We start from the raw sequence: 57,671 nt of genomic DNA, 5'->3' as shown, positions 1-57,671 counted from the left end.
GTAAGCAAGTAGAAGTAACCAATAAAACCTGTCGCAACCACAACTGATTTACGAGCTTCTTTAGCATCTTTTACAGTAAAGAAACGCATCAAAATATGTGGCAAACCTGCTGTACCAAACATTAAGGCCAAGCCTAGAGAAAGCGCATCAATCGGATTGGATGCCAAACTACCTGGCCCCATGATTTTAGCCGCATCTTCAAAGCTAATATGACGTACAGTCGAATAGACATCAATTGCTTGGTTAAACATATTGCTGAAGCTAAAGCCCACTGCTTTCATAACCATAAAGGCCATGAAAGTTGCACCAGAAAGTAAAAGTACTGCTTTAATGATCTGTACCCATGTGGTTGCTAACATGCCGCCAAAGATCACGTAAGCCATCATGAGCAAGCCTACAATTACCACTGCGATATTATAGTTCAAACCAAACAACAGTTTGATCAACTGCCCTGCACCCACCATTTGTGCAATCAGATAGAATGCAACAACCACTAGTGAGCTAAACGCAGCCAAAGTACGCACTGGTTTTTCTTCCAGACGGAATGACACTACATCGGACAGGTTATATTTACCCAGATTACGCAAACGTTCTGCAATCAGGAATAAAACGATTGGCCAACCCACCATAAAACCGAGTGAATAAAGTAAACCGTCAAAACCTGAGCTAAATACCATCGCGGAAATACCGAGGAAAGATGCGGCAGACATGTAGTCCCCCGCAATCGCCAGACCATTCTGAAAACCAGAAATGCCCCCGCCTGCAGTATAGAAATCTTTGGTATTTGTGGTTTGTTTAGCTGCCCATTTGGTAATGAACAAGGTTCCGCCCACAAAGATCACAAACATAATGATGGCATGCCAGTTGGTGGCTTGCTGCTGCGCCTGACCCAGATCAGGACTTGCCATTGCGACTGTGGATAACATCGCAGTGACTGCCATAATGGCTTGGGCCTTAAATGAATTCCATTTCATCATTAGTGTAATCCTTTCTCGTGAGCAATGGCCTCAACTTCTTTTAACGCATCTTCATTTAGTTGATCGAGCGTATTATTGGCAATATAGGAATACACGGCGCATAACACAAAAGATAATACGATAATGCCTAAACCTAAAGGAATTCCCCAAGTTGTCACACCACCGCTAAATGAACTCATTAAAAATTCTTTGTTGTATCCAACGAGTAGCATGAATCCGACATAAACAAACAACATAATTCCTGTGAGTGTCCAACTTAATGTCGCTTTCTTGCTAACCATTTTTTTAAATTTTGGATTTTGTAGAATTCGCTCTACCTGAACGTCATCCATAAACTACTCCTTTTACAGCGGCCATCGATGGGCGCTTTTTAATCCTTTTTCTTTACGCTACTAAATTAACAAGCTTGTATAAGGTTCGTAACTTAGACTTTGGTCGCTAAATTTCATACAAAATGAGAAGCTTTAGTTTAGCTTAAGGTATGATAGGCCAAGCGTTGAACAGTTTAGGTGCTATGAACAGCTGGCTTATTATTGGGGTATTGGCCCTTTATATTTTAGTCTTATTCCTCTGTGCTTTTTTTGGTGAAAAGCATGCCAGTCGTCTGAGTACACGCGGGCGAATGCTGTTGTTCAGCCTAACTTTAGGGGTTTATTGTTCATCTTGGACTTTTTATGGAGCGACAGGTGCTGCTGTTCGGGAAGGTATTATTTTCCTGCCGATTTACTTAGGCCCATTATTATTTATCTGGTTTGGGTATGACATCTGGCGACGTTTGGGTCGAGTACGCCGCCATCATGCGATTTCCTCTATTGCCGATTTTATTGCAGCACGCTATGGCAAAAGTGGCACTTTAGCATCACTGGTTACTATTCTTGCAGTGATCGCAATCATCCCCTATCTCGCCCTACAGTTACGTGCTATTGCACTGAGCGCTTCAGTAGTACTAGATCAAGGACCGCACTTAAATACGACCACCAATAGTGTCCTGTTGATGACAGGAGTACTGGCGATACTGGCCATGATGTTCGGTACACGCCAAATCGCTAATACGGAACAACATGGCGGTTTAATGCTGGCTGTTGCGTTTGAATCTTTTGTTAAACTCTCTGCACTGATTTGTGTTGCGCTGTTTTTTATTTTTGAAACCCCAACCAACGTCCTCCAAATCAGCCATGATATTGCCAAAACTTTCCACGAAGTTCAGTTATTTGGTGTCCCTGAAACTTTCTGGATACAAACTTTGCTCGCAGGTTTGGCAATCATCTGCCTGCCTCGTCAGTTTCATGTGGCTGTAGTGGAGTTGCGGGATGAAAAACATATTCGTGGCGCACGACGCTGGTTTGCCGCGTATTTGATTTTAACCACTTTAGCAATTATTCCAATCGCCAGTTGGGCCCTACATGCGGCTCCACAATTTTTGACTATTCCTGATGTAGCCGTGTTGTCTTTACCGCTTAGCTATAATCAGGAATGGCTCACATTATTGGCTTTTCTGGGTGGTTTTTCCGCTTCTACTGGTATGTTGCTGGTGTCTTCTGTCGCACTGTCGATTATGCTGAGTAATGACTTAATCATGCCAGCCTTATGGCGCTTTAACCTGATTTCGCGCCACGATACTCGCTTACCACAAATGTTAAAATTTACCCGTCGCATTTGCATTCTAGCAGTCATGCTTCTGGGTTTTTTATTCTTTCATTTTTTCAATGACATTGACCAACTTTCAGTTTTCGGTTTACTGGCCTTTAGTGCCGTGGCCCAGTTTGCACCTGCCCTGATTGGAGGATTGTACTGGCGTGGGGGCAGTCGTCAAGGCGTTTATGCGGGACTGGTTGTTGGCTTTTTAATGTGGATGTACACACTATTACTGCCTACAATTTTAAGAAGCCTGCCTGATCAATATCAGGATTTTTCCTATCATTTTTTGACTTCAGGCCCTTTGGGGATCAGCTGGTTACGTCCAGAAGCACTCTTGGGTTTTGAATCTTTTGCTCCATTGACGCATGGTGTAATTTGGGCGCTTGGTCTAAATATTATTTTATATGTCTGGATTTCACGTATTTATCGTCCGAGCGTTGCAGAACAAATTCAGGCCGAAAGTTTCTTTTATTATGAAACCAAACCCCTGCCTGCTCACCAGACTTCGACAGATATGAATTATCTGCATCACGATGCAGCACGACTCCGAGTAGGTGATTTGATTACACTGGCCAAGCGCATTACTGGGGATCGACCAACACAACAAGCCTTTGAACAATTTAGCAATCAAAACAACGTTTTATTAAACGAACATAGTTTTGCCAATGGTATGTGGTGGCGTTTTACAGAACAATACTTGGCTGGAACCATCGGTGCAGCTTCTGCACGAACCTTGCTGACCACTGCCATGGTCAACAATGGTCTGGCTTTGGGACAAGTTGCTAATATTCTGGATCAAGCTTCTCAATGGCAACGTTTTAATCAAAACCTGCTCATGACCATGATTGATCATATGACACAAGGCGTGAGTGTCGTCGATGAAAATATGTGCCTGGTGGCATGGAATAATCAGTATCTGAAACTATTTGATTATCCCAAAGATCTGGTCTATGTCGGCTGTCCGATTGCCGATCTAATTCGTTACAATGCTGAACGCGGCGAATGCGGCCCCGGTTCAGTTGAAGAACACGTCCGCAAGCGTATTCATTGGATGCAGGTCGGTAGCGCTCATGAATTTGAACGTATTCGTAAAGACGGTCGTGTGATTCAGATGCGTGGTAATCCCATCGAGGGTGGAGGTTTTGTTACGACTTTTGCTGATATTACGGCGTTCCGTGAAAATGAAGCCATGCTGGAAGCACGAGTGATGGATCGAACTCAGCAGTTGGCAGATGCATTAACCGAACAGCAATTGGCACGGGAACAAGCAGACAAAGCCAATATGTCTAAAAGTCGATTCATTGCTGCAGCCAGTCATGATTTATTACAACCCATGCATGCGGCTCGACTGTTTAGTACCGTACTTGAACAAAGTGTGCATAGCGAACAGGAACGCCAAACCCTACAACAACTTGATCGCGCACTCTATGGGGCTGAAAGTATGTTGTCTGCCCTGCTCGACATTGCCCGTTTGGAAGGTGGTTCATTACAACCGAAACGACAAGCTTATCCATTGCATGATTTGCTGAGTGACCTTTCATTGCAGTTTAAATCGATTGCTGCGCAACGTAATATTCAGCTTAAAGTGCATGATGCACAATTCTGGATTGATACTGATCCTCAATGGATACGTCGTATTATTCAAAACTTTGTCAGTAATGCATTGCGCTATACTGCATCTGGTCGTGTAGTGGTGGGGGTGTTACGCTGTGCAAAAAAACCGCAGCACATACGCATAGGCGTATGGGATACAGGCCCAGGAATTTCAGAAGAACAGCGCATTAAGCTTTTTCAGGAGTTTGAACGTTGTGGACACACTTCACCTTGGGGTGAGCAAGGGCTGGGTTTAGGCTTAGCGATCGTGCAACGAATGACCAGTCTGCTGGACTATCCTGTGGAAGTGTATTCTGAGCTAGGCAAAGGCTCATGTTTTATGATTGAAGTTCCGACTGTTCCTGCTCCACAAAAGACAGTAATTACCACACAACAGAATATCGCAATGGTGGCGACAGGCTATCGGGTATTGTGTCTGGATAATGATGAAACCATTTTGGAAGGTATGGCGGCTTTATTATCCAAATGGGGCTATGATGTATTCAAAGCAACCGAACCTGAACAGGCCCTGAAAATGATCCAAACTGAGGATATTCAAGTTTGGCTGATTGATCAGCATTTAAATCAGGATCAACTTGGGCTCGATTTCATTTTGGCCCATCGCCCTGCTGCAATTCCTGTGGCATTAATCACCGCAGATTCAGATCCTGAATTACCTCAGCGTTTAAAAGAAATGAATATCGTATTGTTGAAAAAACCACTGAAACCTGCTGGATTACGTGCTTGGTTATCAGGTCTAAAAATCCATTCATCTTCTTAAGCGAAGGTGAAATAGATACATTTTTCAGTTTAAGTTTACATTTAAATATGAAACTTGGCGTTTTATTTTGACTAGTAGGCGAAAGTGCTCAGAAAGAGCACTTTTTGCTATGACTTGATTGACGAAAGTTTTCAATTTTTAATTCACTATGGCAAAGACTCACCAAATTGTAAGAAATTTTTTGCACAGTTAGTTACAATTAAATAATTAATTGTTTTTTATAATAAATTAAAGATATAAGTACAATATAGAACTTTAGTCTAATACACCTTGCTTTCTGAATACCTCATAAAAAGAACAGTAAAAGTCGATTTCTTGATGGAGCAAGACCGTCACTATTTTGGCTGACCCAAACACAATGGAAATTGACAGAATTATTTTTAAAGGATAACGATCATGAACATTTCAGAGGCTGTTCCTCACGGTCAACATAAATCACTTCAGTTTTATCGTGAATATAGTGCCAATGCCATCCTCCCTGACATTGACTGGCAAAATTTATTTAACCATAGCAAATTGAATCCAACTCATGTACAAGCCTTAGACACCATTTATCGTAGTGCTATACCCCTGGCATTAAATGTCTTTAATGAGCTTCATTTTGATGTATTTGCACCCGCTGCCTATCATCCACATGGTTTAGGTTTATTTGACAAGTTGGCCCAACAGGAAAATAAGCTGCTTGAGATACTTGAGACTGAAACAGCCACTCTTGATCATGCCACACGTCATCAAATTTGGAGCATGCTTCTGCGGGGTGGAGCCGTTTTGGTATTTAAGGCATGGTTAGGTCGTGTAAAAAATAATGCGGATGTACTCGATACCACCCAATTTGATGAACTCTCTGACTTACTGTTCATTAAAACTCCACCACAGCAGTTAGCACAACGTTTAGATGTAGAAGCGAGTGCTGACCTAGATCACATCTTTTTAATGTACGGTGATGATATTTTTCTTGACCGTTTTAATAGTTTGGAAACAGCCGCGCTATTTGTTGATTTGAGCGTTTATGATGCGGCATTTTTGAGTTTGCGTGATGATCGTGTTGCCGATTACTTAAAACAAAAAGGCTATGTGACTCAGGAGCAAATTGACGATTTACAATGCGCACTTAATCCTTTGTACTGTGACGGTGTTACTCTGAAACAAGATTGTCTTGCATAAGTGTAAAGATCTAAACCAGTTCTCAACGGCTGGTTTAGATCATATTATATATCTGCACGTGTGTTTTCATCGTTATACTCGTACAGACCTATCTTAACGTAATGCACCAATATAATGATGTGGTACTTCCTCTTGTTGCAGTTCGGCCTGTAATTCCGCACTACTACTTCTCAACCCAGAAGTCTTAGTTTCGTTATTCAGACTATTTGTTAAAGCTTGTGTAGCAGCACCATTTAAAATCTTGTTTAATTTTTCTGCCAGATTTTTTAGTTCACGATCATCAACCGATGCAGCCAGATGCATAATTTCATGTGCATAGGCATCATTTTGTGCCATATAAACGGCATCAACCACTCTCCCTGTTTCACGGCGTAAACGCACATAAAGCTGTGTTGCTAAGGTAAATAATTCATTATTGACTAATGGATCATCTGTATAAATGGTTTTCATGTCCAAACTCCTGATTGATTTAAACAACAATGCCTGTGGTTTTTTTCACAGGACATTTGTATGGCTCGCATTCTCTTTTAAGGAATGTGTTCTCCATGTTGAGCCAGATCCAATCCAAGTTGTTCTTGTTCTTCATTCACTCTGAGACCAACAATTTTGTCGAGAATGAATAAAATTACAAATGAAATAAATGCACTATAAATAAAGGTGACTACGGCACCAATCGTTTGAGTCATGACACTCGCTTCAGCACCTGATAAGGTTTTTTGAGCAAATACACCGGTTAGAATTGCCCCAACGATCCCACCCACGCCATGAATTCCAAATACATCTAGTGAGTCATCTGCTTTGAGCAATCGCTTCAAGCCCGTTGCACCCCAATAACAGCAAACTCCAGCCAATAAACCAATCATCAATGCACCGCTCACTCCGACAAAACCAGAAGCGGGCGTAATAGCAACCAAACCTGCGACTGCTCCTGAACAAGCGCCTAATAAAGTTACTTTTTGTCGAGCTAAATATTCAACCAGACACCATGTTAATGCCCCTGCGGCTGTTGCAATCTGAGTAACCAGCATCGCCATACCTGCACGACCATCGGCGGCACCTGCTGAACCGGCATTAAAACCAAACCAGCCAATCCACAGCAAGGATGCTCCAATAAAGGTATACATCAGATTATTTGGAATAAACGGCTCACGACCATAACCACGACGCTTACCTAACATATAGGCACAAACCAATCCCGCGGCCCCCGCATTAATATGCACGACGGTACCACCTGCAAAGTCCAGCGCACCTAATTGAGCCAGCCAGCCACCCGGCTCCCAAACCCAATGTGCGACAGGAACGTATACCAATAAAATCCAGAACACCATAAACAGTAACATGGCTGAAAAACGCATCCGTTCAGCAAATGCCCCTGTAATTAAAGCAGGGGTAATAATGGCAAAGGTCAGCTGAAACATGACCCAGACACTCTCTGGAATACTAGGAGCAATATGACTTACAGAAAGCTTTTGTTGTAATACATTAAAATCAACGCCATTTAACATGACGCGATCGAGTCCACCAATAAACGGTGAGTTAGGTGTAAAAGCCAGACTATAACCAATTACCACCCATAAAATAGTAGAAATGCACACGATGATTAAACTTTGCAAGGAAGTCGCCAATACGTTCTTTTTACGTACCATTCCTGCATAAAATAAGGCAATTCCTGGAATGGTCATCAACAATACTAGCGCAGTTGAGGTGAGCATCCATGCTGTATTTCCTGCGCTAATTGTACTCATGTCGGTCATATATGGTGCAGTTTCTGCCCAAACTCGCTGGGTGGATACAATCATCCCCAGTATTGCAATCATTGCATATTTCAATTGATTATTCTTCACACGCATCCCCCCAGGCCTCTCGTGCCCGCCCCTTTTGTAATTACTATTTAAATGATGACTAAGATGGATTTAGCAAAAAACGCGCCAACGACTTCTTTTTATTTTCTTTTTTAATTGAATTACTTAATTTAATATTAATAAGTGTGATGCATTTATCATTATTGTAAGCACATGACTGGGGCCAAGAGATGACTAAACGATCATCTCTGTATTTTCCAAGCACAAAAAAGGATCTCGCTGGAGATCCTAATTATGAAAATAAATATCTTTTGTCTATTTTATTTTCGCTTTTCTTCAATATTTAATGCATTAATCGCAAGAACTGCTTGTGTACGGTTTTGTACACCTAACTTTCTGAAAATTGCGGTAACATGGGCTTTAATGGTCGCTTCTGAAACATCCAATTCATACGCGATTTGTTTATTTAACAAGCCTTCAGCCACCATCATTAAGACACGAAACTGTTGCGGTGTCAGCGATTGAATACGTTCAGCCAGTTCAGTTTCGTCGGCAGCCCGTGGATCAAAACTTACATTATTCGGCAAATTTGGCGGTAACCAAATTTCACCTTCTAGTACCTGACGAATCGCTTCACCAATATGACTTGGATGCGCAGATTTTGGAATGTAACCCATCGCGCCGTGTGCAATGGCTCGTTGAATGATAGATGCTTCTTCATGCGCAGAAACAACAATAATCGGAATGGAAGGATACTGCGCCCGCACATGTACCAAAGCTGAAAAGCCAGATGCTCCTGGCAGGTTTAAATCCAGTAACACTAAATCAGGTTCAGCGCCACTTTCCAAACGCTCATAAAATTCATTGACGGCAGCAGTCTCATGAATCTGTGCTTGCGGAAAACTATATCGTACAGCTTGAATGAGAGCATGACGAAATAGCGGATGATCATCAACGATTAATATATTCATAAGCGAAATGAGAAATCTTTGGCACGGTCAGTTTATTCTAACCACACTCTGGCTATTAAGGATATGCCATATTACCCAATTTTTCGCCTAAATGTCGTATTGGCACGTAATTTTGGTCAATTTTTTCCAATTTTAAGTTCAGGAAAAAGTTCAGCAGTTTTTTATATAATCCTGTTTTAAAATTAGATAAATATATGATTTTATATTATATTCATAATATTCAAATAGTTAAATTTAAAAAAATAAAATCTATAATCACATTGTCGATATATCTTTAAAAAAGATAAGTTTTGGTAATTTCCTTATTTTACCTAGACCGCTCAATAGGAATTAATAAAGACAGTTTTATTGAGGTTATCGAGTTTATTCATGTCTAGTTCAAATGGTTCATTAAATCCTTTAAATATTGTTGCAGTTTCTGGTGGTTTAAATACTCCCTCTAAAACAGAAGCACTGGTTCAAGAAATTTTAAATGAACTGGGTGAAGCAACCCCAATCAATATACATTTTATTAAATTTAGTGAAATTGGACATTTGTTAGGGGGAGCAATTTATCGCAATCAATTACCACAACGTGTTCAGGATGATTTGGCCAAAGTTGAAGCGGCAGATGCGCTCATAGTCGGAACACCCGTTTATCGTGCTTCATTTACAGGGTTATTTAAACATTTTTTTGATTTTGTTGAACAAACTGCTTTGGTAGATGTACCTGTGCTTTTAGCAGCATCAGGTGGTAGTGATCGTCATGCGCTCGTATTAGAGCATCAGTTGCGTCCATTGTTCAGCTTTTTTCAGGCACAAACGTTACCAATCGGTGTATATGCCACAGATCGCGACTTCACACCTGAATATACCATTAAGAGTGAATTATTACGCGATCGCATCACCCTAGCAGTCGCCCGTGCCTTACCTATTCTGGAATGGGCACCTGCCAAAGGTCAGCGCGCGGAAGTGATTAAATCCAAAACAGAACAGGCCAATCAGAATTTAGGTATTAACAAACAAATTGAACAAGATGAAGTTCTGCCTTCTGCGGCGGTTCCAAATCTGGATGCAGCCGAATCACGCTTGCACCATAAAATTAATAAAAGTTTAAAAACCAACGTCGCTTAAGACGAATAAAACACATTTAGAGGGTTTGACGATGACACAATTTTCCTCTCAGCCGATTCAGTTTGCCTACTGGGTTCCCAATGTTAGTGGTGGACTTGTGGTGAGTAATATTGAACAGCGTACGGACTGGAGCTACGACTATAACGTACGTTTGGCGCAGGCCGCCGAAGCCAATGGCTTCGATTATGCGCTAACTCAGATCCGCTTTACAGCAGGTTATGGCGCAGAAAATCAACATGAGTCGGTGAGTTTTAGTCATGCCCTTTTAGCCAAAACTGAAAAGCTCAAAGTAATTGCCGCGATTTTACCTGGACCGTGGAAACCTGTACTCGCGGCTAAGCAGTTGGCGACTATTGATTATCTTACCCAGGGACGTATTGCCATTAATGTTGTTAGTGGTTGGTTTAGAGGCGAGTTTGATGCGATTGGAGAGGAATGGCCTGAACATGACGAACGTTATGCCCGTTCTGAAGAGTTTATTCGTAGCATTAAGGGCATCTGGACTACAGATCAATTTAACTTTGAGGGGAAATACTATCAATTTAAAGATTATACTTTAAAGCCTAAACCTCTACAAAAGCCGCATATTGAAATATTTCAGGGGGGTAGTTCACGTGCAGCACGAGATATGGCTTCACGGGTTTCTGATTGGTATTTCACCAATGGTAATACCGTAGAGGAAATTCAAAAGCAGATTGATGATATTCGAACCAAAGCCAAAGTGAATCATCATCAGGTTAAAATTGGAGTCAATGCGTTTATCATCGCCCGTGATACTGAAGAAGAAGCCAAAGCTGTGTTACAGGAAATTATTGATCAGGCCAACATCGAAGCCGTTAATGCTTTTGATGATGCAACCCGTCAGGCAGGCGCAGCCAGTCCTGAAGGTGAAGGCAACTGGGCAAAATCAACTTTTGAAGATTTGGTGCAATATAACGATGGCTTTAAAACTAATTTAATCGGAACTCCCCAACAAATTGCTGAGCGCATCGTGGCTCTAAAAAATGTAGGTGTTGATTTGATTCTTTCAGGTTTTCTGCATTTCATTGAAGAAGTAGAATATTTTGGGGAAAAAGTTTTGCCTTTAGTTCGCGAGCTAGAACAGCAACAATCCTTACAATCCTCTGCTAAATCTGCTTAATCAACACTAAATTAATAATATAAAAACAAGAAAGACGCCGTAATATAAAAAAGATTGGCCCCAAGACTCGGCTTGGGGCTTTTTATTTTGACTCGCTTAATTCATTGAGTTGAAAGTAGGCTAAATCTAATTAATTTTATTTTAACTTAGAATTTTGCTCTTAGCGTTAAAGTGACGTTGCGTGGCTCTCCCCAATAAACACCGTTATAAAATCCAATTTCCTGATAATACTTTTCATCAAATAAATTATTAAATTGTAAGTTGGCACTTAAGTTTTTACTAAAATCATAACCGATATTGGCACTGGCTAAAAAATAGGCGTCTTGACGAATAAAGCCATCGGTATTACTAGGTGCGCCCCCCCATTTACGTTTCACTTCGCTTTGCCAATTTACACCGAATCCCACATTGAGTTTTTCTGCACCATCCCACCATGTTTCAGGTAATCTCAGATTAGTATACACTTTAACCAGATTTTGCGGCACGTTGGTTAAAGCACTCACTTGTGGAGAGCTCAGACTATTCACATATGTATAACCCGCACTAATATTCCAGCCTTTGGTAATTTGGCCAATAGCTTCTAGTTCAAAGCCTTCAACCTTATATCCATCAGCTGATGCCATCATTGGATCGGCACCATCATCTGTTTTAATTCCTTGATTAATCGCCTCCAGATCACGAACTGCTACATTCTCTTTTTCGGAGCGGAATATGGCAGCAGTCGCCAATAATTGTTCATTCAGCAAACTAGTCTTAACCCCAATTTCATAGGCTTTTCCTGTTTCTGGATCAAGAAATCTATTGTTCCGATCTTTGTTGGTACTTGGACTAAAAATATCGGTATAACTCGCGTAGGCTGTCACTAAAGGCGTAATGTCATAAGTAAGTCCGACATAGGGGGTAAAAGCATCTGCTTTTACATCACTTTTGGTTCCATTCGTTGCTTTATATTCACTATATCGTCCACCCACAATCAGTTTAAGGGGATCAGTAATGCTTAAACGCACCGTACTGTAAACACCATAATTCTGTTGTTTCGCATCTTTACTTGCAGGTGTTACGGTATAATTTGGCTTAGCTGTGGCATTACCATTCCAGCTTTGCCAGTTATTAATCAAACATGATCCAGCAATATTATTAGGGATTGTTTCATTCTTTCCTGTACAGGTCACTTGGTCACCGATATTGCCATAAAGAGCACCTGTTGGAATATCATCGGAACGCTGATAACCATTTGCTCCCAGAATTAATTCATGTTCTCGATTAAATAGTTTAAACGGTCCTGTAGCATATAATTCTAAATTTGTTTTTTTGGATTCTTGTGTCGGATAAACTGCTGACCACAGCCCTATGCCTGTACCATCAGGTTTTGGGAAACCATTTCCACCATAAGACATCAACCAGAAATTTTTTGAATAAGAATAAGAAGCTGCGGCTTTAACCAGCCAGTCATTTGCAAATTTATAACTTAAGTCGGCAAACGCAGTACGATCATTCTGACTAATCGTATTCCAGCGATTCGCCAAACTAAAATTGCGTGGTAAGTTGGCTAAACTGCCATCTGCATTCCAATAAGGCACAGTACCCCAAGTGGAACCTTTAGGTTGATTATCCTGATACTGAAACCCAATGCTTCCTGTTAGTTGATCTGAAAAATCAGCCTCTACCATCGCCATTGCTGCTGTGGACTCTAATGAATAATAATCCATATAGGAGTCACCCTGCTCATGCATCGCCATAACACGACTGCGTACACGTCCATCTTGTGTCAGTGGTACAGAAACATCCGCTTCATTACGAATCGTATCCCAACGGCTAAATGAGGTAGAAGCATATCCTGATAATTCTTTGCTAGGACGCTTACGGATCATATTGATGGTAGCTGAAGGATTCCCAGTAGAACCCGTTAATCCTGTTGCACCTTTTACAACCTCAATTCGATCAAAAAAGAAGCTATCTGTGCGTGGGCTATTATCACCAATGGGCATCCCATCAATTTGACGATTGGTAATTGAATAACCACGGCTATAGTATGCAGACCGTTCACTATCAAGCTTTGTTACCGTGACCCCTGGCGTCGCCATTAAAACATCATCAATAATATTTAAATTTCTTTGTTCAATCTGCTCACGTGTAATCACACTGACAGACTGAGGCGTTTCCTGAATACTCAAAGTTAATTTAGCAGATCCTTTCGAAGTTTTGGCTTTATAACTTCCAGTGCCCTCAGTTTTATCCCCTTGTTCATCTGCATGTAAAACGATGGAAGGAAGTACAGCAGTTTCTTGATCTGAAGATTCTTCTTTTGCAACCGCTATAGGGGAAATACTTGAAAGAAGAAGTGAAAATATAGCAAGTGATAAAGGGGTTTGAACGAAGAAAGGCATTTTAAGTCCATTGAATATTAATATTAACAATAATAATTATCATTCAATACAAACATAAAAACAACAATCCCTCCATATTTCCACTAATTTACTATGTAACTCCTCAGAAAATTAAGAATAAAAACTTGGTTCAGGTACTTTCCCAGTTAACACCCACTCCCCGACTTCCTGATATTTATAATCGATCGGGTCGTGTAAAGTCTGAGTACGTACATTTCGCCAAAACCGATCCAAATTTAGTTGAGCAGTCGTGGCACGTGCACCCATTACCTGAAAAATGTTTTGGCTAATGAAAAGACTTGTTTGGGTTGCTGCTATTTTTGCTGTGGCTATTGCAATGGATACTTCGCCACGTTGTTGGGCAGTCAATTGTTCACCCTGCTGCCATGCTTGTTGTAAGTGCTTAATTGCTTTTTCCGACAACAACCGAACACTTTCAAGCTGAACATAAAATTCGGCAAAATGTTTTTGAATGTACGGATCCTGTATAGCGGTCTCAACTGGTGCTTTAAACCATGCTTTTTGATGCTGAACTGCTTGTCTCGCCGTTTCAAAAGCGCCCTCTGCCACTCCCAAAAATAAATGCACAAATATCAACTGGGCGATCAATGGTCTTAAACTGGCAAAAGGCGTACTTAATGGCCCTGGATGAAGTAATAATTCATCTTTTAAAATTTTAACCTGTTCAAAATGGGTCGTACCACTATCGGTTTGGCGTTGTCCCATATTATTCCAGTCACCTCGAAAATGGAGACCTTCGCGTTGACTTGGAATTACACCAATTAATAATTTATCGTTCAAATAACCTGAACAAAGTAAAATATCTGAATCCATAGACCCCGAACAAAAGCTTTTATCTCCATGAAAGAGGTATTCGTCTTCACTTAATTGTTCAACTTGAACGCGCTGATCTAATGGATTTAGCGCATTCCCCCAAAATAATTGTTGTTGCGTTGTTTGCTCAAACCATTGGGCATATTGGTCAGGTTTGGAAAATAATTGCACCGTAGCAATAAGTAAATGATGAAATCCGTAAACATGTGCCAGTGAACTATCAGCCTGTGCAATAATTTGAATAGTCTTAAAAATCGTCGCCCAGTCTGCCTCGACTCCTCCATATTGTTTAGGAATAGACAAACTCAATAGCCCGCTGGCACGAAGTTGATCGCGCTCTGTTTTAGGGTTGCCCCCCTGTTTATCACGAACTGCTGCCGTTTTTGAAAATTCTGACGCCAATAGCTGAGCAATTTCAACTGGATCAGTATTAAGTGAGAAATCAGCGGCATTCATGTTTTTCATCCTTGCTTTATTTTTTAAATCAAATAGGTAGCCTAACAAAATTAAGCTCGATGCTTTATCACAATCTTTAAAATACTCAGCATTAAAATAAAAATACCGCCTTGTCGACGGTATTTTCATCGGTTAATTTTAACGATCTGGATAGACCGTTGCAATCAAATGTTCAACCACTGCGGGTTCGGCCAAGGTCGACGTATCACCCAAACTATCGAGTTCATTTGCTGCGATCTTACGTAAAATACGACGCATAATTTTCCCTGAACGGGTTTTAGGCAAAGCTGGTGCCCAGTGTAAAGCATCAGGGGTTGCAATCGGTCCCAACTGTTTGCGGACCCATTGTACTAATTCTGCTCGCAATTCTTCAGACTCAGATACGCCTGCCTGTAAGGTCACAAAGGTACAAATACCTTGCCCCTTAATTTCATGTGGCATTCCCACAACGGCGGCTTCAGCAACATGTTCATGGGCCACTAACGCACTTTCAATTTCAGCAGTTCCCAAACGATGTCCAGATACATTTAGCACATCATCGACACGCCCAGTAATCCAGTAATAACCATCTTTATCACGGCGCGCACCGTCACCAGTAAAGTAGCGACCCGGAAATGTAGAAAAATAAGCGTCAATGAAGCGCTGAGGATCTCCCCAAATAGTTCGCATCTGACCCGGCCATGAATCCTTGATCACCAAATTACCCTCAGCTTCACCTTCAAGTTCATTGCCCTCACCATCTACCAGTGCAGGCTGTACCCCAAAATAAGGCCACGTCGCTGAACCTGGTTTTAATGCCGTCGCTCCGGGTAATGGAGCAATCAAAATACCACCTGTTTCGGTTTGCCACCATGTGTCTACTACAGGGCAACGAGCTTCTCCCACTACATTGTAGTACCATGACCAAGCTTCAGGATTAATCGGTTCTCCAACAGTACCTAAAAGACGTAAACTGCTGCGATCGCTTTCACGTACATAGGCATCACCTTCACGCATCATGGAACGAATAGCTGTTGGAGCCGTATATAAAATAGTGACATTATGTTTATCGACAATATGTCCAATCCGAGCCCATGTTGGGTATTGTGGAACGCCCTCAAACATTAGCGTAGTGGTGCCATTGGATAATGGTCCGTAAATCAAATAACTATGTCCAGTAATCCAGCCAACATCCGCAGTACACCAATAAATATCGTCCTGTTTTAAATCAAAGACCTCTCTAAACGTCGAATTCACATAGACCAGATAGCCACCTGTGGTATGCAACACTCCTTTCGGCTTTCCGGTTGAACCAGACGTGTAAAGTATAAAAAGAGGATCCTCAGCTTTCATTGGTTCAGGTGGACAGATCTCATTGACCTCAGTAATCACCTCGTGATACCAAAGATCTCGTCCTTTTTCGAAATGAATTGGATTACCTGTACGATGTACCACGATGACATGCTCTACACTGCTGGTTCCATCAAGTTTCAGCGCTTCATCGACACTTTCCTTGAGTGGTAGCTGTTTGCCACCACGCATTCCTGCATCAGCGGTAATGACCAGTTTTGCCTGACTATCTTCAATACGACTGGCCAGTGAATCGGGAGAAAATCCCCCAAAAACCACACAATGTACCGCGCCAATTCTGGCACAGGCTAACATCGCAATTGCAGCCTCGGAGACCATTGGCATGTACAACACCACACGATCGCCCTTAGTTACACCGTATTTTTTTAAGACATTGGCAAATCGGCAAACTTCGTCGTATAACTCTTTAAATGAAATAATTTTATGGCGTGATGGGTGGTCACCTTCCCAAATAATCGCAGGTTTGTGTGGGTGTTCTTTCAGGTGTCGATCCAAACAGTTAGCACAAACATTTAATTCACCATCGGCGAACCATTCGATCTTAAAGTTTTTTGCCTCATAATTGGTATTTTTAACCTGAGTAAAGGGTTTCATCCAGTCCAGTCGTTTCGCTTCCGCTGCCCAGAACTCCTCAGGTTGTTCAATCGATTTCTGATAACGCTCAAAATAATCCGCTTCAAGCGTCCGCGCTGTTTTTTTGAATTCTTCGGGTACTGGATAGATTTCATTCATGCTGTTCCCTTCCTTGATATTTGATATCTCATCTCGAGACTTTGTCACTGGTCATTTACTTATTGATTTTTCTTTACCTTTAAGCAGTATGAACACAGCTTAAAAGTGCACACAATAATGCTTTGGTCTTAGTCCAACATAGCCTAAATTTTTATTTCAGACATTATCTTTTCTAACAAAATTATTGATTTTTTGTGTACTTAGCTATACTTTTTTTAATGAAGATTTCAAAATACCGCCTCATCAATTTTTAAAAACTGTAACATTTCATCCTGATATAAACATTCAAAATAAATGAGGAAAATATGACACAGCCAACTCCTAATTCTCCTTTCTTCTCAAGAAATAGTATTGAAGTAAAAGATAATCCACTTTCCCCCAATGGCCGTTTTAATCGCCTCAGTTATTTAGGCTGGTACGGTTTTTTAAATATCGTGACTGTCATTGCTTACCTAGCTTTGGGCGTATTTGTTGGAGTGTTTAGCCTTAATACGTTTTCCATTAATGATCGGGTCATGGATCTATTTAGTGGTGCAATGGGGGCCGGTGTGGTGATCTTATGGGTAGTCGTAGCGTATTTTCATATTGTTTTTTTAGTGCGCCGTTTACATGACGCTAATCGCAGTGGCTGGTTATGTTTATTATTACTGATACCAATCGTACAATTCCTGTTTATGCTTTATGTGATTTTTGCTCCGGGTAGCAAAGGCTTTAATGATTATGGCGCACCTCGTAGCTCGGCAGTTTGGGAAAAAATACTTGCTTGGCTTATGATTATTGTGATGATTTTAAGTCTATTTTCTATTGCTAGCCTGATTTCATTTATGTCCAGTACTGGCGAATTGCAAAGCCCTACACAGATCGTACAAAAAGGCACAAGCTATTTCTAAACTTAGCTGGAACGCAGTTGAGGCTTATAAGTGATCGTAATACACTAGCGCCTTGTTTTTGAATGCTGATATTTTGGAACTCAATGTGGCAGAAGATAATAAACTGAGTGATGTTGCAACTGATACAGCTCAACTGATTCAGCAGGCGGGTGAAAAAACCACAAAATCAGTAATTCAACATACTGAAAAATACCATGACGCCTATACCGCAATAGATAAAATCGTTGATGGTTTTTGGGAGCGTGTACCTTATTTATGTATTGCACTTGCGGTATTTTTATTTTTTTGGTTACTCACTAAACTATTTAAATTTTTCATTGCTAAAACCCTGACCAATCGTAGTTATACTCGACAAAATCTAGTATTGGTACTCAATCGAGTCGGCAGTGTTCTGATCTTGTTTTTTGGTTTTCTGATTGCATTGGTCATTGCCATTCCTGGTTTTACCCCAAGTCAGTTAGTCAGTGCATTGGGAATTGGCTCGGTGGCAATTGGTTTTGCTTTTAAGGATATTTTCCAAAATTTACTATCGGGTGTCCTGATTTTATTAGGTGAACCTTTTCGTATTGGCGATGACATTATTGTCAATAATATGGAAGGAACCGTTGAAGATATTCAAATTCGTGCAACCTTTCTACGTTCGCCCGATGGCCGTCGTTTAGTGATTCCCAATGCTACCGTTTATACCAGTGCGATTACCGTCAATACTGCTTATCAGCGCCGTCGTTGCGAATTTGTGGTGGGCATTGGTTATGAAGATGATGAACAAAAAGCCAAAGATATTATTATGAATATTCTAAATAATAATCGTAATGTTTTGAGTCAACCTGCTTTTAGTGTCAATGTTACAGCACTGGCCGACTTTTCAGTGAATTTAACTGTGCGCTGGTGGATTGATACCACTGAAACCAATATTGCTGCGTCGGTCAGTGAAGTTCAGGCTGAAGTAAAACAGGCCTTTAATGCTCAAGGTATTAATATTCCTTATCCAATTCAAGAGCTGAAAGTTCACCAAAACACTCCCCCCGATCTCGTAAGTACCCCTTCTACTCCAGATTCAAGCAAACAAGCGCCCCAATAAATAGGACACTGCTGTTTCAGTCCTTAAAATACGGTTGCCCAGATGATAAACCTGACAACCGTTATTTTTCATTAAATCCACCTCATAGGGAATAAATCCCCCTTCTGGCCCAATAATGATAGTGCAAGCATGATCAATTGTCTGGGGCATGGCAATTTCCGCATAAGGATGTGCCAGATAGGCAGGCCTATCTATCTGTATCATTTGCGGCAAAATATCTTCTACAAACGGCTTAAAGCGTTGGTATAATTGAATTTCTGGTGCATGGACATCACCCGCTTGTTCCAGTCCTAACGTCACATAATGATCCAGTTGTTGTAAAAAAGGCGTCTGCCAATAACTTTTATCCACACGATAACTGTGGATAAGTATCAACTTGTCCACACCCAATGTCACACTATCCATGACTAAACGGCGTAAAACTTTGGGTCTGGGCAAAGCAACCACCAAAGTCACTGGTAATTTAGCGGGAATCGTTTCTTCCTGAACAGGCTGAACCCAGATTTTTTCTGCATCAATTTTTTTAATTTCTGCCAAATAGCGCGCCTGATTACGAATTCCAATTTTGAGTTGATCGCCAATATTGAGTTTTAAATGTTGAATAATATGTTGATATTGTCTGGGCTGCTGAATAATCCAGAATGCATCCTGACCATCTTCAGGTTGCAATAACACAATATTCATTCATTTGCCGTCCGCTGATCTAAATACTGGTCAATCACAGCAATATGACGTTGCAATGAACCCTGATTATGCGCTAACACTTGTTGCGCATGAGTTGTCATATTCTTTGCAGCATCTTGGTCATATAAATAATGTCGAAGTGCAAGTACTGCACTTGATGCATCCGGCGCAATGTTAATCGCTTGTTCCGCTACACACTCATCAACAATGTTTTGAAAATTAAAATACTGCGGACCAATTACCGTTGGAACATGAAGCGCCATCGGCTCTAGAATATTGTGTCCGCCGCCCGGTTCATTGAGCGAACCGCCAACAAAACAAACCTGACTTAATGCATACCAAAGCCATAATTCTCCCATACTATCTGCCAGATAAACTTGAGTATCGAGCTGAACTTGTTGGCCTAAACTACGCCGCTGGGTATTTAAATTTAATTTTTGACATAAATGAAACACTTCATCAAAACGCTCAGGATGACGCGGAACAAGAATGCACAATAAAGCAGGATTATTTTGTAAATCCTCTAACAGTGTCTCAAGTAATAATTGTTCTTCTGGAGCATGGGTACTCGCCAACGTAATAATTTGACGTTCGGCTAATTGCCATTGTTGTTTAAGCTGTGCGGCTTGTTCCAAAAAATGCGGCGGCGCTGAAATATCAAACTTGATATTTCCAACTACTTCTGTTTTTTGTGCAGCCACGCCCAGCTCAATATAACGCTGTTGAGTGGACACATCCTGAGCCAGTAAACGATCCATTTTACTCAGCATAGCACGGGTTAAACCTGCAACCTTAGCATAGCCTTTAGCTGACTTTTCCGAAAGTCTGGCATTAAGTAACATGACAGCGATCTGTTGCTGCCGAGCTTGATCAATCAAATTTGGCCATAACTCTGTTTCAACCAACGCTAAAAAACGTGGCTGATAGTTTGAAAAAAACTGCTGGAGTAAATTAATTTGATCGACAGGTAAATACACTGCCTGAAATAAGTCGAGATAAGGCGGTTTGAGAAATAATGATTTGGCGCGCGCTTGCCCTGTTTTGGTGGTATTTGTCACCAGAACTGGATAACCCATCTTAAGATAATGTTCAATAAGAGGTTGCGCTGCATTGGTTTCCCCCACTGAAACCGCGTGGAACCATAAGGCATAACGATTTTTAACAGGCTGAAATGGCCCAAAACGCTCCAGACATTCCTGTTGATAGAGTGCCTCTGTTTCAGCGCGCTGTTTAATCTTCCAGCGATAAAACGGCTTGATACACGCCAATAAAAAGTTATACCAAAATGGAGTCGCCAAATATTTTGATCTCAATTAATTTTACAGGGCTGAATATAACAGAGCGGCATACTTTTGTTAAAGTACACCGCTCTAAAGAAAATTAGCTATTTATGCTTTAAGTGTATGCTCAGCTAGAACAGGATAATCTGTATAACCGACTGCACCTTTGGCATAAATGGTTTCAGGATTGAGTTCATTTAATGGCGCACCTGTTTCCAGACGAGTCAACAAATCTGGATTGGCGATATAGGCTTTACCAAAAGAAACCGCATCCGCTTCATTGTTCGCTAAAATTGCTTTGGCTGATTCAGGACTAAGATTTTCATTGGCAATCCAAGCTCCTGTAAATTGCTGACGCAATTGTGGACTAATACTGTCTTCAGCTTGATATTCACGTGAAAAAACAAAGGCAATATGGCGCTGACTGAGTTGTTGCATCACATAACCAAACGTTTCAAGTGGATTGGCATCGCCCATGTCATGCGAATCTGCTCTTGGAGCAATATGAACTCCAACACGTCCCGCACCCCAAACATCAATAAATGCATCCACCACTTGCAACAATAACCGTGCCCGATTTTCTAGCGTTCCGCCATATTCATCATCACGCTGATTGGTGGTACTTTGCAAAAATTGATCAATCAAATAACCATTGGCAGCATGTAACTCCACCCCATCAAAACCAGCGACCTTCGCCAACTCTGCTGCGTGTTTATATTGCGCAACAATCTCCTGAATTTCTTCAATTGATAAAGCGCGTGGCGTAACAAAAGGACGTTTTGGTCGTAATAAGCTTACATGTCCAGCAGGTTGAATCGCACTTGGCGCCACAGGAGTATCGCCATCCAGAAGTTCTGGATCAGAAATACGCCCAACATGCCAAAGTTGAACCACAATTTTGGAGCCTTGCGCATGTACAGCTTCAACAATTGGATGCCATGCCTGCGCCTGTTCCTCAGACCAAAGCCCAGGTGTCTCTGCATAACCCACTGCTTTTGGAGCAATGACCGTCGCTTCAGTCAGGATCAAACCCGCATTGGCACGCTGCGCATAATATTCCTGCATAAGTGGATTAGGAATACGGCTTTCACCACTACGCGCACGCGTTAAGGGAGCCAGCACCAGACGATTTTTAATTTCAAAATCGCCAATTTTCAGTGGAGAATTCAATTCAGCCATAATTGCCTCGGCTCACGCTACTGATTATAGCGCTTGTTTTAAATGATCGAGATATTGCTGAATCAATGCTTCATTACGCGAAAAATAGGACCATTGACCATATTTTTCAACCTTGATCAGACCTGCCTGCTGTAATACAGACAAATGATTAGACATGGTGGATTGGGAAACATTACCTAAACGTTCAATGTGACCCGCACAGATACCACGCTCAAAATTGCCACACTCTTCCATCGGCAAATATTGGGCAGGTTGCTTCAACCATTGCAAAATTTGCCGACGAGTCGGATTGGCTAAGGCTTTAAAAATCGCATCTACATCCATAAACGTTGCTCATGGGCTAAATGACAAAGCATTGTTCAGCATCTATAATCATTATATCGAATAATTACGATATTAATATTCATTTTTTTAAATATTAATATCTATTTTTATAGATATATCGTAATGAGATGTAACGTTAGCTTTGCCAAGTGACTTTTAACTTAGAGACCTTGTTTTAAACTGGCCTCAATAAACTTGTCCAGATCACCATCTAGCACAGCGCCAGTATTGGAGTTTTCAACCCCAGTTCTTAGATCTTTAATACGTGAATCATCAAGAACATAAGAGCGAATCTGACTGCCCCACCCAATATCGGATTTGGAGTCTTCAAGTGCTTGTGCTGCTTCATTACGTTTGCTCATTTCCAGCTCATAGAGCTTGGCACGTAACTGCTTCCATGCATGATCACGGTTGGCATGTTGCGAGCGCTGGTTTTGACACGCGACCACAATACCCGTTGGAGTATGGGTTAAACGTACTGCCGAATCGGTTTTGTTAATATGCTGACCGCCCGCACCCGAAGCACGATAAGTATCAGTACGTACATCAGATGGATTGATTTCAATCTCGATATTGTCATCAATTTCTGGTGAAACAAACACTGCACTAAACGAAGTATGACGGCGGTTACCACTGTCAAATGGGGACTTACGCACTAAACGGTGTACACCAGATTCGGTACGCAACCAGCCATAGGCATATTCACCTTCAACCCGAATAGTTGCAGATTTTATCCCCGCGACGTCACCATCAGATTCTTCCATCAATTCAGCTTTGAAACCATGACGTTCAATCCAACGCATGTACATGCGTAATAACATGGATGCCCAGTCTTGTGCTTCAGTACCACCAGAACCAGCCTGAATCTCGACATAGCACGGATTTGGATCCATCGGATTACTAAACATACGACGGAATTCCAACTTGGCCAGTTCTTCTTCTGCCGTACCAAGTTCACTTTCAACATCGACCAATAAGCTTTCATCATCGGCTTCAACAGCTAGGTCTAGCATGGCTTTGGCATCTTCTAACTGATCAGCCAAACCCTCTAGAACACCAATTACATTTTCAAGCTCGCCTTTTTCTTTAGCCATCGCTTGGGCACGACTCTGGTCATTCCAGATCGCAGGATCTTCTAATTCACGCAGGACTTCTTCTAACCGTTCTTTTTTCAGATCGTAGTCAAAGATACCCCCGTAGCGTTTGACTACGTTCAGTTAAATCTTTTAGTTGGTTTAGATAAGGATTAATTTCCACGCGATTGTGCTCACATCAAAAATAAATAGCGCATTATTTTAGCATAAAGTGTTTTTTAAGGGATGATTTGAAAATATTCCGTTTATAGTCGGCATAAAAGCGCGTCATATAACGGAGGAATAAACTTAAAAATGTCTGAATAAGTTTTTCATATTCACTAAATTAAGCGGTAATTTTTTGCTATAAAATCATCTCTATCATGATGTGCAATAGAGATATTTACTCACAAAAATGCGCTTTTTTTGCGCAACCCCATACAATACTCACAAAACAATGTATCTTTTAATAAAACAAAACATTTGTAAAATAATTTTAAAATCAAATAGTTGATACATTTTTTTTACATAGAACTTACAATATTACAGTACAGTTACTATCTCAAGATTGACGCACTCTTTTTTTCCACTAGACTGAAGTTGTAACAAAAGATTTATTTTAAAAACTTTGGAGGGGAGATTTTTCCATGAAAAAATTAGCAATTGCATCTGCTTTATTGTCGACATTGGCATTTGTAGGCACAGCACATGCTTATCAAGCAGAAGTGGGTGGTTCACTCGATTATCTAGATCCAGATGATAGTAGTAGTGTGACAAAATTTGGCGTAGATGGAACTTATTATTTCAATCCAGTCCAAACTCGTAACTCACCACTTGCTGAAGCTGCCTTCCTTGATCGTGCCAGCAATGTAAATGCACATGTTAAATATGGTGATAACAGCGGTACTAAAGATACCAACTATGGTGTAGGTGCTGAATACTATGTTCCAAATTCAGATTTCTATTTAAGTGGTAATGTTGCACGTGATGAGCTTGAATACGACAACATTAATGCTGAACGTAAATTAACAACGTATGGTGCTGAAGTCGGTTATTTACCTGTACCTGGCTTACTCGTTGCTTTAGGTCTTAAAGGCTACGACGTAAAAGGGGGTGATGATGGTGTTGATCCAACACTACGCGCCAAATATGTGACTCAAATGGGTCAACATGACGTAAACCTTGAAGCTTATGGCGGTTTTGGTGATCTTGATGAATTCAGCGTACGTGGTGACTACTACCTAGATAAAACCTTAAGTCTTGGTGTGGATTACTACAACAATGACTCTTTAGATAAAGATGAATGGGGCATTAATGCCAAGAAATTCCTGAATCAACAAGTCAGCGTTGAAGGCCGTGTCGGTTTCGGTGATAACTACAATACTTATGGTGTACGTGCCGCTTACCGTTTCTAATCGAAACATGAGTTATAAAAAATCGCTCAAATCGAGCGATTTTTTTATTTTAAAACTTAATGAATATAACTTATTTATTTCAGTCAGCATTGTCCCCCATCTTTTATTTAATTTTTATTTTAGTAAACGTTTACACCTCCAAAATGTAAAGAAAACTTTACATTTTTATAAATTACGAATACTCTTAATGTAAAGTAAACTTTACATAGGTATCCAATGAATAAATCTCGTGCTGTTCTGGAATTAGTTTTAGCCATTACATTTTATGTGGTGATCTTAATTATTTCATTAAAAGCACTTACTCATATTGAAAATCAATCGTTAAAAGTCTTGGTTTCTTTACTTCCCGTGCTTCCCGTTATACTGGTGATCTGGGTTATTATTCGTCAATTTATTCGTTTTGATGAATTACAGCGTAAAATTCAATTACAAGCACTCGCCATTAGTTTCCTCGGCACCGCATTCCTTACTTTTAGCTACGGCTTTTTGGAAAATATTGGATTTCCCAAACTGACCATGTTTATTGTCTGGCCTATGATGGGAACCTTTTGGTCAATGAGTACAATTATAGGTTCTTGGTATTACAATCGATGAGAAATAAGCTTCCTACACTACGCAAAAATCAAGGATTATCGCAAAATGATTTGGCTGTTTTGCTGGGTGTGTCTCGCCAAACGATTAATGCCATTGAAAAAGGCCGTTATGACCCGAGTCTGTCTCTGGCATTCAAATTATCAAGACAGTTTAAATTAACAATTGAGGAAATATTTCCTCAAGATGAAAACAGCTCAGATCACGCTATTGAATAAATAAGAACGCTTTCATTTCACATAAAAAGGGCAAAATAAAAGCAAGTTCGTTATTTAGCCTACTTTTATGTTGTTTTCTAAATTCAATTATTGTTCTAAATAAATAATCCGTAGCTGTAAGCTGACCGAACCATTAAATTGATTGCGCTCCAGTTCATACACCAGCCGCACACTTTCTTTCATTGGATTGAATTCAAATTTATCTTTTGCATTAAAGGCAATAGCATCCACTGTTGCACCATGATCCAAAGCCAGTTTAAGCTTCAAATGACTCTCTTTGAGCCAGCGATAGTCTAGTACCTGAAACTCACCTTCAAACTGAGGTAAGGGAAATTTATGTCCCCACGGCCCAAGCTGCTCAATTTGGTTCAACATTTCCAAATGAAAAGCATCATGAGGTAAACGGCCATCTGTCCATAGGGTCGCCTGAAATAACTCCTGATCCATATCCGCCAGCAAATCTGTAAAATGCTGTTTAAACGCCTGAAAATGATCTTTATGCAAGGTTAAACCTGCCGCTGCCGCGTGTCCACCAAAATGACTAATCAAATCAGGATGACGCTCCGCCACACGTTCAATTGCATCACGAATATGAATGCCATCAATAGAACGTGCTGAACCCTTAATATGCTGCCCATCTTCATCGGGTGCAAACACAATACTAGGACGATGAAATTGTTCTTTTAAACGTCCTGCAACAATCCCGATTACCCCCTGATGCCAACTCTGTTCAAATAAGACCAATGCGGGAGGAATACACTCCATTTCCAGTTGAAGCTGTGCCAGATAATCGAGTGCCTGTTGCTTCATACTGGTTTCGACTTGGCGGCGTTCCACGTTGAGCTGATTCAGTTGTACTGCAATCTCATAAGCTTTGGCATAGTCATCTGCCAATAGGCACTCAATCCCAATATTCATGCTGTCCATGCGTCCAGCAGCATTAATACGTGGTCCGAGCACAAACCCTAAATCTTGCGCTTTTAAACTGGCAGCATCGCGTTTAGAGATTTCCAACAACGCTAAAATGCCCAAGCGACATTGCTGTTGCTGAATACGTTTTAAACCAGCATCCACCAAAATTCGATTGTTATAGTCCAGACTGGCCACATCTGCATACGTTCCCAACGCCACAAGATCCAGATACTGGCTGATTTTAGAACTACTCTTTTTGAACTTACTACGATACGTGGCTAGATTTGCCAGTAAGTAAAAAGCAACCCCGACCCCCGCCAGTGCTTTACTTGGAAACTCACAGCCCAATTGGTTAGGATTAACCACCGCCTCAGCCAGCGGAGTAGCTTTGGTGGTAAGGTGATGGTCAGTAATAATGACGTTCATCCCTAAAGCATGACAATGCTCAACACCTGCATGACTAGAAATACCATTGTCCACGGTAATAAGTAGATCTGGTTGAAAACGCTGATGCGCCAGTTCTGCAATAGCAGGTGTTAATCCATAGCCATATTTAAAGCGATCAGGCACCAAATACTCTACATCTGCGCCCATATCACGCAGTACCAATATCATTAATGCCGTACTGGTCGCACCATCAGCATCATAATCCCCCACAATCACGATCTTTTGTTGCTGATCAATGGCCTGATCAATCAGTTCAATGGCTTTATCCAGATCTTTAAGTTGTGGAGCAAGCAAATGTTTGAGTTTTAAATCAAGTTCATCGCTTGAGCTGACCCCGCGACGTGCCAGAATTTCAGCAATAAAAGGAGGCACATCTTGAAATTGTTCAGGATGTGTCAATAAAGGGCGCTGTTTAATTTGAAATTGGGTCATTTAAGGCATTAAACGCTGTAACTTCCATGTACCGTCCACTTTCTCATAACTTAATCGGTCATGTAAACGGTTAGGTCTGCCTTGCCAGAATTCATAATAATCAGGCTGTACACGATATCCGCCCCAAAATTCAGGTTTTGGAAGTTCAGCTTTGTCTCCAACCTGATCATGTAACTGATGAAAGCGCTGTTCCAATACATCCCGATTTTCAACTACACCGCTTTGTGGCGTACTGATATGTGCCGCAATCTGGCTATCTCGCGGACGCTTATGATAATAATCAATCGCTTCCAACTCAGAGATTTTATTGACCCGACCACTGATACGAATCTGTCGTTCTAGATCATGCCAATAAAAAAGCAGTTCAACATAAGGATTTTCAGCTAAGTCCTGCCCTTTTTGGCTGTCATAGTTGGTATAAAAATCGTAGCCTGCTTCAGTTGCACCACGCAGTAAGAGCGTCCGCACATGAGGTCGACCTTGTAAATTACAAGTAGCAACCGACATAGCATAAGGTTCATGCACCTTGGCTTCCAGTGCGTAATTAAACCACTGCAAAAATTGCTCATGAGGATTTAGGCTCACTTGATTCTCATACAGCTCACCTTTTTCATAGCTGAGACGCAGTTCACTCAAGTCTTTAATCAGGTCAATCATATTTGTACCTCTTAGGCAGCGGTAGCGTGATTGCGTACTGCTTCAGCTAACTGATTGGCCAATGCAACAACTTCTTCGTGTTGATCACCTTCAACCATCACTCGAATGACTGGCTCTGTGCCTGACTTACGAATCAGTAAACGACCACGTCCTTTAAGTTGAGCTTCGGCTTTTTCAAATTCGCTGACCAAAGCAGGCACTGCATAAGGATCGATCATTTGATCAAGACGAACATTCACTAAGACCTGAGGAAATAGTTTAAAGTCAGCCACCAATTCATGCAGTGCCTTTTCCTGTTCGACCATGACCGTCAAAACTTGCAGTGCTGCAATAATCGCATCACCTGTGGTGCTTTTATCCAAAGTTAAAATATGACCTGATGGTTCACCACCAGTCACCCAATTATTTTCCTCAAGGGCTTGCAGTACATAGCGATCACCCACTTTAGCGCGAACAAAAGGTACTTCAGCTTTTTCAAGTGCCAATTCCAGTGCCATGTTACTCATGACGGTACCCACAATACCGGCAGGCTTGTTATTGGCCTGAGTTGCCAAAATATAGAGGATATGATCACCATCCACTTGATGGCCAAACTGATCGACCATAATGACACGGTCAGCATCGCCATCAAAAGCGATTCCTAAATCTGCTTGATGTTCTACTACTGCTTTTTGTAGATTTTCAGGATGGGTTGATCCGCAATGTTCATTAATATTCAAACCATTCGGTTCGTTATATAGCGCAATAACTTTGGCACCTAATTCACGGAAAACCGCAGGCCCAACGCTATAAGCCGCACCATTGGCACAATCCACCACAATCTTTAAATTGCGTAGATCAAAATGATACGGAAAAGTCGATTTACAGAATTCGATATAACGTCCATTGGCATCTTTAATCCGTACGCTTTTACCCAGATTAGCGGTATTTTCGATCTGGATATCTTGTTCTAATTCTTTATTAATTTGTTCCTGTAAATCATCTGGTAATTTTTTCCCTTCACTAGAAAAAAACTTAATCCCATTATCATAATAAGGATTATGTGAGGCAGAAATGACAATCCCTGCATGTGCATGTAACGCACGAGTTAAATGGGCAATGGCGGGAGTCGGGAGCGGACCTAATAAATGTACGTAAACACCAGCAGCGTTAAGACCTGCTTGCAAAGCTGCTTCCAGAATGTAACCAGAAAGTCGTGTATCTTTCCCTAAAACGACCAGTGGCTTTGCTTTTGGATTGGTACGTTTGAGAACCTTACCCGCAGCAAATCCTAATTTTAATGCAAACTCAGGGGTAATTGGCATTTCTCCAAATTTTCCACGAATGCCATCTGTTCCAAAATAACTCATGTTCTACTCACTTATTATGGACTGCTCGATCACAGCCTTTCTCTCATCCTGATTACTTTACACCAAAACAAAAATGCCGTCAGTGAACTGACGGCATTTTCCTGTGTGGGTATGGTGAAAATTAACCCACCCGATAGTTTGGTGCTTCTTTGGTAATGGTCACATCATGTACGTGTGATTCCTGCATACCCGCAGAAGTAATTTTGACAAACTTGGTATTCTGACGCATATCTTCAATATTGGCAGAACCTGTATAGCCCATCGATGAACGTAAACCACCCATCATTTGATGCACAATCGCACTCATAGGACCTTTATAAGGAACACGACCTTCGATGCCTTCTGGTACTAGTTTTTCAACACCCGCCTTGGCATCCTGAAAATAACGGTCAGATGAACCCGTTGCACCAGACATTGCGCCAAGTGAACCCATACCACGATACGCTTTATAATAGCGCCCCTGGAAGAACTCAACTTCACCTGGAGCCTCTTCAGTACCCGCCATGAGGGAACCTACCATAATCGTACTCGCACCCGCAGCAATGGCTTTAGCCAAGTCGCCTGAGTAACGAATACCACCGTCGGCAATTAATGGAATTTGTTCTTTTAGGGCAGAAGCAACATTATCAATTGCTGAAATCTGGGGAACACCAATACCTGCGACAATACGTGTAGTACAAATCGACCCAGGACCAATCCCAACTTTCACCGCATCTGCACCAGCATCTAGTAAAGCTAATGCAGCATCACCCGTTGCAATATTGCCACCGATTACCTGAACTTGCGGGTAGTTTTGCTTAACCCAGCGTACCCGTTCAATTACACCTGCAGAGTGACCATGTGCAGTATCCACTACGATTACATCGGCACCTGCTTCAACCAAAGCTTCAACACGTGCAGGTGTTTCAGCACCTGTACCGACCGCAGCACCAACACGCAAACGACCTAAGTCATCTTTACAGCTATTTGGATAAAGCTCGGCTTTACGAAAGTCAGTTACCGTGATCAGACCTTTCAAGGCATGGCTGTCATCGACCACCAATACTTTTTCGATCCGATGCTTTTGCAGTAGAGCCTGAATGTTTTCTTTGGACTCACCTTCTTTCACTGTCACTAAGCGATCTTGTGGCGTCATGATATTGCTGACAGGCTGATCCAGATTCGTTTCAAAACGTGTATCACGCCCTGTAACAATCCCAACAACTTTGCCATCTTTTACGACAGGTACACCGCTAATATTATTGGCCTGTGTAATAGCAATTAGTTCACCTACAGTCGTTTCAGGCGTAACCGTAATTGGGTCTTTCACCATACCTGCTTCAAATTTTTTGACACGGCGCACTTCAGCTGCTTGTGCGGCAATATCCATATTTTTATGCAAAATACCAATACCGCCATTTTGAGCCATGGCAATCGCCATACGTGACTCAGTCACTGTATCCATAGCAGCCGAAACGAGAGGAATATTAAGTTGAATACCGCGGGTCAAACGTGTCTTTAAGGAGACATCTTTTGGAAGAACTGTAGAGTAGGCAGGGAGTAATAAGACATCATCGAAGGTCAACGCTTCTTGAACGATGGTCAGCATAACAATCTCACTGGTAGTTTCCGTGCGCTATTATAAACAAATTTGCCATTAATTTTCATTTTTATTGTGGGAATTTTTCAGCCCATGCCTAATTTTTGCTAAACAAAAGCTTAAATAAGCCCAGCTTGCTTCATCTCATTTTTGAAATATGCATAATAAATGGGTGCAGCAACTAAACCACCTAAACCAAAAATTGCCTGTAGTACCAACATCGCAATTAATAATTCCCAAGCTTTCGCATTGATTCTTTGTCCTACGATATCGGCATTTAAAAAATATTCCAGTTTATGAATTAGCACGAGATAAACCAGCGCAATACCCGCTGTTGTAAAGGAAACACTGACTGCAGATAGTACGACTAGCGTATTAGACATTAAATTACCCACTACGGGTAGCAACCCCAGTACAAAGGTTAAAATAACCAATGTTTTTCCAAAGGGTAAATGCATACCTAATAACGGTAAAGCAATGAAAATAAACAGACCTGATAAAACCGTATTAATTAGGGAAATTTTCACCTGTGCAAAGACGACATTTTTAAATGCCTGATAAAGCACATGCAACCGTTGTAGGCAAGCTCGACGAAAACTTGGAGTGTGTTCATCTTCCTGCGGGGGATTGAGCGAAATAAGCGCACCTAAAATCATGCCAATAATCATGGTGACAAAAGCATGTAATACGTCAGTTCCAGCATGTTGTAAGGTTCCGGCATGATCTTTTGACCATCTCAACAAATAGTCTTTCATTTCATCAATACTTTCAGGAAATATTCCCAAAAAATATCCACTAAACTCCTGCTGAAATTTATGTAGTAATGCATCAATATTGGTACTGACAGCCGATAAACCGCCATCTTTTAAATCGTGCACGACATAAGCACTTAAGCTAACCACCAAAAAAACCAGCACGCTAATAATAATGACACTAAACAAAGCAACCACTGCCAGACGGCTGTATCTGCGATTGAAGAAACCTTCGATATAAGGACTTAAGCTGGTGACCAAAGCATATATCAATAAACCAGATAGCAAACCTACCAATAAATGCAGGGGAATAATGATCAACAACATTAAAGGAATGACGATATAACTGGCAATCAGACTTTGTCGTTCATTCAACAGCTGCATTTTTTGGTCCTGTATTCTAATCAGAATAAAAATATCAATAGGAGTTTTAACCTTACTGCTATTTTAAAATAGAGTCACTATCAAAATCTGTTATGAATTGCTCATTTGTTTAGATCATAAAATTATTTTCTGCATGATCACTTTACTATTGAATCAATTTTCTATTTAAAAGCATATCTCTTTACTTACTTTTCTATTCACATGATACAAAAATTTCAAAATAAAATATAAAAAAGCATCTGTGAACAGATGCTTAAATTATGTCTAAACTAGAATTAAAAAAAGTAATGCTGTACCAAAGTTGAAATTCCAACAATTAGAAAAATGGCCGCGCCAATTTTATGAATCAAGGAAATTGGCAAACGATCCGCCATTTTATTACCAATAAATACTGCTGGAGCATTTGCGATCATCATGCCTATCGTCGTTCCAAGCATAACCCAAAATACGCTATCGAAACGAGCCGCGAGAGCAACTGTTGCAATTTGAGTTTTATCTCCAATTTCAGCAAGGAAAAACAGGATAAAGGTTGCGCCAAACACACCGAAGCGTTGCCATTTATTAATACTATCAGTTTCATCGTCCAGTTTATCTGGAATCAACATCCAAAGCGCCATTCCAATAAATCCAACAGCTAATACCCATACCATGACAGTTGGATTGAGTACCGTGGTGAGCCATTGACCTAACACAGCGGATAAACCGTGGTTAATGGTGGTGGCCAATAAAATAGCGATGAGGATAGGAACAGGTTTGCGGAACCGGGCAGCGAGTAAAAGCGCAAGGAGCTGGGTTTTGTCGCCCATTTCAGCAAGGGCAACAACAGAAGTCGAAATCAGGAATTCTTGCATATCTGTTCTCTGGCTAGCATATATACCTATGACCTACCGCCCCTGCTAGCCAAAAAGTGCAGAACGATAAATCAAAGGTCTTGCCAACTCAGGAACGCGAAAAACGTTCAAGCTATGATGACCATGTTCAGTTGAACAATTATGTTGATCATCACCCAATTACTTTGCGTAATTGGAGGCTACTCCCCAATGAAGTAAAGCCAGTTTAACGGGCTTTTACTATTTTTTCAAATCGATTTTCTATCTTATTGGGCCTTTTTTATGTAGATACAAGCAAATAGTTGGCCCCAATTTCAATTATAAAAAAACCCCGCCAAAGCGAGGTCTTTTTATAAGAGACATTAGATCAGTAACGTACGAATATCTTTAAGCAATTTGGTTAGCTTGTTGGTAAACCGCGCTGCATCAGCACCATTAATGACACGGTGATCATAAGAAAGCGATAATGGCAACATTAAACGCGGATCAAAGTCCTTACCATTCCACACAGGCTGCATTGTCGCAGGTGAAATACCTAAAATCGCAACTTGAGGCCAGTTGACTAATGGTGTAAATGCCGTCCCGCCAATTGAACCCAAACTGGTAATGGTAAAGTTAGCGCCTTGTAAGTCTTTTGGTGATAATTTCTTGTCACGTGCTTTTTGACTCAATTCACCCAACTCAACCGCAATTTGTTTAATTGACTTCTGATCTGGGTTACGCAACACCGGTACAGTTAAACCATCAGGTGTCGCCACTGCAATACCCATATGGATTTCGTTCCGCAACAAGACTGATTTTTGATCATCAGCCAAATGTCCTGCAAAATATGGCTCTTCTTTAAGCAAGTGTGCAACAGCTTTAGCGATAAAGGCCAAGATCGTCAGACTAACACCTTGCTTTTTAAAGCCATCTTTCAGCTCACCGCGCCATGCCTCTAGCTCAGTAATATCCGCCAAGTCAAACTGGGTGACTTGAGGAATAAAGTTATTAAGAGATAACTGGGGCACAGACACTTGCTGTAAGCGGGTCATGGTTTTAACTTCACCACCACCAAAAGCACTGAAATCTGGCAATGCTGGCAATCCAGAAGCCACTGCCGCCGCAGCATTCGCTGGGGTTGGCGCAGGTGCAGTCATGCGCTGCTTCACATGGGCATAGATGTCTTCTTTCATCAAACGACCATGTTCACCCGAAGCTTTAACTTGTGCCAGAATCACACCTAGCTCACGTGCTAGTTTACGCACCGCAGGGCCTGCATAAACTTTTGCATTTTCTGCTTCCTGCGCTTGACTCAATTTATTGACCGAGTCGACCACAGCAGCCTTTGGTTGTTCAGCAGGTTTTGCAGCACTTTCTGTTTTTACCGATGCAGTTTGAGCAGCAGGTTTACTGGCTTGCGGTTTGGCTTTAGGCGCTGCTTTTGCTTCACCTTCAATCGTTGCCAGCGCAATGCCCTGTTTAACCTCTTGTCCAACACTGACATGAATCGCTTTTACGACACCTGCAATACTGCTTGGTACTTCGACTGAAGCTTTATCCGATTCAACCACACACAAACTTTGTTGAGCTTCTACGCGATCGCCCACTTGTACCAAAATTTCAGATACCGTGGCTTTATCCACCCCGAGATCAGGTACGTTAATTTCCTGTTCCCCTGAGCTAACAGTTTCCTGTGTATCCGTTTCATCTTCAACAGTTGTTGAAGCGGTCTCGACAGATTGCGCTACGGTATTTTCATTTGCCGTAGTGACCTGTTCACGTCCACCTTGAGTTTTAACTTTTAGCAGAAGTACACCTTCTTTAACTGAGTCTCCCTCTTTTACGGCAACACTCTCAACTGTTCCAGACACAGGGCTCGGCACTTCAACGGATGCTTTATCTGATTCAAGCAAAATCAAACTATCATTTTCAGTAATTTCATCGCCCACTTTAACTAATAGTTCAGCAACCGTTGCTTTTTCTACACCAATATCTGGAACTTGTACTTCCACGATAGTAGTTGCACCAGATGAAGCTGAAATAGTAGGTCGAGTTGCTGGTTTCTTGATAGCTTCAGATGAAGTAGCTTCCGATACTTCTTCAGATTTTACAGCTGCCTTTTCTTCAGTCGCAGCTTCACTTCCACTTTCTAATTCAACTAGAACCGTTCCTTCTGTCACTTCATCGCCTTGGTTGACCAAAATACTTTTGACCACACCGGATGCTGTACTTGGAACCTCGACAGAAGCTTTATCCGATTCAAGTAGAATCAGACTATCATTTTCAGAAATCTGGTCACCAACCTTAACTAAAATCTCGGCAACGGTTGCTTTTTCTACGCCAATATCAGGTGTTTTCACTTGCATCGCTTAGTTCCCCTCACCTGATTGAGTTTCATGGTATTCCGCTACAGGTTGTACTTCAGGATGTGCCTGTGGAGCCCAAGCTACTGGACGATCAGTATCTAACTCAAAGCTAGAAATCGCATCTTTCACCAAACGATTTTCCACTTCGCCTTCATCTGCCAGTTTTTTCAATGTAGCCACCACAATATGTGCTGCATCAACACCGAAATAACTACGCAAATTACCGCGGGTATCCGAACGGCCATAACCATCTGTACCTAGCGTTACATAGGGACGATTGTCTGGTAAATAAGCGCGAATCTGTTCACTATAAGCACGCATATGATCGGTTGCAGACACCACGATACCATCTGTACCACGTAACTGCTGTGATACCCAAGACTCTTTCGTGTCTTCAGCCAGTGGATGTAAGCGGTTATATTCATCACATACCATACCATCACGCGCCAGCTCATTAAAGCTGGTCACACTCCAGATGTTTGAATGAATTTGATATTCTTCACGCAGGATTTTCGCAGCTTTAATTACTTCACGTAAAATAACCCCTGAGCCCAATAACTGAACTGTGGCCTGCTCATCTTTTTCAAAGAGATACATACCACGCTTAATACCTTCTTCTGCACCGTTTGGCATTTCGGGATGTTCGTAGTTTTCATTCATTACCGTTAAGTAATAGAACACACGCTCTTGATTCACATACATACGTTTTAAACCATCATGTACAACAACCGCCAGCTCGTAGCCAAAGCAAGGATCATAAGCGATACAGTTTGGAATAGTTCCCGCCAGAATATGCGAATGCCCATCCTGATGTTGCAAGCCTTCACCATTCAACGTGGTTCGGCCTGCAGTTGCACCAAGCAAGAAACCTTGCGCCTGTGCATCACCTGCGGCCCACGCAATATCACCAATACGCTGGAAGCCAAACATCGAGTAATACATATACATCGGAATCATTGGCAAGTTATTGGTTGAATAACTCGTACCAAGCGCAGCCCATGCACTCATGGCACCCGCCTCGTTAATCCCTTCCTGTAACATATGACCATCTTTGGCTTCACGATAGTTCATGAGCTGTTCATTGTCTTCTGGTGTATATTTCTGTCCATGCGCAGCATAAATACCCAATTGACGGAACATACCTTCCAAACCAAAAGTACGCGCTTCATCTGGAACAATCGGCACAACACGGTCTTTAATTGCTTTTTCTTTAAGCAGGGCCGCGATCAAACGCACCATCACCATAGTGGTAGATTGTTCTTTACCGTTACTGCCGCTTAATACGCTATCAAAAATTGAAATTTCAGGGATCGCCAACGCTTCACTTTCTTTACGACGTGCAGGTAAGTAACCACCCAATGCTTCACGACGCGCTTTCATATATTTCAATTCTGGCGAGTTTTCTGCTGGACGATATAACGGCAACTCTTCAAGTTGCTCATTGGTAAATGGCAAGTTGAAGCGATCACGTACATACTTAAGTGAATCAACATGCATTTTTTTGATCTGGTGAGTTTTATTGACTGCTTCAATCTCATCAGACAAGCCATAACCTTTAACAGTTTTCGCCAAAATTACTGTAGGTTGACCTGTACTCTTCATCGCTTCAGTATAAGCTGCAAATACTTTATACGGATCATGACCACCCCGATTTAGATTATCAATATCTTCATCGCTCAGGTTTTTCACTAATTCTTCAGCTTCAGGATACTTACCAAAGAAGTGCGCACGTGTATAAGCACCGCCCTTCACTTGATAACGTTGATAATCACCATCAACAGCCTCTTCCATCACTGCTTTTAACGCGCCTGATTTATCATTGGCCAGTAAAGGATCCCAGTGACGTCCCCAGACCACTTTAATCACACGCCAGCCTGCGCCACGGAATAAAGATTCAAGTTCCTGAATAATTTTACCATTACCACGTACAGGGCCATCTAAGCGCTGTAAATTACAGTTCACTACCCAAATTAAGTTATCTAACTTTTCACGACCTGCAAGTGAAATGGCACCTGTACTTTCAGGCTCATCCATTTCACCATCACCAAGATAAGCCCAAACTTTACGGTTTTCTTCTTTAATTAGACCTCGGTTCATCAAGTACTTTTGAATGTGGGCCTGATAAATCGACATAATTGGACCAAGACCCATCGATACCGTTGGGAATTGCCAATAATCTGGCATCAAATAGGGATGTGGATAGCTAGATAAACCATTACCGTTAACTTCACGTCGGAAATTATTCAATTGATCTTCAGTCAAACGGCCTTCAAGAAATGAACGGGCATAAATACCAGGTGCGCAATGACCTTGGTAATAAATCATATCGCCGCCAAAACTATCGCTATTAGCACGGAAAAAATGGTTAAAGCCAACATCATATAAGGTAGCTGAAGATGCAAAACTGGCCAAGTGACCACCCAGATCATCACCTGTTTTGTTAGCGCGTAGCACCATTGCCAGTGCATTCCAGCGAATAAGGGCACGGATACGACGCTCCATATCCTGATCACCTGGCATTGCAGGTTGTTCTTCTACTGAAATTGTATTTAAGTAAGGGGTATTTAGGCGCTGAATAGGCACATGCTTCGCAATCGCGCGTTGATAAAGCTTTTCGAGTAAAAAAGCAGCACGTTCTGTACCCATATGCTGCAAAACTGAATCAAATGCATCTTGCCATTCTTGGGTTTCTTGTGCGTCGGAATCACCATAAAACGCCATAATTCACCTTTCCCTTAGTCTACGGTTAGTCCATATTTTTATCATATTTGGTGCAGGTAAAGTTATCCCCACAGGTGAATACAGATTGACAGCATTATTTAGATAATAAATAGTTGATGACTTTTCATTACCTAAAATAACAAAAAATCGCCAATTTAGGCGATTTTTTATACACAATATTTTGAATTTGATGATAGCTTGAATAGAAATGTGATTAATTAAATCCGCATTTATGGAAGTAAAGCGAGATAACTTGATGGATTTTTACGCTCACCATCACGCACTACTTCAAAATGCAGATGAGGACCTGTACAACGGCCTGTACAGCCAACATTGGCAATGTGTTCACCTGCCTGTACCTGATCGCCTGCACGCACCATAATACGTGATGCATGTGCATAGCGAGTAAGGTATCCATTGCCATGATTTACTTCAACGTACTGGCCATAACCTGTACCCCAACCTGCCTTGGTCACGATTCCAGGACCTGTCGCATAAATTGGTGTACCACTTGGAGCAGCCAAGTCAATACCAGAATGTCCACGTGTTGTGCCCATCAGGGTTCGCATACCATATTCAGATGAAACGCGCGTCATATCGGGTAAAGGGTGTTTAATCAACCATGAAGAATAAGGATTATTACTTGAAGCAGAAGCCGAGAATTTAGCTGTGTTACTTGTTTTACCATATTTCTTTTCAAGAGATTCATTGTTTAACTCAACCGTTTTCTCACGTAGTGTCACCGATACTTTAGCCGATGCAGGGAGATCAAGATCATCAGGATGAGTATAAGAGCCTTGCGAAAGCGTACGAGACAATGCTTCTAGGCGATCTGGTGCATCTGGGCTATTCAGTGTTTGATAATCTGCGAAAGCAACTGATGCAGCAGAAGCTGCCAGTGAAAAAGCAAGTAGTATACGTCGCGAATGCATAAAAAAACCTCTTGAACTGTTCTTAAAAAGTTCCTTGCGTGATCTCGTCCTTGATATCTATTGAAATGAGCGTTTAAGATGACAATAATCTGGCGAGGAAAATCCAGCACCATGACTGATCCTAAAAACGTGTTTCAACAAACAAGAAAACACATAAAAACAGGAAACTTAACGTTTCTTACAACGCAAGTCGCACAATGGCAAAGACTTACGAAAGTTATTCAGCCCCTACTGCCACAACCTGAAAATTGGCAGGTGGTCTGTTATCAATATGGTGTTTTGACGATTACCGGTGAAAATCAAGCCATGATTAGTCAACTCGGATATCTTCAAACACAATACATTTCTAAACTTGTTCAACTCGAAGGATTGCATGATTTACAGAAACTTCAGGTTAGATTAAGAAATTCATCCCAAAATCATCATCAAAGTCATGTAACTGAGGTCACTTCTTTACCACCAGAAACACAAGAAATGTTACGAAGTGCTGCTGGATTAGTGAACGACCCTAAGCTTAGCCAAGCTTTGCTGCGTTTGGCAAGCAATAAAAAGTAACAAGCATTTCAAAATATAAATATTCGCTTCAATTATTTTGTGACCTATTTAACACATTTAAAAGTTACAATATAACATAGCCCATCAAGACAATGACTTAGCTCACACTTACATAAGGAATTGGACATTCTTCTTCGTTATCAAATGTTACAATTTCGTAATTATCTGGATCACTTTGAACATTGCGTAATAGCTGATTATTGAGTGCGTGTCCTGATTTATAACCATCAAATTTTGCAATAATTTGATGTCCCATTAAATAAAGATCACCGACTGCATCCAAAATCTTATGTCGCACGAATTCGTCTGCAAAACGTAATCCTTCTTCATTTACCACGCCCGTATCGTCTACCCCAATTGCATTATCCAGACTGGCCCCAAGTGCCAGATTGTTGGCTTTGAGATAATCCAGATCTTTCATAAAACCAAAAGTACGAGCTTCACTCACTTCATAAACAAAAGTTTCAGTTGAAAAATCGATGGTGGCTGATTGGTATTCTTTAGCAAAAGCAGGATGATCAAAATCGATGGTGAAGTTAAGCTGAAAGCCTTCATGTGGACTAAATTTAGCCCGTTTATCATCAATTAAGGCTTCGACAGGTTTCAAAATTTTAATGAATTTTTTAGAAGCATTCTGCTCAATTAGCTCACCTTGCATCAGCAAGTAAATAAAAGGACCAGCACTACCATCCATAATCGGGACTTCGGAAGCAGATACTTCAATAATCAAATTATCAATACCCAAACCCGCAATCGCACTCATCACATGTTCAATGGTGCCCACCTTAATATCATCCTGAACCAAGTTGGAACACATAAAGGCTTCCTGAATAAGCAAAGCATTGGCCTGAATGTCCACAGGTGGGTTGAGATCAATCCGACGAAACACGATTCCCCCATCAATAACATGCGGCAGAAAATTGATCATCACTTTTTGACCACTATGGAGACCAATTCCACTGGCTTTCACCACACGTTTGAGGGTACGTTGTTTCAACATGCTACTCTAACTTCAATTCAAAAACCGCTATACGTTAGCACATTTAGCTATTGATAAAAAACAAAAAAGGCAGTGTAAATACACTACCTTTTCATAAATGATTGATTTTATTACTTGCGTTGCTGATTTTTCAAATAATCCTGAATGCTCATAGGCGATGAACGCGGTGCGGCACCTGCATTGGTTGCAACTGGAGCCTCAGTATTCTGGCGCTTATTAATCGCGGGAACATCATCTTCATCGGTAGGATGTGAACTTGGAACATGGACATGCCCTGCGCTCGCACGTTTTCTTGGCTGTTCTGCCTCTGAAGCGTTACGAGTTAAACCTGTCGCAATCACTGTTACACGTAGTTCATCACGCGCATCCGGATCAAATACGGTTCCATAAAAAATTTCACCTTCATCCAAATCGACAATTTGATTGACCACATCGGTAATAATTTCGGTTTCACGTAAGGTAATGTCATCACCACCTGTAATATTAATCAATACACCTTTAGCATTGATAATATTCACATTATCGAGCAACGGACTACGAATAGCCTGTTCTGCTGCTTGACGCGCACGATCTTCGCCACGTCCTAAACCTGCGCCCATCATGGCATAACCACGAGTACTCATTGCAGTTTTCAAGTCAGCAAAGTCAAGGTTGATGTGACCACGATTTACGACTAAATCAAAAATACTTCGTACCGCATTTAGCAATACATCGTCTGCTTTCTTGTATGCATCTTTCATCGAAATATCGCCATACACACTCAGCAAACGCTGGTTAGGAATGATAATCAATGAGTCTACATGTGCTTCAAGTGCATCAATGCCTTTTTCCGCAGCACGTTGACGGCGTCGCCCTTCAAAGTTAAATGGCGTGGTAACAACACCAACAGTCAAAATTCCCATTTCTTTGGCAACTTCAGCAACGACCGGCGCGGCACCTGTACCAGTCCCGCCCCCCATGCCCGCAGTCACGAACACCATATCCGTGCCTTCGAGATGTTGACGAATCACTTCACGGCTTTCTTCAGCAGCAATTTGACCGACTTCAGGATTAGCTCCAGCACCCAAACCACGAGTACTTTGTTCACCAAGCTGAATTTTAAAAGGTGCATTCATGCTATCAAGTGCTTGTTTGTCCGTATTTGCACAAACAAATTTCACACCTTTAATATCAGACTGCACCATATGTTGTACGGCATTACCACCACCACCACCGACACCAAACACAGTGAAACGGGCTTGACCGTTACTATCGGTTAGTTCATCTTCTATAAATTCAAATGAGGCCATGACCTTTAGGGTTCCTAATTTCAATAAGTGGCAGTCACTTCAGCCCGTACACTGCCTTAATACTTCAAAAAACAATAGATTTTAGAATGCTGTGCAATACTTACCTTGTCAAGTATGACAATTTTCTCTTACAACTTCCAAACAATATTCCCAACAAATGCATACATCTTAAAAAATAGCTTTTAACTTGCTATTCAAAGTATTCCAGCCATTGACTACACGGTCAACAAATGTGCGGTCATTAACTTCATCGGCCTCTTCCACTGCATCTTGCAATTCACTCTGGCTAAAAAGCAAAAGCCCTGCTGCGGTTGCATACATGGAACGTCGCAAAGCAGCCTGATGCTGATCATCAGCATACACCTGCAAAGGTGGATTACCTAAATGTGCAGAAACACCAAGCATACGACGTGCCAGACTGACCATACCTTCAATCTGACAGGCATCTCCAGTTAATACTACACCATGATAGAGACCATTAATCGCACCTGTACGTTCTAGCTCTTCACGAATCTGTGTAAAAATCTCTTCATACCGCGCAATAATGATTTCAGCAAGTTCTATGCGACTAATGGTTTGTGGTCCATCAATCGCCTGTACCTGAATCATGTGGTCTGGCTTCACCACACTTAAGTCAACACAACCATGTAAAATCTTAATGCGTTCTGCTTCTTCAGTTGTAGTTTGTAACACGGCTGCAATATCACGGGTAACATTTTCACCACCACGCTGTAGTGTCCGCGCTAAGGCCAAACGACCATCTAAATAGACCGCTATATTGGTGGTTCCTGCTCCAATATCCAGCAAGCAAACACCATATTCTTTCTCATCTTTCAGCAGACTGGCTTCTGCAGTTGCCAGACTTGACACGACCATTTTTTCAACACCGATATTGGCGCCTTTCATGGCACGATCCAGATTTTGCATGGTACTAATCGGCATCATCATCAACTGATAATGACCCGTCATGCTATGTGCGGACATATTAATCGGATTTTGTACCCATTCTGGTTCATCATCCAGCTCAAAACCCAAAGGTACAGCACTCGCTAGATAATAGTCTGGCGTGACGTGACTGGCTTTAGCCAATTCCAGAGCTCGCACAACTTCATTTGTACTAATCGTATGATCAGCCTTGGCAATCGGGGTACGCCCAGAAGCATAAAAACTTTGTAATTCTGTACTTGGAATCGATACCCATGCGGTATGTACACGACATTCCGCCATATTTTCTGCTTCAGCAACGGCGTTTTTAATTGCGGCAATGACTTTGTCGAGGCTAACAATTTTTCCTTTATTCATGCCACGGTTAGGCGCGTTTGCCATCCCGATGACCTGAATGTTATCCGGTGCGTGAACTCTACCAATTAAAACTGAAACTTTATGTGTCCCAATATCAATCGCAACAATCGAGGGAACAGCTTCACTCATTACTCACTACCACTTGTTCGTTATTTAGTATGGGCAAAAATGCCTGTTATTTTAAAACCATGTATTATGGCTTTGCGGTTATTCCACCTGCAACATTTGTGTCATCATTGGTTACAACAAACTGACCATTTACAATTTTTGGTGGTATTGCATTCTTCCACTGTAGTGATAATCCATTTCGGTATCGTAAATCAATGGCAGAGATTTTGGGCCACACGGGTTTTAAGTCAGTTTGCGCAAGATGACTCAGACGCTGCAACTTGCTCATGGTTTGATCCTGATCCACAATTACCCTTAAACCTGAATCAAACTGCATAAACCAAGTCATTCGTTCAGTTAAGTACAACTCTTTTAACCTGAGATTGACTGGATGAAATAGCTGATTAATTTCGTTATAACGGCGCATCATGGCTTTAGATTGGCTAAGAGGGCCATGTAACATTGGCAGATTAGGGTGATTTTGTGGATCTGCTTCACTAAACACATCACCGCCATCACTTAATAATCGTCCAGTACCCCAACGCGCAATTGCATGACGCGGCAATACACGAACTCGAATACTATTGGGCCAGGCACGTGATACAACCACACGATCAACCCATGAGATCTCAAGCGCTTTATCACGAATCTGCTCCAGATCCGAAGTAAAGTAATTATCTTTAACAATAGGCTGAATGTGTTGAATGAGTTGTTGTTGTTCTGTTGTCGAGTGAGTACCGACGACACTCAATTCAGCAATTTTGGCATCAGTAATAACTTTATATAAGCCAAAAATGCCTAAACCTAGTACCACAAATGCAACCAGCAGTAGTAACCATCCACCCGCATTGACCAGCTTTTGCTTAGGCGAAGGTGGTTTTTCATGGATGGAGGTAATGGCCGCACGACGACGGCGCATAGATGCTGGGAGTTGAGCCATAAGTTAGTGAGCCGTACCTTGAAGCGTTTGTTCTAAAATTGCGACACACAACTCATCAAACCCGATTCCAATCGCCTGAGCTGCTTTAGGAACCAATGAATGACTGGTCATCCCTGGAACTGTATTAATTTCTAATAACCAGAAATTACCTTGTTCATCCTGCATGGCATCGACACGTCCCCAACCACTTGCTCCTACAGCCTGGAACGCGCGCAAAGTTAATTGTTGAAGCTGTTTTTCGTCTGAATCACTGAGACCTGAAGGAATCCCATATTGCACATCATTACGCTGATATTTGGCATCATAATCGTAAAAAGCCACATCTTTAGGAGGTTCCAGACGAATCACGGGTAATGCTTCCCCATTTAGTACCACGATCGTATATTCACGCCCCGTAATCCACTTTTCTGCCATAACAATCGCATCATGTTCGGTGGCTTTCGCAATCGCTTCTGCAAAGTCTTCTTTTTTCTCAACTTTACTCATGCCAATACTTGAACCCTCATGTACAGGTTTAATAATGACAGGCAAACCAAGGCTATTTACAATCTCATCAACGTTCGAGTCTTTATTGATAATACGATAAGGTGCTGTCGGCAAATCAGTCCCTTGCCAAATTTGCTTGGTTTTAATTTTATCCATCCCGATAGCGGAACCCTGCACCCCTGTCCCCGTATACGGGACATCTAGCCATTCCAGTGTTCCCTGAATCTGACCATCTTCACCGCCACGACCATGCAATACAATAAAAGCGCGGTCATAATTGACCAGTTCTGTCACACTGCGATTTTTAGGGTCAAATGCTTCTGCTTGTACACCCGAACGTAACAAGGCTTCAAGTACCGCGTTCCCACTATCTAAAGAAACCTCACGTTCAGCTGATTTCCCACCGAACAACACGGCAACTTTGCCGAATTTTGAAGCATTTGACACGTTTTTATCCTTAAACTTTTCAAGCACAATAATTAAAAATGGATGAACCGCATTATTTTAAATACAAATGATGCTGAGCAAGTTCAACTGAAATTGCTCCCACGTTACCTGCACCCTGTGTTAATAACAAGTCATTCGGTTGTAACACTTTTTGTATCACGTTTTGCAGGTTACCTTCCACTGGGTCAACCAAAATCGGCTCGACGTCACCACGCAAACGAATACTACGTGCTAGTGAACGACTATCCGCCCCTACGATCGGCTTTTCACCCGCAGGATAAACTTCGAGTAATAACAACTGATCGACCTGAGACAGTACATCAACAAAATCATCAAAACAGTCACGAGTACGGCTAAAACGGTGCGGCTGGAACATCATCACCAGACGACGATCTGGGTGACTTTGACGCGCCGCTTTAATGGTGGCTTCAACCTCTTTAGGATGATGTCCATAGTCATCCACCAACTTGACATTTCCTTCACCTAATTCAAATTCACCTTGAACCTGAAAACGACGACCAACTCCGCTAAACCCTTTCAATGCACGGCTAATGGCTGCATCAGATACACCCTCATCAGTCGCAACACCAATCGCTGCTAAAGCATTCAAAATATTATGCAAGCCCGGTTGATTAATCGTTAAACGTAGCGGCTCACGGTCTTTGCGCAGCACTGTGAAATGTGAACGCATACCATCCTGTTCAACATCAACAGCACGAATATCATTGTCCTCATCAAAACCATACGTCAAGACTGGACGTCCTACACGCGGTAAAATTTCTCGAACATTCGCATCATCACCACAAACGACCGCCAAACCATAGAATGGCAATTTATGCAAAAACTGCACAAACGTATCTTTTAAAGTATCAAAACTACCACCATAAGTGTCCATGTGGTCGGCATCGATATTGGTGACGATTGCCGCCATAGGCTCTAAATACAAGAAAGAAGCATCCGATTCATCTGCTTCAGCAACAATAAAACGGCTTGCACCCAAAGCGGCATTTACACCCGTACGATTCAATAGCCCACCGATCACATAGGTCGGATCAAGATTTTCTTCGGCCAGCATGGTCGTTAATAAACTGGTCGTTGTCGTTTTACCATGCGTACCTGCCACTGCAATACCATGACGATAGCGCATTAATTCACCCAGCATTTCGGCACGGCGCACCACTGGAGTACGGCTTTCGATAGCAGCTTTCACTTCTGGATTTTCAGGATCAATCGCTGTAGAGACGACTAAAACATTGGCATTTTGAATGTTATCAGCAGTGTGTCCGATATAAACCTTAATGCCTTTTTCTTCGAGCTGTGCTGTAGTATTCGATGCCTTAATATCCGAACCAGATACTTTATAACCTTGATTTTTGAGTACTTCGGCAATACCACACATCCCTGCTCCACCAATCCCCACAAAATGAATGTGTTTAATACGGCGCATTTCAGGGACTTTAATCAGTTTTTTGGCTTGATCAGCTGGCGTTGATGGTGACATAGCGAACTCGAAGTTATAAAGCTTGAATAAGATCAGCGACGGTTTGAGTCGCTTGGGGTTGAGCATGTTGACGTGCCTTCACTGCCATTTCAGACAATAACTGACGATTCATCAAACCACTCAGAAGAGTATGTAAAAATTCGGGTGTCATGCTGGATTGCTGACAAATTTTTGCTGCACCAATGTCTGCCAAAAATTTGGCATTAGCTGTTTGGTGATCATCCACGGCAATCGGTAAAGGTACAAAAACGGCTGCCACGCCTGCGGTAGCGACTTCAGTTACCGTGAGCGCACCTGCACGACAGATAATTAAATCAGCCTCACTATAGGCTTTTGCCATATCCTCAATAAACGGCATCACCTGAACATTTACATGTGCTGGTGCATCCGCATAACGTGCTGTTGTTTCGTCGATTTGTTTTTGACCACATTGGTGAAAAACGTTGAGGGGCAGATCCAACTTTTTAAGTGCTTCAGGTAACCGCTCATTTAATGCCTGTGCCCCTAGCGATCCACCCACAATCAGAATATTGAATGGTTGATTTTCCTGCTCGCGAATCTGATAGCGCCATTTTGGACTTAGGATTTCTGCAATTTCCTTACGAACTGGGTTACCTGTTGTCACGACTTTTTCACTGGCAGCAAAAGTATCTGGAAATGCTTCACACACTTTATTGGCAATACGCGAAAGTTGAGAGTTGGTAAAACCAGCAACTGCATTTTGTTCGTGAATTAAAATAGGAATCCCCAAAACACGTGCTGCCAAACCACCCGGGCCAGCCACATACCCCCCAAAACCAGCGACCGCATCGATTTTAAGTTGTTTCATGTACCGCATCGCATTGAGTGTAGCTTTTAAAATTTTAAATGGGGCTAATAATTTACGTACTGCGCCATTACCACGCACACCTTGAATATCAATTTGATAAAGCGGGATATTTTGATCCTTTAATAAACGATTTTCCATACCTGCTGGCGTTGCTAGCCAAGACACCTGACAGCCTTGTTGTTGTAGCTCTTTGGCAACTGCCAAGGCAGGAAATACATGACCGCCCGTACCGGCCGCCATCATCATGACATGTTTAGGTTTGTGCTGTGGTGAATCGGTCACGGTGTAATTCTTCAACTCAAAAGAAAATGGGGAAATCACATCTATTATTTTAGCCGTTCATTTTAATCCTAAAGCAAGCAGAACGGAAAGCAAATTTCACGTGTTTGCAACATAAAGCCGAGCTTTTTTGCCTTGTATTCAATTTAGGCTTGTGGCAAGTGAGAATAGATGTAAATTGATTAATTTTTTTAAAATAAAGATGATATTCACAAGTGATACGAGTGAATATCATCTTTATTTATTTTGGCAATTAACGACCTGCTTCTAGCACGTCAAACAAATCATCGGCGATAGATGTACCATATTGCGCATCAATCTCGCGGATGCAAGTTGGACTGGTCACATTGATTTCAGTGACATAATTGCCAATCACATCTAGTCCGACAAATACTAACCCTTTTTCACGTAGAAATGGCCCGACTTTGGCTGCAATTTTTTTGTCATTTTCAGTCAATGGACGTGCTTCACCCAAACCACCTGCCGCCAAGTTACCACGCACTTCACCATTTTGCGGAATACGTGCCAGACAATACGGCACAGGTTCGCCATTGACCATCAAAATGCGCTTATCCCCTTCTACGATTTCAGGAATATAACGTTGTGCCATAATTGGGCGATTTCCCATTTCCGTTAACATTTCAAGAGTTGAGCCAATATTTACGCCATCTTGGTATAAACGAAAAATACCCATGCCCCCCATACCATCTAAAGGCTTTACGATAACATCGCCCTGTTCTTTGATAAATTCACGAATTAGGCTTTGCTGTGAAGTCACCAGAGTAGGTACTTGGAGCTCAGGGAACTGAGTGGCAAACAACTTTTCGTTACAGTCACGTAAAGATTGCGGTTTGTTGATAATCCACACACCTTCACGTTCTGCTTGTTCTAAAATATAAGTGGTGTAGACAAAATTCATGTCAAATGGTGGGTCTTTACGCATCAACACTACATCATAGGCAGCGAGCGATTCTTTTTGTTTTTCACCCAACTCGTAATAATGGTTGTAATCTTCAAAGACTTTAAGCGGCGAAATCAGACCAAAAGCACTTCCTTGATCGATATATAAGTCCTGTTGTAATGCGTAACCCAATTCATGTCCACGACGGCTGGCCGCCCAAAGCATCGCCATGGTTGAATCTTTTTTCAGATTAACAGTTTCAATTGGGTCCATCACGACAAGTACACGCATTACCAGTTCACTCTTTATTTTCAATTGGCTTGATTATAAACGAGCTTTATCCATGAAGCTTAGTATTTGAGTGAATAAGTGAAGCGTGGAATGTTCATAACAGAAATAAGTATCGCTCTATGCAGCAAACCACCATTGGATTTTGGCTAATCAAAGGCATAAAGATAAATTAAAGGCCAGCATGCTAGCATCTAAGAAATGTAAGTAAGCACAATTCGTATAAGCGCCATTCTGTTAAATAGTTTTTAAATTAGATGATTTTTCAAATTTAGAAATTAATGATAAAACATTTTCTATAACAATAGATCTTAATTGTAGGAACACAAAATGAATATTAATGAGGTAAAAAGTCCTATTGATTTAAGAAATTTAAATGACGCATCTGAGTGGGCTGCCGAAGTAAATATAAAGCGCCCATGGAGATATGAATTTTTTGATACTTATGTTGATGAAATTAATAGTTTAAATATTGAAATTCCTAAAATTCTTGAAATAGGTTCTGGTCCAGGATATTTAGCAAAGGTTTTATTAGAAAACTTATCAAGTATTAGTTATACAGCCATAGATTTTTCGCAAGCTATGCACCAATTATCAAAAGAAAATTTAGGTAAATTGAGTGCAAAAGCAAAGTATCTAGTTGCTAATTTTAAAGATTCTGATTGGTTTCATATAGTAGAACAAGAAAAATATGATGTAGTGATAATTCATCAAGCATTACATGAATTAAGACACAAAGCCTATTCTAAGAATTTTCATACCCAAGTTAGAGATCATCTATTAAATAAGAATGGAATATATATAGTTACAGATCATATTGTTGCGGATAATGGTATGAAAAATACTGACTTGTACATGACAGTTGATGAACATTTAAAAGAGTTATCTTTAGCAGGATTTACTCAAATTAATATTTTAAAAGAAAGAAATGCTTTATGTTCTTTTAAAGTTTCCTAAAATTAACATAGTAGACCTTATGCGAAATACTTGAATTTTTCTTTCCGCATCAATATTTTAATCAAAGACTTTCTAGGATTCAGCGCATTGAAAGGGCTTTTTCCTTGATTTTTGATGTTCCACGTTCTCTTTTTAAAATTATTTTAAATTATCAATTAACGAAACAAAAAAGGAAGTTTCCACCTCCTTTTAGTTCTTTAAAACTTAGATGCCATATTTTTCACGATAAGCCTGCATATTTGCCAAGGCCTCTTTTTCACCTTTAGCATCCAAAAAGTCCATCAAGTCTTTCATGGTAATTAAAGCATGTACCGGGATTTCTAGCTCTTTTTGTACTTCCTGAATCGCAGAAAGTTCACCTTGACCACGTTCCTGACGATCCAATGCAACCAATACCCCTGCAATGGTCGCACCTGCATTTTTCAAAATGTTCACCACTTCGCGAATCGCAGTACCTGCGGTAATTACATCATCAATAATCCAGACTTTTTGACCTGCAACAGCAGCGCCCACTAGCACGCCACCTTCACCGTGATCTTTGGCTTCTTTACGGTTAAAACCCCAAGGTACACTTTTAGTGTGAACCTGAGACAATGCCACCGCAGTTGCCGCAACAAAAGGAATACCTTTATATGCAGGACCAAAAATCACATCAACATTTTTACATTGTACAAGTTTATCGGCATAGCCTTGAGCTAATAGCGACAATGCTTCACCATCATTTAATAAACCTGCGTTAAAAAAATACGGACTGACACGTCCTGATTTTAGGGTAAACTCACCAAATTTAAGCACACCGCGTGATAACGCGAGTTCAATAAAAGCTTGCGGGTTAAAAGACGATGGCGTTGTCATAGGTGCTCCAGATTCATCAATTGAGGTCAAACTTGCGCATGATACCAAAGGATAGCTATCCAAGTGATGTAAAAATTCTACGTGTGGTTTCAATTAACGTAAATGGTTTGCGTTCATCTGTGACCAAAGGGCTGCTCGAATGGCTGGAAAAGTCAGAAGCTGATGTGGTGTGTATGCAGGAGAGTCGCATTACCCATACCCAATGGACAGATAAATTTAAACCAGAAGGCTGGTACACTCATCTGTTTCCTGCTGAACGTGCTGGCTATGCGGGTACAGCCATCTATAGTCGCATTCCCTTTAGCTCGGTACAAGATGGGCTGGGTTTTGAACTTGCCGATTCACAAGGGCGTTTTATTGCGGCCGAATTTGATTTAGGTCTAGCACAGCCTGTTTATGTATGTTCCTTGTATTTACCGTCTGGTTCTTCAGGCGATGAAGCACAAGCACGTAAGGATGTCTTTTTGGAGCAATATGCACGAATTTTAAAGCAATGGCGTGGTGAGAATAAATCGATCATTGTCTGTGGTGACTACAATATCGTACATAAACGTATTGATATTAAAAACTGGTCAGGCAATCAGAAATCATCTGGCTGTTTGCCTCATGAACGTGCATGGCTGGATCATATCTATGACGATTTAGGTTATGTGGACACTTTCCGTGAAGTCCGCCAAGAAGCCGAACTGTATTCTTGGTGGTCCAACCGTGGACAAGCCCGTGCCAAAAACGTGGGGTGGCGTATTGATTATCACGCTTGTTCTCCCGATTGGAAAGATCGCACAGTCAACGCTTGGGTCTATAAAGAAGAATGGTTTAGCGACCATGCACCTGTGATTATTGACTATAAAATCGGCTAAAAAGGTACACTTGTTCACTGAATTAATGGTTTTTACCTACAATTGTTGTGGAAATTGTATATTTTTCTTACAGCCGTTTAAGAGCATTATAGCTGCACGGCACAGGGACATGTCAGGATGACAAAAGGATAGGACGCCGTAGGAAGGAAATATATAACCTAGTTTGGTTATTCAAGGATGTGACAATGGACGTTGGACTGAGACCCGCATGATCAGGATGATTAAATGCGGGTTTTCTCTTTTTTAACATCCATTAAAATACTCTTGATTAATCTACTTATAATTTCAAGTCATTTTTACCTGAAGCATATGTCAATATTATGACATTTATCTAATTACACAAGTACGATGGATTTAATTAATTCTGATATTGTTATCTCAAATCCGTTTTTCAATTCACTTCAGACTAGAGCTTTGTTTTATTTTTGGGTAGGCTAATACGCATTGTCATGGATAAAGCCCAAGAATATGTTAAAGATTTATGGAATTAAAAACTGTAATTCAATGAAAAAAGCCTTTGATGCACTGAATGCTCAAGGATTAAATTACGAGTTTCATGATTATAAAAAACAGGGAATAGATGCAGAAACTATTCAAGTCTGGTTAGATCAAGTCGGTGCGGACATTATTTTAAATAAAAAGGGAACTACATGGCGTAAGTTATCGCCTGATGAACAACAATTTGCGCTCAGCAGTGAAGCCCATTTAATTGAAACCCTAATCGCCCATCCCAGTTTGATTAAACGCCCTGTTCTGCAAACAGCTCAGGGTTATCTGGTAGGTTTTGATGAAGCAGCTTATCAACAAATAGCCAAAGCCTAAAAAGTTGATAAAAAAATAGCCGAATCAATCATTCGGCTATTTGATGCTATTTAGAAGAAATTCGATTAGTTAGCACGAATCCATGTTTGATTACGCCCTAATGCCGATATTCCAATATAGCCACGAATATTCAGTTTCTTACCGCCATCCGCAAGCTCACCTTTGAGTTTATAGGTTTTACCTGTTTTAGGATCCAGAATTGATCCACCATCATAACTTGTGCCACCTGTGTTTTTTAGGCCATTCACAATGGTGACGCCTTTCAGTGATTTATTCTTGTAGGGTCCTTCACATTTAGTACAAGAATTTTCTTCACCAGGCGTCAAAATACTTTGGATCGTCGCAGATAATGTCCCGTTTTTTTGCTCAGTGAATTTCACAATTGCTTTCGGTTGTTTTGTTTGATCGTCAATCGTTTTCCAAACCGTACCATTTAATGGATCAGTTGCATTTGCCAAAACTGTCGCACCAAGTAATCCAATTGCCAATGCAAATTTTTTCATTTTTGTTTAATATCCCTAAGTCTTTGTTGACATGATTAGTATTCAAAACTCACAACAATATTGCAATTTTTGTCTGTGACTAATTAGTGTAGCCTTGTAACTTGTATAGCCCAATTCGCACAATTTTAAAAATTATACTCCAACTATGAAAAAATGATGAAGATAAATACTATGTGGAAACAATATATTACTGAAACAATTTTAAAAGCTGCTATCCGAACTCCAAGTCAGTTTAGTTTACCTCCAGCAGCTCTCAGAACGGCGTTGGATCAACTATGCCGTGTTTTCCCAATCAATAAAGAAGTTGAAATTCGTCCAATTCGCCTAGCGGGTATAAAAGCAGAGGAAATCAAACCTCAATCATCTTCCACCCAACTCATTTTTCATATTCATGGCGGTGCATTCTTCTTAGGCAGTCTAAATACGCATCGTGCTTTTATGACTGATATTTCAGCACGTACGCAGATGCAGGTCATTCATGTCGATTACCCTTTGGCACCTGAAAGTGGTTTTCCCGATGCCTTAGATGCACTTTATGATATCTATCAACTTTTATTGGATCAGGGCATACAGGCCAAGGATATTATTATTTCGGGCGATTCCTGTGGAGCAAATCTAGCTTTGGCACTGTGTTTACGTCTTAAAGAAAATCAGGACGAACAACCTAGCGGCTTGATCCTACTGTCGCCTTTTCTGGACTTAACTTTAACCAGCGAGTCTTTACGCTTTAATCGCAAGCATGACGCTTTATTGTCTATTGAAGCGCTGGAAGCAGGAATCGATTATTATTTGGGTGATCGGATCGCCACTGACAATCCTCAAGTTTCTCCTTTATTTGATGATCTTTCTGGTTTACCGCCAACATTAGTACAAGTCGGCTCTAAAGAGATTCTATTGGACGATGCTAAACGCTTTCAGGAACAGGCCAAGAAAGCAGGAGTACATGTAGAATTTAAACTTTACACGGGTATGTGGCACAATTTTCAGATGTTTAATGCATGGTTTGATGAAGCTAAACAGGCATTGGCAGATATTGCTGAATTTGCTCACCAATTGGATAAAGACTAGTAGGTGTAGACGTTCGAGCTTTTAAATTTAAAATGAGATTAATTTACCACTATCTCCCTCATCTCTTACCTATTTCATTACATGAAAAATATTCTGGGTGAAATAGGTTAATCCACCCAAAAACTTAGCGTGACTTTAAATAATTCAGTAAAAAAATGAATGAATAAAAGAATATTAACGCCAATAACATCACAATTTTTTCAGACCAAGCTCAATTTTCATACACGCCTAAAACTGTTATCTTAAGCAAATAAAAACCAATCTATAGTCCTCCATATCACAACAATTAAAATTTTAATGAAAAAAGTATACGGTTTTGCATTGTTACGTGATGGCATTACCGGGGATGTTGCAAATGAAAAAACGGTTAATCAAAGCGATATTTGAAGATAATGTCGTCATGAACTGGACCACCATGCAAAAATGTACCCTGATTCTATTTTTAGCATGTGGTATCCATATCACATGGATCGTCTGGAAAGTTTATATTTTTTTGAAACCTGAATTATGGCCGCTCATTAATCGCTCCTTACTAAAAGTTAGCTTGGGAATTGATATTCTCGGGTTTTGTTTATTGGCGTTATTGATTTATCCGACCCTTTATTATCGTGAACATAAATGGTTTGAAGCGGTTATTCCTTGGCTCAGTGTTGGATTATTTACTGTGACTTTATGTGCAGGGAGCTATTCGATTGGTACGCTTAGCCCAGCCACTATGGTAGGTTATGTCAGTATAGTAGGCGTGGGGCTCATTCTATTTCAACGTCATTTCATCTATGTGGTGATGATCCCCGCGAGTATAATGCTTTTAGGCAGTACGTATTTGAGCATGAAGCATATCATTCCCTACGCTCCTCTTTTTAATTTTGGACATTTAGGAATCGATGCTTTTACTCATCCATTTTGGGTCGCAAGTATGATTTTCTTTAGCGCACCAATTTTTTTAACCTGTTTACTTTTATTTGAAATTTTACTGACTCAATGGCGCAATCGTGAGGAGTATATTCAACGTCTCAGCCAGATTGATCCCTTAACCAATATACTCAATCGCCGCAGTATAAATCGGTGTTTACAAGAATTGCATCTGCAACATCTTGACCCAAAATCAGGTTATGCCATTATTTTGTTGGATCTAGATCATTTTAAACAGATTAATGACCACTATGGTCATCATATTGGTGATGAAGTTTTAATTGAAGTTGCAAACTGTTTGTCCAATCATCTACGACGTCAAGACTATATTGGGCGCTTTGGGGGTGAAGAATTTATTCTATTACTTCCCCACACGCCGCTAGAACAAGCAAAAATTATTGCTGAACGATGCCGACTTGCTATTCAAAAACTAAATATATTGGTCGACCATCAAAACGAAATTCGTATTAGCGCCAGTTTTGGTATTGCAACGTCTCAGTATAATTGTGATCCTAAAGAAATACTTAATCAGGCTGATCAGGCCTTATACGCGGTCAAGGCGATGGGACGTAATCAAGTCCAATGTTTTTTTGATCTGCCGCCTCGTCTCAGCTAAACCTCACACTCTCAAAAACTGCTCAGGATGCTGTCGATAAGGTTCCTGATTTTGAACAAACTGCTTTTCTACCTGTGCCTGATTCATCCACTGTTGTACCGCAGCATTGGCCAAGATGGTTTGCATATATTGCTGACTTTGCTCAGAAACAGGCAAACCATAACTCACAAAACGCATCACCACTGGTGCATAGAAAGCATCTGCAATACTAAAGTCACCACATAAAAAACCATTCATATCTGGCCGTTCAGCCCAGATCTGTTCAATACGAGCCACATCTGTTCGCAATGCTGGCAAGTCATTCCATAGTTTACTGCCAATAAACCTTAGATCTGCTTCAATGTTCATGCCACAGTATTGTCTCAGCGTCATAAAACTACTATGCATTTCTGCGCTAATACTGCGCGCACGGGCACGTTGGGTTTTATCCACCGGCCATAAATGTTTTTCAGGAAAACTTTCCGCCAGATATTCACAAATTGCGAGAGAATCCCACACCACCACATCCTGATCAACCAATGTGGGAACTTTAGCTGCAGGACTAATGGCTGACATGGTTTGCTTAAACTGCCCTTCAACAGCAAAATCATCAAAAGCAACCGCATGCTCATCCAATGTCAAATTAAAATGTGTCATAACCAACCAAGGACGCATCGACCATGATGAATAGTTTTTATTGCCAATATAAAGTTCCATCAGACCTTACTCCTTGAGATTTTTTAACGCCTGTAAATGATCCAGCAGCTCAGTCTTACTAAATGCTCCAGTCAATCGTAAACGGCGCAATTCCTGTTGCTGTGAATTTAAAAATAAATAGGTCGGTGGCCCTAAAATCTGCCATTGATTCAGCAAAGCCTGATGAGAACTATCATACTGGCTGAGATCCAGTTTAATAAGATAATAGGGCTGTAATGCCGTTTGTACTTGGGCATCTTTTAAAATACGGTGTTCAATTGGTTGGCAAGCGACACACCAATCCGCATAGACATCAATAATAACAATAGGATCCTTCGGGGCTTGGTTTAATAATTGCTGAAACTCAGCCGCAGTATGTGCGATATGCCAAGCACTAGCACCTTGCTGTTGATCGAGCTGATTACGCTGAAAATGCTGGTATTGATCAAACATGATCGCAGGAATTACGAATATTAATAATAAAATATACAACCAGCGTAAACGATCATGATGTTTGACAAGACGATAACAGGTATATGCAATAAAACTTAACCCTAAAGCCAGACTTAAAATTTGTAGTACAAGCGCAGGCAATAAAGGTCGTATGAAATACAGACTCAAACCCAGCATGATAAACGCAAAAATCACTTTGATCTGATGCATCCATTGCCCAGCTTTGGGTAGAACTTTTGCGCCTAAAATGGTGGCCAGTAGTAAAGGAATGCCCATGCCAAAGCCTAGGCAAAATAAGAGTAAAGCCCCTTGCCACTGATCCTGAGTCTGGGAAATAAATAATAAAGTTCCTGCCAAAGGAGCCGTCATACAAGGCCCAACCAATAAGGCAGAAATCATGCCCATAATCGCAGCACCAAGCAGTGTTCCCCCCCGTTGTACCGATTGAATCCGATCCAAATGATTCATTAATTGCTGAGGAAGCTTGATCTCGAATAAGCCAAATAAATTTAAGGCAAAAACCACAAATAATAAACTAAAGGCAATCAAAGTCGCAGGCTGCTGTAACCAACGCTGAAAATTAAGTCCTGCTGATGAAGCAATTAAACCCAGTACCGCATACACCAATGCCATACTACATACAAAAGTCAGCGCAACGATCCATGCGCGTAAACCTTTGCTTTCCCTCACGATGAGTGAGGTGAGTATGGGTAACATGGGCAATGAACATGGCGTAAAAGCCAACAGCATTCCCAAACCCAAAAACAGCAGAACGCCATACCCCAATGAATGTTGCTCAAGTTTACTGCTCCAGAATTGATCCTGAGCCACTTGAGTATCGCTATTTAACTGGGCCGCCTCTGTTGCTCCAGATTTTCTTGTTGCATCTGAACCTGAACCAGATTCAGCATAAATACTATTTGATACATTATTTTGAGATGCTTTAGCTGCATCCAGAAAGGTTTTCTTCGACTGCCCTGTATTTTGGATACTGACCAGACCATCCAG

At 41.1% G+C, this 57,671-nt stretch carries 49 protein-coding genes and 1 riboswitch (2 of these 50 running past the window's edge); of the genes, 15 read left to right on the top strand and 34 right to left on the bottom strand.

The features are described 5' to 3' along the window. Together IAE19_RS00800 and IAE19_RS00795 are read right to left on the bottom strand one after the other, a co-directional pair. A protein-coding gene (locus IAE19_RS00800) for a cation acetate symporter (RefSeq protein ID WP_200459360.1) crosses the window boundary here: on the bottom strand, nt 1–974 show its 5' portion. The gene continues 742 nt to the left of window position 1, outside the view; 974 of the gene's 1,716 nt are visible here — the first part of the coding sequence; the start codon lies at nt 972–974; its stop codon lies beyond the left edge, outside the window. 2 nt (nt 975–976) lie between these two features. Continuing rightward, on the bottom strand, nt 977–1,309 hold the full coding sequence (locus IAE19_RS00795; RefSeq protein ID WP_200459050.1) for a DUF485 domain-containing protein: 333 nt from the start codon (nt 1,307–1,309) through the stop codon (nt 977–979). A 182-nt stretch (nt 1,310–1,491) separates the two neighbouring features. Here IAE19_RS00795 and IAE19_RS00790 point away from each other — a divergent pair, with 182 nt between their 5' ends. Together IAE19_RS00790 and IAE19_RS00785 are read left to right on the top strand one after the other, a co-directional pair. Further along, complete coding sequence (locus tag IAE19_RS00790) at nt 1,492–4,989, top strand: PAS domain-containing hybrid sensor histidine kinase/response regulator (protein ID WP_200459049.1); 3,498 nt, start codon at nt 1,492–1,494, stop codon at nt 4,987–4,989. A gap of 396 nt (nt 4,990–5,385) precedes the next feature. After that, the gene (locus IAE19_RS00785) at nt 5,386–6,153 is read left to right on the top strand and encodes a hypothetical protein (protein ID WP_200459048.1); all 768 of its coding nucleotides are present in this window, start codon (nt 5,386–5,388) and stop codon (nt 6,151–6,153) included. Nucleotides 6,154–6,246: 93 nt separating this feature from the next. Here the strand turns inward: IAE19_RS00785 and IAE19_RS00780 are convergent, their stop codons facing one another. The 3 genes from IAE19_RS00780 to IAE19_RS00770 form a co-directional block, all read right to left on the bottom strand. Beyond that, complete coding sequence (locus tag IAE19_RS00780) at nt 6,247–6,603, bottom strand: hypothetical protein (protein ID WP_200459047.1); 357 nt, start codon at nt 6,601–6,603, stop codon at nt 6,247–6,249. Nucleotides 6,604–6,680: 77 nt separating this feature from the next. Continuing rightward, on the bottom strand, nt 6,681–7,997 hold the full coding sequence (locus tag IAE19_RS00775) for an ammonium transporter (RefSeq protein ID WP_200459046.1): 1,317 nt from the start codon (nt 7,995–7,997) through the stop codon (nt 6,681–6,683). Nucleotides 7,998–8,275: 278 nt separating this feature from the next. Next, nucleotides 8,276–8,926 (bottom strand): response regulator, encoded by a 651-nt coding sequence (locus tag IAE19_RS00770; RefSeq protein ID WP_200459045.1) that lies wholly within the window; start codon nt 8,924–8,926, stop codon nt 8,276–8,278. Nucleotides 8,927–9,295: 369 nt separating this feature from the next. Between IAE19_RS00770 and msuE the strand changes: the two genes are divergently transcribed. Both msuE and sfnG read left to right on the top strand, forming a co-directional pair. Next, a complete protein-coding gene (gene msuE / locus IAE19_RS00765) occupies nt 9,296–10,039 on the top strand; it encodes an FMN reductase (protein ID WP_200459044.1) in 744 nt (247 codons plus the stop codon). 31 nt (nt 10,040–10,070) lie between these two features. After that, nucleotides 10,071–11,180, top strand: a complete 1,110-nt coding sequence (gene sfnG, locus IAE19_RS00760) for a dimethylsulfone monooxygenase SfnG (protein WP_200459043.1) — start codon at nt 10,071–10,073, stop codon at nt 11,178–11,180. 146 nt (nt 11,181–11,326) lie between these two features. Here the strand turns inward: sfnG and IAE19_RS00755 are convergent, their stop codons facing one another. The 3 genes from IAE19_RS00755 to acs all read right to left on the bottom strand — a co-directional run bounded on the left by IAE19_RS00755 (nt 11,327) and on the right by acs (nt 16,939). Then, a complete protein-coding gene (locus IAE19_RS00755) occupies nt 11,327–13,567 on the bottom strand; it encodes a TonB-dependent siderophore receptor (protein ID WP_200459042.1) in 2,241 nt (746 codons plus the stop codon). A gap of 111 nt (nt 13,568–13,678) precedes the next feature. Continuing rightward, the gene (locus IAE19_RS00750) at nt 13,679–14,857 is read right to left on the bottom strand and encodes an acyl-CoA dehydrogenase family protein (RefSeq protein WP_200459041.1); all 1,179 of its coding nucleotides are present in this window, start codon (nt 14,855–14,857) and stop codon (nt 13,679–13,681) included. A gap of 138 nt (nt 14,858–14,995) precedes the next feature. After that, nucleotides 14,996–16,939, bottom strand: coding sequence for an acetate--CoA ligase (gene acs, locus IAE19_RS00745; RefSeq protein WP_200459040.1), 1,944 nt, complete (start codon nt 16,937–16,939; stop codon nt 14,996–14,998). A 305-nt stretch (nt 16,940–17,244) separates the two neighbouring features. Between acs and IAE19_RS00740 the strand changes: the two genes are divergently transcribed. Both IAE19_RS00740 and IAE19_RS00735 read left to right on the top strand, forming a co-directional pair. Beyond that, nucleotides 17,245–17,829, top strand: coding sequence for a DUF805 domain-containing protein (locus IAE19_RS00740; RefSeq protein ID WP_200459039.1), 585 nt, complete (start codon nt 17,245–17,247; stop codon nt 17,827–17,829). A gap of 85 nt (nt 17,830–17,914) precedes the next feature. After that, a complete protein-coding gene (locus IAE19_RS00735; RefSeq protein WP_200459038.1) occupies nt 17,915–18,910 on the top strand; it encodes a mechanosensitive ion channel family protein in 996 nt (331 codons plus the stop codon). Here IAE19_RS00735 and IAE19_RS00730 read toward each other — a convergent pair. From IAE19_RS00730 to prfB, 5 genes are all read right to left on the bottom strand, one after another. Next, nucleotides 18,887–19,594, bottom strand: a complete 708-nt coding sequence (locus tag IAE19_RS00730; RefSeq protein ID WP_200459037.1) for a 16S rRNA (uracil(1498)-N(3))-methyltransferase — start codon at nt 19,592–19,594, stop codon at nt 18,887–18,889. The genes IAE19_RS00735 and IAE19_RS00730 overlap by 24 nt on opposite strands. After that, nucleotides 19,591–20,892, bottom strand: coding sequence for a 3-deoxy-D-manno-octulosonic acid transferase (locus IAE19_RS00725; protein ID WP_200459036.1), 1,302 nt, complete (start codon nt 20,890–20,892; stop codon nt 19,591–19,593). Before IAE19_RS00725 ends, IAE19_RS00730 begins: the two co-directional genes overlap by 4 nt. 90 nt (nt 20,893–20,982) lie before the next feature. Next, on the bottom strand, nt 20,983–22,053 hold the full coding sequence (locus tag IAE19_RS00720; protein WP_200459035.1) for an alkene reductase: 1,071 nt from the start codon (nt 22,051–22,053) through the stop codon (nt 20,983–20,985). A 24-nt stretch (nt 22,054–22,077) separates the two neighbouring features. Continuing rightward, on the bottom strand, nt 22,078–22,377 hold the full coding sequence (locus tag IAE19_RS00715) for an ArsR/SmtB family transcription factor (RefSeq protein ID WP_200459034.1): 300 nt from the start codon (nt 22,375–22,377) through the stop codon (nt 22,078–22,080). A gap of 161 nt (nt 22,378–22,538) precedes the next feature. Then, nucleotides 22,539–23,634, bottom strand: a protein-coding gene (gene prfB, locus IAE19_RS00710) for a peptide chain release factor 2 (RefSeq protein ID WP_200459033.1) whose coding sequence is annotated in 2 segments (ribosomal slippage) — nt 22,539–23,561 and nt 23,563–23,634 — 1,095 coding nt in all. Because the reading frame shifts where the segments join, the coding sequence is not laid out codon by codon here. A gap of 463 nt (nt 23,635–24,097) precedes the next feature. Here prfB and IAE19_RS00705 point away from each other — a divergent pair. From IAE19_RS00705 to IAE19_RS00695, 3 genes are all read left to right on the top strand, one after another. After that, complete coding sequence (locus tag IAE19_RS00705) at nt 24,098–24,865, top strand: putative porin (RefSeq protein WP_200459032.1); 768 nt, start codon at nt 24,098–24,100, stop codon at nt 24,863–24,865. 216 nt (nt 24,866–25,081) lie between these two features. Beyond that, the gene (locus IAE19_RS00700; protein ID WP_004985833.1) at nt 25,082–25,459 is read left to right on the top strand and encodes a hypothetical protein; all 378 of its coding nucleotides are present in this window, start codon (nt 25,082–25,084) and stop codon (nt 25,457–25,459) included. Further along, on the top strand, nt 25,456–25,674 hold the full coding sequence (locus IAE19_RS00695) for a helix-turn-helix transcriptional regulator (RefSeq protein WP_004985834.1): 219 nt from the start codon (nt 25,456–25,458) through the stop codon (nt 25,672–25,674). Before IAE19_RS00700 ends, IAE19_RS00695 begins: the two co-directional genes overlap by 4 nt. A gap of 87 nt (nt 25,675–25,761) precedes the next feature. On the opposite strand, the gene recJ is transcribed toward IAE19_RS00695, so the two are convergent. From recJ to IAE19_RS00650, 9 genes are all read right to left on the bottom strand, one after another. Beyond that, complete coding sequence (gene recJ / locus IAE19_RS00690; RefSeq protein WP_200459031.1) at nt 25,762–27,465, bottom strand: single-stranded-DNA-specific exonuclease RecJ; 1,704 nt, start codon at nt 27,463–27,465, stop codon at nt 25,762–25,764. Continuing rightward, nucleotides 27,466–28,122: a pyridoxamine 5'-phosphate oxidase gene (pdxH, locus tag IAE19_RS00685; protein WP_200459030.1), complete on the bottom strand. Its 657-nt coding sequence runs from the start codon at nt 28,120–28,122 to the stop codon at nt 27,466–27,468. It abuts the gene before it with no gap. Nucleotides 28,123–28,133: 11 nt separating this feature from the next. Continuing rightward, nucleotides 28,134–29,471 (bottom strand): phosphoglucosamine mutase, encoded by a 1,338-nt coding sequence (gene glmM / locus IAE19_RS00680; protein ID WP_200459029.1) that lies wholly within the window; start codon nt 29,469–29,471, stop codon nt 28,134–28,136. Nucleotides 29,472–29,592: 121 nt separating this feature from the next. Further along, nucleotides 29,593–31,059 (bottom strand): IMP dehydrogenase, encoded by a 1,467-nt coding sequence (gene guaB, locus IAE19_RS00675; protein WP_200459028.1) that lies wholly within the window; start codon nt 31,057–31,059, stop codon nt 29,593–29,595. Between the two features lie 110 nt (nt 31,060–31,169). Then, nucleotides 31,170–32,186, bottom strand: coding sequence for an AI-2E family transporter (locus tag IAE19_RS00670; RefSeq protein ID WP_200459027.1), 1,017 nt, complete (start codon nt 32,184–32,186; stop codon nt 31,170–31,172). 275 nt (nt 32,187–32,461) lie between these two features. After that, nucleotides 32,462–33,037: a TMEM165/GDT1 family protein gene (locus IAE19_RS00665; protein WP_200459026.1), complete on the bottom strand. Its 576-nt coding sequence runs from the start codon at nt 33,035–33,037 to the stop codon at nt 32,462–32,464. Nucleotides 33,038–33,130: 93 nt separating this feature from the next. Then, a riboswitch (yybP-ykoY riboswitch) is annotated at nt 33,131–33,237 on the bottom strand. 141 nt (nt 33,238–33,378) lie between these two features. Next, nucleotides 33,379–35,364 carry a 2-oxo acid dehydrogenase subunit E2 gene (locus IAE19_RS00660; RefSeq protein WP_200459025.1) on the bottom strand — a complete coding sequence of 662 codons (1,986 nt, stop codon included), beginning with the start codon at nt 35,362–35,364 and terminating at the stop codon, nt 33,379–33,381. A 3-nt stretch (nt 35,365–35,367) separates the two neighbouring features. After that, the gene (gene aceE / locus IAE19_RS00655; protein WP_200459024.1) at nt 35,368–38,085 is read right to left on the bottom strand and encodes a pyruvate dehydrogenase (acetyl-transferring), homodimeric type; all 2,718 of its coding nucleotides are present in this window, start codon (nt 38,083–38,085) and stop codon (nt 35,368–35,370) included. 230 nt (nt 38,086–38,315) lie between these two features. Further along, entirely contained in the window at nt 38,316–39,017 is a 702-nt protein-coding gene (locus tag IAE19_RS00650) for a M23 family metallopeptidase (protein ID WP_200459023.1), read from the bottom strand. A gap of 111 nt (nt 39,018–39,128) precedes the next feature. On the opposite strand from IAE19_RS00650, the gene IAE19_RS00645 reads away from it, so the two are divergent. Beyond that, nucleotides 39,129–39,572, top strand: coding sequence for a DUF721 domain-containing protein (locus IAE19_RS00645; protein ID WP_200459359.1), 444 nt, complete (start codon nt 39,129–39,131; stop codon nt 39,570–39,572). Nucleotides 39,573–39,669: 97 nt separating this feature from the next. Here IAE19_RS00645 and lpxC read toward each other — a convergent pair whose 3' ends face one another. The 8 genes from lpxC to gshB all read right to left on the bottom strand — a co-directional run bounded on the left by lpxC (nt 39,670) and on the right by gshB (nt 48,945). After that, the gene (lpxC, locus tag IAE19_RS00640) at nt 39,670–40,572 is read right to left on the bottom strand and encodes a UDP-3-O-acyl-N-acetylglucosamine deacetylase (protein ID WP_200459022.1); all 903 of its coding nucleotides are present in this window, start codon (nt 40,570–40,572) and stop codon (nt 39,670–39,672) included. Nucleotides 40,573–40,682: 110 nt separating this feature from the next. Next, a complete protein-coding gene (gene ftsZ / locus IAE19_RS00635) occupies nt 40,683–41,861 on the bottom strand; it encodes a cell division protein FtsZ (RefSeq protein WP_200459021.1) in 1,179 nt (392 codons plus the stop codon). Between the two features lie 168 nt (nt 41,862–42,029). Then, complete coding sequence (gene ftsA, locus IAE19_RS00630) at nt 42,030–43,292, bottom strand: cell division protein FtsA (RefSeq protein WP_200459020.1); 1,263 nt, start codon at nt 43,290–43,292, stop codon at nt 42,030–42,032. Between the two features lie 64 nt (nt 43,293–43,356). Beyond that, complete coding sequence (locus tag IAE19_RS00625) at nt 43,357–44,211, bottom strand: cell division protein FtsQ/DivIB (RefSeq protein ID WP_200459019.1); 855 nt, start codon at nt 44,209–44,211, stop codon at nt 43,357–43,359. 3 nt (nt 44,212–44,214) lie between these two features. Next, nucleotides 44,215–45,144: a D-alanine--D-alanine ligase gene (locus IAE19_RS00620; protein WP_200459018.1), complete on the bottom strand. Its 930-nt coding sequence runs from the start codon at nt 45,142–45,144 to the stop codon at nt 44,215–44,217. 52 nt (nt 45,145–45,196) lie between these two features. After that, the gene (gene murC / locus IAE19_RS00615) at nt 45,197–46,645 is read right to left on the bottom strand and encodes a UDP-N-acetylmuramate--L-alanine ligase (protein ID WP_200459017.1); all 1,449 of its coding nucleotides are present in this window, start codon (nt 46,643–46,645) and stop codon (nt 45,197–45,199) included. 13 nt (nt 46,646–46,658) lie between these two features. Continuing rightward, a complete protein-coding gene (murG, locus tag IAE19_RS00610) occupies nt 46,659–47,756 on the bottom strand; it encodes an undecaprenyldiphospho-muramoylpentapeptide beta-N-acetylglucosaminyltransferase (protein WP_200459016.1) in 1,098 nt (365 codons plus the stop codon). A 250-nt stretch (nt 47,757–48,006) separates the two neighbouring features. Continuing rightward, nucleotides 48,007–48,945, bottom strand: a complete 939-nt coding sequence (gene gshB, locus IAE19_RS00605) for a glutathione synthase (RefSeq protein ID WP_200459015.1) — start codon at nt 48,943–48,945, stop codon at nt 48,007–48,009. 327 nt (nt 48,946–49,272) lie between these two features. Between gshB and IAE19_RS00600 the strand changes: the two genes are divergently transcribed. Continuing rightward, complete coding sequence (locus IAE19_RS00600) at nt 49,273–49,899, top strand: class I SAM-dependent methyltransferase (RefSeq protein WP_200459014.1); 627 nt, start codon at nt 49,273–49,275, stop codon at nt 49,897–49,899. 204 nt (nt 49,900–50,103) lie between these two features. Here the strand turns inward: IAE19_RS00600 and pyrE are convergent, their stop codons facing one another. Next, nucleotides 50,104–50,754, bottom strand: coding sequence for an orotate phosphoribosyltransferase (gene pyrE / locus IAE19_RS00595; protein WP_200459013.1), 651 nt, complete (start codon nt 50,752–50,754; stop codon nt 50,104–50,106). Nucleotides 50,755–50,792: 38 nt separating this feature from the next. On the opposite strand from pyrE, the gene IAE19_RS00590 reads away from it, so the two are divergent. After that, nucleotides 50,793–51,614: an exodeoxyribonuclease III gene (locus IAE19_RS00590; RefSeq protein WP_200459012.1), complete on the top strand. Its 822-nt coding sequence runs from the start codon at nt 50,793–50,795 to the stop codon at nt 51,612–51,614. Nucleotides 51,615–52,082: 468 nt separating this feature from the next. Further along, on the top strand, nt 52,083–52,436 hold the full coding sequence (locus tag IAE19_RS00585; RefSeq protein ID WP_200459011.1) for an arsenate reductase: 354 nt from the start codon (nt 52,083–52,085) through the stop codon (nt 52,434–52,436). A gap of 65 nt (nt 52,437–52,501) precedes the next feature. Here the strand turns inward: IAE19_RS00585 and IAE19_RS00580 are convergent, their stop codons facing one another. Then, nucleotides 52,502–52,939: a DUF2147 domain-containing protein gene (locus IAE19_RS00580; RefSeq protein WP_200459010.1), complete on the bottom strand. Its 438-nt coding sequence runs from the start codon at nt 52,937–52,939 to the stop codon at nt 52,502–52,504. Between the two features lie 156 nt (nt 52,940–53,095). On the opposite strand from IAE19_RS00580, the gene IAE19_RS00575 reads away from it, so the two are divergent. Both IAE19_RS00575 and IAE19_RS00570 read left to right on the top strand, forming a co-directional pair. Beyond that, nucleotides 53,096–54,007, top strand: coding sequence for an alpha/beta hydrolase (locus IAE19_RS00575; RefSeq protein ID WP_200459009.1), 912 nt, complete (start codon nt 53,096–53,098; stop codon nt 54,005–54,007). A 355-nt stretch (nt 54,008–54,362) separates the two neighbouring features. Next, a complete protein-coding gene (locus IAE19_RS00570; RefSeq protein WP_200459008.1) occupies nt 54,363–55,535 on the top strand; it encodes a GGDEF domain-containing protein in 1,173 nt (390 codons plus the stop codon). Between the two features lie 3 nt (nt 55,536–55,538). Here the strand turns inward: IAE19_RS00570 and IAE19_RS00565 are convergent, their stop codons facing one another. Next, a complete protein-coding gene (locus IAE19_RS00565; RefSeq protein WP_200459007.1) occupies nt 55,539–56,231 on the bottom strand; it encodes a glutathione S-transferase family protein in 693 nt (230 codons plus the stop codon). 6 nt (nt 56,232–56,237) lie between these two features. Next, on the bottom strand, nt 56,238–57,671 hold the 3' portion of the coding sequence (gene dsbD, locus IAE19_RS00560; protein WP_200459006.1) for a protein-disulfide reductase DsbD. It continues 414 nt past the right edge of the window; only the last 1,434 of its 1,848 coding nucleotides appear in the window; the start codon falls outside the window, past its right edge; the stop codon is at nt 56,238–56,240.

Source organism: Acinetobacter sp. S40 (assembly GCF_016624705.1).
Lineage (GTDB): Bacteria > Pseudomonadota > Gammaproteobacteria > Pseudomonadales > Moraxellaceae > Acinetobacter.
This window is presented reverse-complemented; position numbering and strand designations above follow the sequence as displayed.

What these genes read in the sequence shown, in the direction of transcription:
- IAE19_RS00795 (WP_200459050.1), bottom strand. Translation starts at nt 1,309, where the DNA reads ATGGATGACGTTCAGGTAGAGCGAATTCTACAAAATCCAAAATTTAAA.
- IAE19_RS00790 (WP_200459049.1), top strand. Translation starts at nt 1,492, where the DNA reads ATGAACAGCTGGCTTATTATTGGGGTATTGGCCCTTTATATTTTAGTC.
- IAE19_RS00785 (WP_200459048.1), top strand. Translation starts at nt 5,386, where the DNA reads ATGAACATTTCAGAGGCTGTTCCTCACGGTCAACATAAATCACTTCAG.
- IAE19_RS00780 (WP_200459047.1), bottom strand. Translation starts at nt 6,603, where the DNA reads ATGAAAACCATTTATACAGATGATCCATTAGTCAATAATGAATTATTT.
- IAE19_RS00770 (WP_200459045.1), bottom strand. Translation starts at nt 8,926, where the DNA reads ATGAATATATTAATCGTTGATGATCATCCGCTATTTCGTCATGCTCTC.
- msuE (WP_200459044.1), top strand. Translation starts at nt 9,296, where the DNA reads ATGTCTAGTTCAAATGGTTCATTAAATCCTTTAAATATTGTTGCAGTT.
- sfnG (WP_200459043.1), top strand. Translation starts at nt 10,071, where the DNA reads ATGACACAATTTTCCTCTCAGCCGATTCAGTTTGCCTACTGGGTTCCC.
- IAE19_RS00755 (WP_200459042.1), bottom strand. Translation starts at nt 13,567, where the DNA reads ATGCCTTTCTTCGTTCAAACCCCTTTATCACTTGCTATATTTTCACTT.
- IAE19_RS00750 (WP_200459041.1), bottom strand. Translation starts at nt 14,857, where the DNA reads ATGAATGCCGCTGATTTCTCACTTAATACTGATCCAGTTGAAATTGCT.
- acs (WP_200459040.1), bottom strand. Translation starts at nt 16,939, where the DNA reads ATGAATGAAATCTATCCAGTACCCGAAGAATTCAAAAAAACAGCGCGG.
- IAE19_RS00740 (WP_200459039.1), top strand. Translation starts at nt 17,245, where the DNA reads ATGACACAGCCAACTCCTAATTCTCCTTTCTTCTCAAGAAATAGTATT.
- IAE19_RS00730 (WP_200459037.1), bottom strand. Translation starts at nt 19,594, where the DNA reads ATGAATATTGTGTTATTGCAACCTGAAGATGGTCAGGATGCATTCTGG.
- IAE19_RS00720 (WP_200459035.1), bottom strand. Translation starts at nt 22,053, where the DNA reads ATGGCTGAATTGAATTCTCCACTGAAAATTGGCGATTTTGAAATTAAA.
- IAE19_RS00715 (WP_200459034.1), bottom strand. Translation starts at nt 22,377, where the DNA reads ATGGATGTAGATGCGATTTTTAAAGCCTTAGCCAATCCGACTCGTCGG.
- IAE19_RS00705 (WP_200459032.1), top strand. Translation starts at nt 24,098, where the DNA reads ATGAAAAAATTAGCAATTGCATCTGCTTTATTGTCGACATTGGCATTT.
- IAE19_RS00700 (WP_004985833.1), top strand. Translation starts at nt 25,082, where the DNA reads ATGAATAAATCTCGTGCTGTTCTGGAATTAGTTTTAGCCATTACATTT.
- IAE19_RS00695 (WP_004985834.1), top strand. Translation starts at nt 25,456, where the DNA reads ATGAGAAATAAGCTTCCTACACTACGCAAAAATCAAGGATTATCGCAA.
- recJ (WP_200459031.1), bottom strand. Translation starts at nt 27,465, where the DNA reads ATGACCCAATTTCAAATTAAACAGCGCCCTTTATTGACACATCCTGAA.
- pdxH (WP_200459030.1), bottom strand. Translation starts at nt 28,122, where the DNA reads ATGATTGACCTGATTAAAGACTTGAGTGAACTGCGTCTCAGCTATGAA.
- glmM (WP_200459029.1), bottom strand. Translation starts at nt 29,471, where the DNA reads ATGAGTTATTTTGGAACAGATGGCATTCGTGGAAAATTTGGAGAAATG.
- guaB (WP_200459028.1), bottom strand. Translation starts at nt 31,059, where the DNA reads ATGCTGACCATCGTTCAAGAAGCGTTGACCTTCGATGATGTCTTATTA.
- IAE19_RS00670 (WP_200459027.1), bottom strand. Translation starts at nt 32,186, where the DNA reads ATGCAGCTGTTGAATGAACGACAAAGTCTGATTGCCAGTTATATCGTC.
- IAE19_RS00665 (WP_200459026.1), bottom strand. Translation starts at nt 33,037, where the DNA reads ATGCAAGAATTCCTGATTTCGACTTCTGTTGTTGCCCTTGCTGAAATG.
- IAE19_RS00660 (WP_200459025.1), bottom strand. Translation starts at nt 35,364, where the DNA reads ATGCAAGTGAAAACACCTGATATTGGCGTAGAAAAAGCAACCGTTGCC.
- aceE (WP_200459024.1), bottom strand. Translation starts at nt 38,085, where the DNA reads ATGGCGTTTTATGGTGATTCCGACGCACAAGAAACCCAAGAATGGCAA.
- IAE19_RS00650 (WP_200459023.1), bottom strand. Translation starts at nt 39,017, where the DNA reads ATGCATTCGCGACGTATACTACTTGCTTTTTCACTGGCAGCTTCTGCT.
- IAE19_RS00645 (WP_200459359.1), top strand. Translation starts at nt 39,129, where the DNA reads ATGACTGATCCTAAAAACGTGTTTCAACAAACAAGAAAACACATAAAA.
- lpxC (WP_200459022.1), bottom strand. Translation starts at nt 40,572, where the DNA reads ATGTTGAAACAACGTACCCTCAAACGTGTGGTGAAAGCCAGTGGAATT.
- ftsZ (WP_200459021.1), bottom strand. Translation starts at nt 41,861, where the DNA reads ATGGCCTCATTTGAATTTATAGAAGATGAACTAACCGATAGTAACGGT.
- ftsA (WP_200459020.1), bottom strand. Translation starts at nt 43,292, where the DNA reads ATGAGTGAAGCTGTTCCCTCGATTGTTGCGATTGATATTGGGACACAT.
- IAE19_RS00625 (WP_200459019.1), bottom strand. Translation starts at nt 44,211, where the DNA reads ATGGCTCAACTCCCAGCATCTATGCGCCGTCGTCGTGCGGCCATTACC.
- murC (WP_200459017.1), bottom strand. Translation starts at nt 46,645, where the DNA reads ATGTCACCATCAACGCCAGCTGATCAAGCCAAAAAACTGATTAAAGTC.
- gshB (WP_200459015.1), bottom strand. Translation starts at nt 48,945, where the DNA reads ATGCGTGTACTTGTCGTGATGGACCCAATTGAAACTGTTAATCTGAAA.
- IAE19_RS00600 (WP_200459014.1), top strand. Translation starts at nt 49,273, where the DNA reads ATGAATATTAATGAGGTAAAAAGTCCTATTGATTTAAGAAATTTAAAT.
- pyrE (WP_200459013.1), bottom strand. Translation starts at nt 50,754, where the DNA reads ATGACAACGCCATCGTCTTTTAACCCGCAAGCTTTTATTGAACTCGCG.
- IAE19_RS00590 (WP_200459012.1), top strand. Translation starts at nt 50,793, where the DNA reads ATGATACCAAAGGATAGCTATCCAAGTGATGTAAAAATTCTACGTGTG.
- IAE19_RS00585 (WP_200459011.1), top strand. Translation starts at nt 52,083, where the DNA reads ATGTTAAAGATTTATGGAATTAAAAACTGTAATTCAATGAAAAAAGCC.
- IAE19_RS00580 (WP_200459010.1), bottom strand. Translation starts at nt 52,939, where the DNA reads ATGAAAAAATTTGCATTGGCAATTGGATTACTTGGTGCGACAGTTTTG.
- IAE19_RS00575 (WP_200459009.1), top strand. Translation starts at nt 53,096, where the DNA reads ATGAAGATAAATACTATGTGGAAACAATATATTACTGAAACAATTTTA.
- IAE19_RS00570 (WP_200459008.1), top strand. Translation starts at nt 54,363, where the DNA reads ATGAAAAAACGGTTAATCAAAGCGATATTTGAAGATAATGTCGTCATG.
- IAE19_RS00565 (WP_200459007.1), bottom strand. Translation starts at nt 56,231, where the DNA reads ATGGAACTTTATATTGGCAATAAAAACTATTCATCATGGTCGATGCGT.